Source organism: Aeromonas sp. 3P (genome assembly GCF_051919745.1).
GTDB classification, from domain to species: domain Bacteria; phylum Pseudomonadota; class Gammaproteobacteria; order Enterobacterales; family Aeromonadaceae; genus Aeromonas; species Aeromonas veronii.
In genome coordinates, this window is the sequence record NZ_JBQBED010000001.1 from 2,397,672 (window position 1) to 2,455,342 (window position 57,671).

51 protein-coding genes and 1 pseudogene (2 of these 52 cut by a window edge) are annotated in these 57,671 nt (G+C 59.7%); 8 read left to right on the forward strand and 44 right to left on the reverse strand.

Going from position 1 to position 57,671, the window contains the following annotated elements:
• Positions 1 to 411: the 5' portion of an acid phosphatase AphA gene (aphA, locus tag ACTG19_RS10955; protein ID WP_113740388.1), read on the reverse strand. Its footprint begins 309 nt before the window's first position; the window shows 411 of its 720 coding nt (coding positions 1-411); the start codon lies at positions 409 to 411; its stop codon lies beyond the left edge, outside the window.
• 106 nt (positions 412 to 517) lie between these two features.
• A complete protein-coding gene (locus tag ACTG19_RS10960; protein ID WP_113740387.1) occupies positions 518 to 1,192 on the reverse strand; it encodes an ATP-binding protein in 675 nt (224 codons plus the stop codon).
• 166 nt (positions 1,193 to 1,358) lie between these two features.
• Here ACTG19_RS10960 and ACTG19_RS10965 point away from each other — a divergent pair, with 166 nt between their 5' ends.
• The 3 genes from ACTG19_RS10965 (at position 1,359) to ACTG19_RS10975 (ending at position 3,902) form a co-directional block, all read left to right on the forward strand.
• The gene (locus ACTG19_RS10965) at positions 1,359 to 2,678 is read left to right on the forward strand and encodes an MFS transporter (protein WP_047434708.1); all 1,320 of its coding nucleotides are present in this window, start codon (positions 1,359 to 1,361) and stop codon (positions 2,676 to 2,678) included.
• A 138-nt stretch (positions 2,679 to 2,816) separates the two neighbouring features.
• A complete protein-coding gene (locus tag ACTG19_RS10970) occupies positions 2,817 to 3,539 on the forward strand; it encodes a MarC family NAAT transporter (RefSeq protein ID WP_005348656.1) in 723 nt (240 codons plus the stop codon).
• Between the two features lie 159 nt (positions 3,540 to 3,698).
• The gene (locus ACTG19_RS10975; protein WP_005340062.1) at positions 3,699 to 3,902 is read left to right on the forward strand and encodes a hypothetical protein; all 204 of its coding nucleotides are present in this window, start codon (positions 3,699 to 3,701) and stop codon (positions 3,900 to 3,902) included.
• A 131-nt stretch (positions 3,903 to 4,033) separates the two neighbouring features.
• Here the strand turns inward: ACTG19_RS10975 and tldD are convergent, their stop codons facing one another.
• The 26 genes from tldD to ACTG19_RS11105 all read right to left on the reverse strand — a co-directional run bounded on the left by tldD (position 4,034) and on the right by ACTG19_RS11105 (position 32,775).
• Entirely contained in the window at positions 4,034 to 5,482 is a 1,449-nt protein-coding gene (tldD, locus tag ACTG19_RS10980; RefSeq protein WP_026035085.1) for a metalloprotease TldD, read from the reverse strand.
• A 133-nt stretch (positions 5,483 to 5,615) separates the two neighbouring features.
• Positions 5,616 to 6,422, reverse strand: coding sequence for a carbon-nitrogen hydrolase family protein (locus ACTG19_RS10985; protein WP_113740386.1), 807 nt, complete (start codon positions 6,420 to 6,422; stop codon positions 5,616 to 5,618).
• A gap of 25 nt (positions 6,423 to 6,447) precedes the next feature.
• On the reverse strand, positions 6,448 to 6,768 hold the full coding sequence (locus tag ACTG19_RS10990; RefSeq protein WP_113740385.1) for a Dabb family protein: 321 nt from the start codon (positions 6,766 to 6,768) through the stop codon (positions 6,448 to 6,450).
• A 34-nt stretch (positions 6,769 to 6,802) separates the two neighbouring features.
• Positions 6,803 to 10,696, reverse strand: a complete 3,894-nt coding sequence (locus ACTG19_RS10995) for a YhdP family protein (protein WP_162628455.1) — start codon at positions 10,694 to 10,696, stop codon at positions 6,803 to 6,805.
• Entirely contained in the window at positions 10,697 to 12,166 is a 1,470-nt protein-coding gene (rng, locus tag ACTG19_RS11000; protein ID WP_005340056.1) for a ribonuclease G, read from the reverse strand.
• Positions 12,167 to 12,261: 95 nt separating this feature from the next.
• Complete coding sequence (locus ACTG19_RS11005) at positions 12,262 to 12,849, reverse strand: Maf family protein (RefSeq protein ID WP_323950371.1); 588 nt, start codon at positions 12,847 to 12,849, stop codon at positions 12,262 to 12,264.
• A gap of 2 nt (positions 12,850 to 12,851) precedes the next feature.
• Entirely contained in the window at positions 12,852 to 13,337 is a 486-nt protein-coding gene (gene mreD / locus ACTG19_RS11010) for a rod shape-determining protein MreD (RefSeq protein WP_005340054.1), read from the reverse strand.
• Entirely contained in the window at positions 13,337 to 14,227 is an 891-nt protein-coding gene (gene mreC / locus ACTG19_RS11015) for a rod shape-determining protein MreC (RefSeq protein WP_005340053.1), read from the reverse strand. The genes mreD and mreC overlap by 1 nt, the downstream gene beginning before the upstream one ends.
• A 42-nt stretch (positions 14,228 to 14,269) precedes the next feature.
• A complete protein-coding gene (locus ACTG19_RS11020) occupies positions 14,270 to 15,310 on the reverse strand; it encodes a rod shape-determining protein (protein WP_005340051.1) in 1,041 nt (346 codons plus the stop codon).
• Positions 15,311 to 15,514: 204 nt separating this feature from the next.
• Complete coding sequence (locus ACTG19_RS11025; RefSeq protein WP_439989077.1) at positions 15,515 to 19,315, reverse strand: DUF6701 domain-containing protein; 3,801 nt, start codon at positions 19,313 to 19,315, stop codon at positions 15,515 to 15,517.
• A complete protein-coding gene (locus tag ACTG19_RS11030) occupies positions 19,315 to 19,740 on the reverse strand; it encodes an MSHA biogenesis protein MshP (RefSeq protein WP_335849109.1) in 426 nt (141 codons plus the stop codon). The genes ACTG19_RS11025 and ACTG19_RS11030 overlap by 1 nt, the downstream gene beginning before the upstream one ends.
• Before the next feature lie 37 nt (positions 19,741 to 19,777).
• Positions 19,778 to 20,707 carry a PilW family protein gene (locus tag ACTG19_RS11035; RefSeq protein ID WP_335849110.1) on the reverse strand — a complete coding sequence of 310 codons (930 nt, stop codon included), beginning with the start codon at positions 20,705 to 20,707 and terminating at the stop codon, positions 19,778 to 19,780.
• Positions 20,707 to 21,267 (reverse strand): prepilin-type N-terminal cleavage/methylation domain-containing protein, encoded by a 561-nt coding sequence (locus tag ACTG19_RS11040; RefSeq protein WP_103251120.1) that lies wholly within the window; start codon positions 21,265 to 21,267, stop codon positions 20,707 to 20,709. The genes ACTG19_RS11035 and ACTG19_RS11040 overlap by 1 nt, the downstream gene beginning before the upstream one ends.
• Positions 21,254 to 21,754, reverse strand: a complete 501-nt coding sequence (locus ACTG19_RS11045) for a prepilin-type N-terminal cleavage/methylation domain-containing protein (protein WP_439989078.1) — start codon at positions 21,752 to 21,754, stop codon at positions 21,254 to 21,256. Before ACTG19_RS11045 ends, ACTG19_RS11040 begins: the two co-directional genes overlap by 14 nt.
• 47 nt (positions 21,755 to 21,801) lie before the next feature.
• Positions 21,802 to 22,242, reverse strand: coding sequence for a prepilin-type N-terminal cleavage/methylation domain-containing protein (locus ACTG19_RS11050; RefSeq protein ID WP_110304186.1), 441 nt, complete (start codon positions 22,240 to 22,242; stop codon positions 21,802 to 21,804).
• 14 nt (positions 22,243 to 22,256) lie between these two features.
• Positions 22,257 to 22,928 (reverse strand): prepilin-type N-terminal cleavage/methylation domain-containing protein, encoded by a 672-nt coding sequence (locus tag ACTG19_RS11055; protein WP_113740381.1) that lies wholly within the window; start codon positions 22,926 to 22,928, stop codon positions 22,257 to 22,259.
• Positions 22,929 to 23,005: 77 nt separating this feature from the next.
• Complete coding sequence (locus ACTG19_RS11060) at positions 23,006 to 23,467, reverse strand: hypothetical protein (protein ID WP_429022718.1); 462 nt, start codon at positions 23,465 to 23,467, stop codon at positions 23,006 to 23,008.
• A 77-nt stretch (positions 23,468 to 23,544) separates the two neighbouring features.
• Entirely contained in the window at positions 23,545 to 24,765 is a 1,221-nt protein-coding gene (locus tag ACTG19_RS11065; protein ID WP_069528448.1) for a type II secretion system F family protein, read from the reverse strand.
• 3 nt (positions 24,766 to 24,768) lie between these two features.
• Positions 24,769 to 26,478, reverse strand: coding sequence for an MSHA fimbrial ATPase MshE (mshE, locus tag ACTG19_RS11070; RefSeq protein ID WP_005348611.1), 1,710 nt, complete (start codon positions 26,476 to 26,478; stop codon positions 24,769 to 24,771).
• Positions 26,479 to 26,552: 74 nt separating this feature from the next.
• The gene (locus tag ACTG19_RS11075; protein WP_439989079.1) at positions 26,553 to 27,632 is read right to left on the reverse strand and encodes a tetratricopeptide repeat protein; all 1,080 of its coding nucleotides are present in this window, start codon (positions 27,630 to 27,632) and stop codon (positions 26,553 to 26,555) included.
• On the reverse strand, positions 27,629 to 28,519 hold the full coding sequence (gene mshM, locus ACTG19_RS11080) for an MSHA fimbrial biogenesis protein MshM (protein ID WP_193860616.1): 891 nt from the start codon (positions 28,517 to 28,519) through the stop codon (positions 27,629 to 27,631). Before mshM ends, ACTG19_RS11075 begins: the two co-directional genes overlap by 4 nt.
• A 92-nt stretch (positions 28,520 to 28,611) precedes the next feature.
• A complete protein-coding gene (gene mshL / locus ACTG19_RS11085; RefSeq protein WP_257687249.1) occupies positions 28,612 to 30,279 on the reverse strand; it encodes a pilus (MSHA type) biogenesis protein MshL in 1,668 nt (555 codons plus the stop codon).
• A gap of 70 nt (positions 30,280 to 30,349) precedes the next feature.
• Positions 30,350 to 30,679: a SctD/MshK family protein gene (locus ACTG19_RS11090; protein WP_236320268.1), complete on the reverse strand. Its 330-nt coding sequence runs from the start codon at positions 30,677 to 30,679 to the stop codon at positions 30,350 to 30,352.
• Complete coding sequence (locus tag ACTG19_RS11095; protein WP_204382501.1) at positions 30,672 to 31,319, reverse strand: MSHA biogenesis protein MshJ; 648 nt, start codon at positions 31,317 to 31,319, stop codon at positions 30,672 to 30,674. Before ACTG19_RS11095 ends, ACTG19_RS11090 begins: the two co-directional genes overlap by 8 nt.
• On the reverse strand, positions 31,319 to 31,912 hold the full coding sequence (locus tag ACTG19_RS11100; RefSeq protein ID WP_005348605.1) for a PilN domain-containing protein: 594 nt from the start codon (positions 31,910 to 31,912) through the stop codon (positions 31,319 to 31,321). The genes ACTG19_RS11095 and ACTG19_RS11100 overlap by 1 nt, the downstream gene beginning before the upstream one ends.
• Positions 31,912 to 32,775 (reverse strand): MSHA biogenesis protein MshI, encoded by an 864-nt coding sequence (locus ACTG19_RS11105; RefSeq protein WP_439989080.1) that lies wholly within the window; start codon positions 32,773 to 32,775, stop codon positions 31,912 to 31,914. Before ACTG19_RS11105 ends, ACTG19_RS11100 begins: the two co-directional genes overlap by 1 nt.
• Before the next feature lie 87 nt (positions 32,776 to 32,862).
• Between ACTG19_RS11105 and ACTG19_RS11110 the strand changes: the two genes are divergently transcribed.
• Positions 32,863 to 33,786, forward strand: coding sequence for a 1-aminocyclopropane-1-carboxylate deaminase/D-cysteine desulfhydrase (locus ACTG19_RS11110; protein WP_439989081.1), 924 nt, complete (start codon positions 32,863 to 32,865; stop codon positions 33,784 to 33,786).
• Between the two features lie 76 nt (positions 33,787 to 33,862).
• Here the strand turns inward: ACTG19_RS11110 and ACTG19_RS11115 are convergent, their stop codons facing one another.
• Entirely contained in the window at positions 33,863 to 35,791 is a 1,929-nt protein-coding gene (locus ACTG19_RS11115; RefSeq protein WP_162504463.1) for an EAL domain-containing protein, read from the reverse strand.
• Between the two features lie 504 nt (positions 35,792 to 36,295).
• Between ACTG19_RS11115 and ACTG19_RS11120 the strand changes: the two genes are divergently transcribed.
• Positions 36,296 to 37,822, forward strand: a complete 1,527-nt coding sequence (locus ACTG19_RS11120) for an EAL domain-containing protein (protein ID WP_439989082.1) — start codon at positions 36,296 to 36,298, stop codon at positions 37,820 to 37,822.
• 315 nt (positions 37,823 to 38,137) lie between these two features.
• Complete coding sequence (locus ACTG19_RS11125; RefSeq protein WP_005348596.1) at positions 38,138 to 39,235, forward strand: calcium:proton antiporter; 1,098 nt, start codon at positions 38,138 to 38,140, stop codon at positions 39,233 to 39,235.
• 145 nt (positions 39,236 to 39,380) lie between these two features.
• Here ACTG19_RS11125 and hutH read toward each other — a convergent pair whose 3' ends face one another.
• From hutH to ftsY, 10 genes are all read right to left on the reverse strand, one after another.
• Positions 39,381 to 40,913, reverse strand: coding sequence for a histidine ammonia-lyase (gene hutH / locus ACTG19_RS11130; protein ID WP_259584335.1), 1,533 nt, complete (start codon positions 40,911 to 40,913; stop codon positions 39,381 to 39,383).
• A 4-nt stretch (positions 40,914 to 40,917) separates the two neighbouring features.
• The gene (gene hutU / locus ACTG19_RS11135; RefSeq protein ID WP_439989083.1) at positions 40,918 to 42,627 is read right to left on the reverse strand and encodes a urocanate hydratase; all 1,710 of its coding nucleotides are present in this window, start codon (positions 42,625 to 42,627) and stop codon (positions 40,918 to 40,920) included.
• 53 nt (positions 42,628 to 42,680) lie between these two features.
• Positions 42,681 to 43,625: a formimidoylglutamase gene (gene hutG, locus ACTG19_RS11140; protein ID WP_439989084.1), complete on the reverse strand. Its 945-nt coding sequence runs from the start codon at positions 43,623 to 43,625 to the stop codon at positions 42,681 to 42,683.
• Positions 43,618 to 44,853: an imidazolonepropionase gene (gene hutI, locus ACTG19_RS11145; RefSeq protein WP_429150809.1), complete on the reverse strand. Its 1,236-nt coding sequence runs from the start codon at positions 44,851 to 44,853 to the stop codon at positions 43,618 to 43,620. Before hutI ends, hutG begins: the two co-directional genes overlap by 8 nt.
• Before the next feature lie 154 nt (positions 44,854 to 45,007).
• Complete coding sequence (gene hutC / locus ACTG19_RS11150) at positions 45,008 to 45,712, reverse strand: histidine utilization repressor (protein ID WP_026035093.1); 705 nt, start codon at positions 45,710 to 45,712, stop codon at positions 45,008 to 45,010.
• Between the two features lie 11 nt (positions 45,713 to 45,723).
• Positions 45,724 to 46,383, reverse strand: coding sequence for a carbonate dehydratase (gene can / locus ACTG19_RS11155; RefSeq protein ID WP_005339998.1), 660 nt, complete (start codon positions 46,381 to 46,383; stop codon positions 45,724 to 45,726).
• A gap of 125 nt (positions 46,384 to 46,508) precedes the next feature.
• The gene (gene rpoH / locus ACTG19_RS11160) at positions 46,509 to 47,363 is read right to left on the reverse strand and encodes an RNA polymerase sigma factor RpoH (RefSeq protein WP_005339997.1); all 855 of its coding nucleotides are present in this window, start codon (positions 47,361 to 47,363) and stop codon (positions 46,509 to 46,511) included.
• A gap of 451 nt (positions 47,364 to 47,814) precedes the next feature.
• The gene (gene ftsX / locus ACTG19_RS11165) at positions 47,815 to 48,768 is read right to left on the reverse strand and encodes a permease-like cell division protein FtsX (protein WP_005339996.1); all 954 of its coding nucleotides are present in this window, start codon (positions 48,766 to 48,768) and stop codon (positions 47,815 to 47,817) included.
• The gene (gene ftsE, locus ACTG19_RS11170) at positions 48,768 to 49,436 is read right to left on the reverse strand and encodes a cell division ATP-binding protein FtsE (RefSeq protein ID WP_005339995.1); all 669 of its coding nucleotides are present in this window, start codon (positions 49,434 to 49,436) and stop codon (positions 48,768 to 48,770) included. The genes ftsX and ftsE overlap by 1 nt, the downstream gene beginning before the upstream one ends.
• A gap of 89 nt (positions 49,437 to 49,525) precedes the next feature.
• The gene (gene ftsY / locus ACTG19_RS11175) at positions 49,526 to 51,439 is read right to left on the reverse strand and encodes a signal recognition particle-docking protein FtsY (RefSeq protein WP_439989085.1); all 1,914 of its coding nucleotides are present in this window, start codon (positions 51,437 to 51,439) and stop codon (positions 49,526 to 49,528) included.
• 110 nt (positions 51,440 to 51,549) lie between these two features.
• On the opposite strand from ftsY, the gene rsmD reads away from it, so the two are divergent.
• Positions 51,550 to 52,179 (forward strand): 16S rRNA (guanine(966)-N(2))-methyltransferase RsmD, encoded by a 630-nt coding sequence (gene rsmD / locus ACTG19_RS11180; protein WP_042081417.1) that lies wholly within the window; start codon positions 51,550 to 51,552, stop codon positions 52,177 to 52,179.
• A complete protein-coding gene (locus tag ACTG19_RS11185) occupies positions 52,163 to 52,474 on the forward strand; it encodes a DUF1145 domain-containing protein (RefSeq protein ID WP_005348564.1) in 312 nt (103 codons plus the stop codon). Before rsmD ends, ACTG19_RS11185 begins: the two co-directional genes overlap by 17 nt.
• A gap of 855 nt (positions 52,475 to 53,329) precedes the next feature.
• On the opposite strand, the gene ACTG19_RS11190 is transcribed toward ACTG19_RS11185, so the two are convergent.
• From ACTG19_RS11190 to ACTG19_RS11210, 5 genes and pseudogenes are all read right to left on the reverse strand, one after another.
• Positions 53,330 to 54,316: a helix-turn-helix transcriptional regulator gene (locus ACTG19_RS11190; RefSeq protein WP_005339987.1), complete on the reverse strand. Its 987-nt coding sequence runs from the start codon at positions 54,314 to 54,316 to the stop codon at positions 53,330 to 53,332.
• Between the two features lie 287 nt (positions 54,317 to 54,603).
• On the reverse strand, positions 54,604 to 54,990 hold the full coding sequence (locus ACTG19_RS11195) for a SirB2 family protein (RefSeq protein WP_113740365.1): 387 nt from the start codon (positions 54,988 to 54,990) through the stop codon (positions 54,604 to 54,606).
• Positions 54,987 to 56,843: a monovalent cation:proton antiporter-2 (CPA2) family protein gene (locus ACTG19_RS11200; protein ID WP_199428529.1), complete on the reverse strand. Its 1,857-nt coding sequence runs from the start codon at positions 56,841 to 56,843 to the stop codon at positions 54,987 to 54,989. The genes ACTG19_RS11195 and ACTG19_RS11200 overlap by 4 nt, the downstream gene beginning before the upstream one ends.
• Before the next feature lie 67 nt (positions 56,844 to 56,910).
• On the reverse strand, positions 56,911 to 57,507 hold the full coding sequence (gene kefF / locus ACTG19_RS11205) for a glutathione-regulated potassium-efflux system oxidoreductase KefF (protein WP_113740363.1): 597 nt from the start codon (positions 57,505 to 57,507) through the stop codon (positions 56,911 to 56,913).
• A gap of 101 nt (positions 57,508 to 57,608) precedes the next feature.
• A pseudogene (locus tag ACTG19_RS11210) lies at positions 57,609 to 57,671 on the reverse strand (LysR family transcriptional regulator); it runs 779 nt beyond the window's last position.

The following is a 57,671-nucleotide window of genomic DNA, read 5'->3' on the forward strand; positions in this document are numbered from 1 at the left end:
GAAATAGATGTGGTCTCCGCGTTTGAGGTGCATGGCGATGAGCGCCTTGCCCACCTCTTTCGGCATGCTGAACGCATCCCAGCCATTGTTCATCTTCTCCCAGAAGGCAGGGTTCTTCAGGTAGCTCTCGTCGTTGGGGGAGAACTCCTGCTTGCCGCGATAAAAACCCGGGCTGGAGAAGAGCAGGGTATCGTCGATATCAAACCCGACCGCCATCGGGGGCAGGCCATCCAGACTCTTGGCAATCTGCTCCACCGATACCCAGTGGATCGGCGCCTGCTGGGCCAGAGTGACGGTGGTGACACCGGCAGGGATCGGCTGAACGGTAGCAGCTTGACCCGCGACTGCAGGCAGAGAGAGGGCGGCAGCCAGCAAGGAGGCAAGCAGCGCCGGACGAGAGACGTGTTTCATAAGGCAGGTTGTCATCTTGAATCAAAAGAGGGGGCCAATAGTGCCCCCATCCTACCTCTCAAATCTGTGAATGCTCCTGCAAAAGGGAGCATTTGACGCCCGATAATTAATCCTTGATTGGCAGCAGATCGGTAAAGACAAAGCCGTCGCGCACCACTGTCTCGCCGACCCGAATGCCGAGCGGACGGGAGAACATGGGGCCATCATAGGCCAGGGTGTGAAACTCGCCGTTCTCGCCGCATGGGTCAACGCCCTCTGGCAGCGCCGCCAGCAGTGCCTCGTCAAAATTGTGCCCCCCCAGGCTGGCATCCAGCTTGTTCGGGTCGAGAGCACTGATCCGCGCCTTCAACCCAGCGGCCACCATCTGCGGTGCCAGTTCACGGGTATTGCTGCCCCACAGCGGGAACAGTGGTTCGATGCCGGTACCTGCCAGCTGCTTTTCACGGTAGGCGCGCACATCCTCAAGAAACAAGTCGCCAAAGGCCATATGGCGGATCCCCTGTGCCACCACATCGGCGATAAAGCCGGTCATGATGCGGGCGTAATCCTCGTTGCTGCAGGGCCAGGGCAGATCGATGGTGATGAGGGGCAGCCCGACGCAGGCGGCCTGCTCGGTCAACAGCTGCTTGCGCACCCCGTGCATCGCCACCCGCTCGAATGCCTGATTGAGGGTGGTAAACAGCCCCACCACCTCGATGGCGGGATCTTGCCGCAACTGATGCAGTGCCCATGCGCAATCCTTGCCGCTGCTCCAGGAGAGCAGTACCCGTTTCTTTTCCATCATTCCTCCGCCAGCGGGGCACTCGGATTGCCCCAAAAAGATGCAAGACAGTGTTGCGAATTGCGCGATTTACACACAAGAGGCAGGCAGCATACTCTCGATCACCTGTATATGCCCCTTGTCCGGGGTGACAATAACTAAAAAAACCGATGGGAAACATACGGATATGACCACAAGCACACAACAGCACGATCACGCCCGCCCCCTCAATCGACAGGATTACAAAACCCTGAGCCTGGCTGCCCTCGGCGGCGCGCTGGAGTTTTACGACTTCATCATCTTCGTCTTCTTCGCCGTGGTCATCGGCGAGCTGTTCTTCCCGGCAGATATTCCCGAGTGGCTGCGCCAGTTCCAGACCTTCGGCATCTTCGCAGCCGGTTATCTGGCCCGCCCGCTTGGCGGCATCATCATGGCACACTTTGGCGATCTCATCGGTCGCAAGCGGATGTTCACCCTCAGCATCATCATGATGGCGCTGCCGACCCTGTTGATCGGTCTGCTGCCCACCTATGCGGTGCTCGGTATCGGCGCCCCCATCGCCCTGCTGGGACTGCGGATCCTGCAAGGCGCCGCCATCGGCGGTGAAGTGCCGGGCGCCTGGGTGTTTGTCGCCGAGCACGTCCCTGCCCGTCGAGTCGGGGTCGCCTGCGGCACGCTCACGGCGGGATTGACGGCCGGCATCCTGCTTGGCTCCCTCATCGCCACTGCGGTCAACAAGAGCCTGACACCAGCCGAAGTGAGCGAGTGGGGCTGGCGAGTGCCCTTCCTGCTGGGCGGTATCTTCGGCATCGTCGCCATGTACCTGCGTCGCTGGTTGCACGAGACCCCGGTCTTCGCCGAGATGAAAGCCAACAAGACCCTGGCCGATGAGCTCCCCCTCAAGTCGGTACTGCGCAACCACAAGAGCAGCGTGGTGGTCTCCATGCTGCTCACCTGGCTGCTCTCCGCCGGTATCGTGGTGGTGATCCTGATGACCCCCACCTATCTGCAGAAGGTCTATGGCATCAGCCCGGCTGACGCCCTGACCGCCAACTCGCTGGCGATCGTTGCCCTGACCCTCGGCTGCATCGTCTATGGCCGACTGATCGACCTGCTGGGCAGCGGTCTCACCTTCATGTTCGGCTCCCTGCTGCTGGCGGGCTCCAGCTACGCCTTCTATCACGGTCTGGCGGCCGGTACGAGCCAGCTGGTGCCGCTCTATATGCTGGCAGGCTTTGCGGTCGGGATTGTCGGCGCCGTGCCTTACGTGATGGTCAACGCCTTCCCGCCGGTGGTGCGCTTCTCCGGTCTGTCGTTCTCCTACAACGTGGCCTACGCCATCTTCGGCGGCCTCACCCCGATGGCGGTGACCCTCTGGATGAAGAGCGACATGCTGGCCCCCTCCCACTATGTGGTGAGCCTGTCGGTGCTGGGTTTCGCCATCGGTCTCTGGCTCTGGTTCCAGCAACGGGCCATCCGGCAGCAGCAAGCGCCGCAAGCGGCCTGACCCGAACAACAAGCCCCGGTATCTGCCGGGGCTTTTTTGTACTGCTTATGTTCAGTTTCGCCAGCATAAGATAGCCTCCCTCTGGGGCCTGCCACCCGCATCGCCCCATGGCTCCCAACTCTTTATCCGAGGCTCAAGATGTTCTTTCAGGTCGTATTACTCACCTTGCTGGCGCTGCTGCCCATGGTCAACCCGCCCACCACGGCCACCCTGCTGCTGGGACTGAGCAAGGGGATGTCGCGCGAACACGTGCGCCGTCAGGTCAATCTGGCTGCCATCTATCTGTTCTGCACCCTCTGCATCACCTTCTTTATCGGATCCTCGATCCTGGATCTGTTCGGGATCTCCATTCCGGGCTTGCGCCTGGCCGGTGGCCTCATCATCGGCTTTATCGGCTTTCGCATGCTGTTCCCCGCCCCCAGCCAGCAGAGCGGGGTCGATATAAACCAGAGCATTGCCTTCGTACCGCTCACCATGCCCAGTATGTGCGGGCCGGGCACCATGGCGCTGGTAATAAGCGGAGCAGCCCAGATTGCCGAGCTGCCTGACGAGTACAACCGCCTCACCATCTACGCCGGTGTGGTAACGGCGTTTGCCCTGATGAGCCTGATCAGCTGGGGAGTATTGAAGCTGGCGGATCCGGTCTGCAAGATCCTGGGCGCCACCGGCATCGATGCCATGACCCGTATCATGGGCTTCCTGCTGGTCTGCATGGGTATGCAGTTTTGCATCAACGGCATCAAGGAAGTGGCACAGGATCCGGTATTCCACGGCGGCCAGACCGTGCAAACCGCACCGGCGCTCCCAAAGGCTTCCGGCACGTTTGATCAGTTGCCGCAAAAGCCCACCGGCTCTGATTGAAAACGGTATCAAAAAGTCCCTGACGATCTGCACTGATCTTGTTCCTGATCATGTTATTGACACACAAATGAGTTAGTTTGTTTTTCATACAGACTTTATTCAGATGGACGCTGATAGGTTTGTTGATGAATACCCACTCAACTTCAGGAGAGTATGCAGATGGACAAGATGCTGACCGAAATAGGGAGCCATAGCCTGTTTCACGAGTACCTGAACGTGGTTGGGATTGCGAGCCCATCCCTCGCCAAGATCGAGCAACGCTGGGAATATAAAGATCAAGAGCAGCTGGTAGCCAAAATCCAGATCGACAAACAGGGTAACGCTCGCTATTTCATCGACGCCCGCGCCATATCCGTCAACTGATACCGAATAACCCGCCAGCCCCGGTCCAACGACCGGGGCTTTTTGTTGCCTGTGGTTCCCTGAATAGCAAAACCCCGGCAAGAGCCGGGGTTTGAATGCGTCGGGTTACGCTGCTGCGCGGCTAACCCAACCTACGAAGTGCCACCTACGGTGAGCTGATCCAGTTTAAGGGTAGGTTGGCCGACACCGACCGGCACGCTCTGCCCCTCCTTGCCGCAGATGCCAACCCCGCGATCCAGCGCAAGATCGCTGCCCACCATGGAGACCTGGCTCATCGCCTCAGGGCCGTTGCCGATCAGGGTCGCGCCCTTGATGGGAGCGGTGATCTTGCCATCCTCGATGAGGTAAGCCTCGGAGGCAGAGAAGACAAACTTGCCGGAGGTGATGTCCACCTGACCGCCGCCGAAGTTGGGGGCATAGATCCCCTTCTTCACCGAGGCGATGATCTCGGCCGGATCATACTGACCCGCCAGCATATAGGTGTTGGTCATGCGTGGCATCGGCATGGCTGCGTAGGATTCGCGGCGCCCGTTGCCGGTGAGCGGTACCCCCATCAGACGGGCGTTCTGCTTGTCCTGCAGGTAACCCTTGAGAATGCCGTTCTCGATCAGCACGTTATAACCACCCGGTGTGCCCTCGTCATCGATGGAGACGGAGCCGCGCCGACCCGGCAGGGTGCCATCATCGACGATGGTACAGTGCTTGGAGGCCACCTGCTCGCCGATGCGGCCAGCAAATGCGGAAGATCCCTTGCGGTTGAAATCCCCCTCCAGACCGTGGCCCACCGCCTCGTGCAGCAGCACGCCGGGCCAGCCGGAGCCCAGCACCACCGGCATGGTGCCTGCTGGCGCGTCGATGGCTTCCAGATTGACCAGTGCCTGACGCACCGCTTCACGCACATAGCCAAAGGCGCGGCTCTCCAGCCCGTCCAGTTCGAGGAACCAGTCGTAACCAAAGCGGCCACCGCCACCGGCACTGCCACGCTCGCGGCGATCGCCCTTCTCGGCGATCACGGTCACAGACAGCCGCACCAGCGGACGCACATCCGCGGCCAGGGTGCCGTCGGTGGCGGCCACCAGCACCTCTTCGTAGACGCCGCTGATGGAGGCCATCACCTGATTGATTGCGGGATCCAGACTTCTGGCGAACTTGTCCATCTGCTCCAGCAGGGCGATCTTCTGATGCTTGTCGAGGGTCTGCAGCGGATCCATGGCCGGATAGAGCAGGTTCGCTTCGGTGCGCGCCCACGCCTTCACCTTGCCGTGAGCACCGGCTGCGGCGATGCCGCGAGCGGCAGTCACCGACTGTTGCAGCGCCAGCAGGCTCAGCTCGTCCGAGTAGGCGAAGCCAGTCTTCTCGCCGCTGACGGCGCGCACCCCGACCCCCTGATCGATGTTGTAGCTGCCATCCTTGACGATGCCATCTTCCAGCATCCAGGACTCGTGCCAGCTGCGCTGGAAATAGAGATCGCCGAACTCCACCTGATGGCTCATCAGGCTGCCGAGCAGCTGCTGCAGGCGCCCTTCGTCGAGGTCATTCGGGGCCAACAGGGAGGCACTAACCTGGCTCAATAGACTCAATCTTTTTCTCCACTCTCGTAACGAGCTGTTTTAAATCGTCTTGCCGACGGGTTGGCAACAAGCCGCACCATCACAACAAACGGGCATGCTCCAGCACGGGCAAACGGCTGCGTTTCAATTTTTCACCACACCATCAGAGCAAACGGGCGTGTTGCAGCACTGGCATGGTACATTTCAATTCATCGATAAGCCCGGGCTCCATCTGCGCCAGCACAGTGCCGCGCCCAGACTCTTTGCTCGCCAGCACCCGACCCCAGGGGTCGATCACCATGCTGTGGCCCCAGGTCTGGCGCCCTGTCTCATGAGTACCGCCCTGATTGGCAGCGACTACGTAGCACTGGTTTTCGATGGCGCGGGCCCGCAGCAGCGGCTCCCAGTGCGCCTCGCCGGTCACGGCGGTAAAGGCGGCAGGCACCAGCAGCACGCGGGCACCAGCACGGGCCAACTGGCGGTAGAGCTCGGGAAAGCGCAGATCATAACAGATCGAGAGGCCGAGGGGACCAAAGGGAGAGTCCACCAACACAGGCGCCTCCCCCGGGCTGAAGGTCTCCGACTCACGGTAGCGACCGTGATTGTCCGCCACATCCACGTCGAACAGGTGGATCTTGTGGTAGTGGCCCCTGAGCTCACCGCTTGGGTCAAACACCAGCGAGCTGGTATGGATATGGTCGGAACCTGCGATGGTGGTCGGCATAGCCCCGGCCACCAGCCAGATGCCATAATCGCGGGCCCATTCAGCCAGTTGCTGCTGGATCGGGCCCTCACCTATGGCCTCGGCCCCATCCAGATAACCCTGCCGTTCGCCAAACAGGGCGAAGTTCTCCGGCAGCAGCACCAGCAGCGGCCGCTCTTTGGGCAAGGCCGCCAGTTCGGCGGCGATCTGCTCCCGGTTATCCTGCCAGTGACGGCCAGATACCAGCTGTATTGCGGCTAACCACATGACGTTCTCCTTGTCGCTTGGGCCATCAGACAGTGACAGCATCCCCCGCCTGCAGGGTGTAATCCAGCACTATGATGCGCTCCAGCAACGGACGGAAGATGGCCTTGAGGGCATCGTGATCAGGATGGGGCAGATAGCGTTGGCGAGCCGCTTCGTCGGCGAAGGTCATCAGTACGCTGTGGGTAAAGCCACCATCCCTCCCCTCCGGGCTGTCATTCTCCCCCCACTCTACGGCGGTCACGCCGCTGACCTGATGGGGAATGGCGAGAAAAGCGTTACGCACCGCATCTATCTGGGCAGGCTGGGTGCCCGGCTTGAAGGCGATCAGCAGGATATGTCGGATCATGGCTCACTCCTTGTGATGGTGCCGGGCCGCTCGTTCAGCGCTGAGCGGGCCCTGCGTGTTTGGGGCTCAGCAGGAAAGGGGTCACTTCTTGGGTCGGCAGGCCGGGGGCAACGGCGTCAACCGCCTCTTTCTGCTGCTGGTTGAGCTTGATGCGCGCGCGATCGCGCCCCGCCTCGATCAGCTTGGGTGCGTCGAGCGGGCCCGAGATGCGAAAATCGATGCGGGTCACCACATCCACCACCGGCTCCAGCAGTTTGGAGAGGGCCAGCACATAGAGACCCGTGACCGGCGTGATGGAGAAGGCCGCCACCACCGGCAGGGTGCCCCCCAGATTGGGAGAGAAGCTCAGCTCGTAGTCGAGCCGCCAGCGCACCAGATCGGCGATCCCCTCGCCGCGCAGGTTGCCTGCCGCCCCCTTCATATAGAAATCATCGTTGCTGACCTGCCCCTGCTTGATGGTGGCAGAGGCGGACATGGATTCGAAGTAGAAGCCCTTGTCGAACACATCGCGAAAATCGAGCCGCAGCTTGCGCAGCAGGGAATCGAGGCTGAGCAGGGAGAGCAGTCGCGCCCCCTTATCGTTGACCTCCCGCAGGGTGCCGCCCTCCAGCTGATAGTTGGCACTTCCCCCCAGAGTCGGCAGGCTCGGGCGATAGGGCACATCCTGCCAGTTCAGATCAAAAGCGAGGGAGCCGGGGGCATCGCCGATGGGCGAGGTGTAGCCGAGCCGCTTGAGCAGCAGCTCGCTGTTGTTGCTGGTCAGCTTGCCACGGGCGCGGGTCTGCATCCGGTTGCCATCGGCCAGCCAGTCGACGCTGCCGGTGAGCTGACTCCCCGCCAGCCGCACATCCAGCCCCTTGAGGGTCACCTTGTTGGCGCCGGGCACCAGCTCCCCTTTCACTTCACCGAGCGGCAACGCGCCAAAGCGGCAATCGACACAGCTCACCTTCAACCAGGGGATGGATGCCATGATGGCGTTATCCTGCTTGGCATCGGGATCCGGGCTGAGATCCGAACTCTTGCCGGACCAGTAGATGCGGGCAAACTTGGCATCCACCGGGCGATTGGCCACTGCGGGCAGGCGGATCACCCCCATCACATCGGGGCTGTCGATCATCACTTCGGTCGCCTGATTGGTCGGCCCCACGGTGAAACGCGCCGCCTTGAGGGTGGCACTGCCGATATAGGCGCGAGCCAGCTGTCCATCCACCCACCACTCCTGCGGCAGGAAGGCGGGGCCAACCACCGCATTGCCAGTCTGGTTCTGCGCTGGCAGCCATTGCTTGAGTCGCGCCAGCCAGCCGCCCACATCGGCCTCCTGCTGGTTGATGGCGAGCAGCATGGGGGCATCGCGCATTACCCGGGCGCCCGGCTGACCCACATCGACCCGCACCCGACTGAGATAAGGCACCCCTTCGCCGTAGACCAGTCGGGTCTGCATATCCACATCAGCCCCCAGCACGGCGCGAATGTCGGCGCTGCCATCCCGGCCACGGGCGATCACCTTGAGCGGCAGCCGGCTGGCGCTGCTCTTGGCCAGCGGCAGCGGCAGATCCAGCCCCATCCCCTGCAGGTTGGAGTCGAGCGCCAGCTGGAAGCGCAGCGGCTTGCTCTCGGGCAGGGTCAACCCGAGCTTGCCGCCCCAGTTGCTGCGACCGTTGAGGATACCGTACGAAGAGATGGCAGTGGGCTGACGCCGGCTATCCCACTGCCCCTTGAAATCGAGGTCGACCTGATAGTGATCCGGATGCTGGCGCCCCTGATAGTCGAGGGTCAGCGGCTGGTTCCACAGGCTCGCCTTGAGGTTGCTGAAACGGGTCTGCTCGTTGTCATATTCGAGGCGCCCCTGCACCTTCTCCAGCGGCAGATCCAGACTGGCAACCCGCACCTTGTTGTTGCTGAAGGTGGCATCGCCGCTCGCCTTCACCTCGCTCTCGCCATCGAGAGGAATATCGAGCTTGACCGAACCGGCCATCGGGCCGCGGATCTCGATCTCCCGCAGCGCCTGACCTACCGAACTGCCCAGCGGGGAGTCCTGTAGGTAGTCGCTGATGGCCTTGCCTTCCCCCTGCACCTTGGCATCCACATAGAGATGGGCACCGGGGGAGAGATCCGGGATCCAGGCATGCACCGAGTCGGAGCTCGCCTTGCCGAGTTTGGTGGAACGGCTGCGCATATCGAGGCCAGCATTCTGGAACAAGAGATCGATCTGCAGGTCGGTAAGCGGTTGCCAACCGGGGAAGAACTCGTAGGTTGCCTGCTCCAGCGGCACCGCCACCTGGAAGATGCCCTTGCCGTTGTCGTAGGGAAAGTCCCTGAACTCGCCATACCAGAGCAGGTCGGCCCCCTTGGCCTTGCCCCCCTTGATGGCGCCGCTCAGGTAATCCACCAGCCCCTTGTCCATCGCCTGCAGCGGGAAGTAGCGATCCGCATGGCCCGCATTCTTCACATCGATGCGGCCGGTCAGGGCCAGGAAAGGGTGCTCGAACAGATCGAGGCGAAAACGGCTGGACAGGGTCAGATCCGGGTTATCCAGCGCGATATCCTGCCCGTAGAGCACCCAGCCCTGTTCCTCGCGCCACCAGTCGAGGCGGGCCGAGAAGTTGTCGACCGGGATCGGCATCTTGAAGTGACGGGCGGGATCCACCTTGTCGTTCGCCAGCGCCAATCTGGCACTACCGCCGGTCGGGGTAAGCCAGAACTCGCCGTTGAGATCCTGCATCCCGGGTATATCCTGCCACGCCTTGAGACGCACCTTGCTGAAGCGGCCACTGAGGGAGAGATCCTGCCAATCGGCATTGGCCAGCAGCGTCAGATCCTGCACCGAACCCTGCGGATTGGTCTGGCGCAGGGTCTCGCAGAGTGTGGGGTAGAGCGCCGAGACCAGCTGACTGATCTGGGTGATCTTGTCGAACTCTATGCTGGGCAGATAGCCCTGCACCCGATCCCCAATCCGCTCCAGCTGCAAGCGGCTCTGCAACCAGGGTTTGCCGTCCAGCTTGAAGTTGACGTTGTGGCTGGCCAGTTGCCAGTCGGTGCCCTCACGGCGCAGCTGGATCTTGCCACCATCGAGGCCGAAACGGTGCATATCCCCTTTCTTGGGATCCTTCCAGATCAGGTAATTGTTGCCAAACGCCAGCAGGGTATTGCCCAGCTTGCCGCTGTCAAACTCGCTCCAGAGCTGGAAGTCGAGCTGACCGGCAACCTTGGGTTCGCCCGCATGGATTTTGGCCAGGGTCGGGGTGATATCGAGCTGGCGGGCCCCCAGATAGAGTTGCCCCTTGAGGCGATCGAGCCGGGCAGTCGGGGCGTCCACATCCAGAATCAGATCGAGGGTGCTCTCGCCCACCCCGTTGATGAGGTAAGCCTTGCCGACCCCCTGATGGCGCTTGCCACGGTTCTGCCAGCGCAGTTGGGCGATGTCGAGGGCGCGCAGATCACCGAGGGAGGTGGTGACGCTGAGACGGGTGTTGTGCACATCGAAGGTAGAGAGCTGGGTCAGCAGAAAGCGCAGCAGGGCGCCCTGCTGAGGATCGCCGGAGGGGCTCTCGTCAGCCGGTTGGCGCAAGTCGATGGTGATATCGCCATCGCTCAGGATCAGCTCGCCAAACACCGGCTTGAGCTCGTTAATGGTGCGCCAGAAGTCGAGATGCACCCAGGCTTTGCCGAGCTGTACGGCAAAACGCCCCGAATCCGGGGCGATGGCGAGTTGCTGCAGTTCGAGGGCGGGCCCGGACTGTGTCCAGTCCAGCCCCACTTGCTCCACGCTGACCTTGAGTTGTGAATCGCCCAGCAGAGTGTGGATCAGACTCTCTCGGTATTGATTCAGCAAAGGGCCCCCGACCCGTACCAAGGTGACCAGCATGGCCATCAGTACGAACAGGACCCCCAGGGCCAACCAGCCCCGACTCAGCCAGCGATAGACCAATTACATCATCACCACGTCGAACTGCTCCTGACCACAGAGGGGTTCGCTCACTACCCGCACCTGCTTGCCGATGAACACTTCCAGCTCAGCCAGACTGTGGGACTCCTCGCCATGGAGGTAGTCGGCCACCGCAGGCGCGGCGTAGACGGTGAACTGATCCGCATCGTAGGCACGATTGACCCGGATGATCTCCCGCAGGATCTCGAAGCAGACCGACTCCACCGTCTTGACCCGGCCGCGCCCCTTGCACTCGGGGCACTCGGAGCAGAGCACATGCTCCAGACTCTCGCGGGTGCGTTTGCGGGTCATCTCCACCAGACCGAGCTGGGAGAAGCCGTTGACGTTGGTCTTGGCGCGATCCTTGGACAGCGCCTGCTCCAGGCTGTGCAGCACTCGGCGGCGGTGATCCTCGGACTGCATGTCGATGAAGTCGATGATGATAATGCCGCCGAGATTGCGCAGGCGCAGATGGCGGGCGATGGCCGCCGTCGCCTCGACGTTGGTGTTGAAGATGGTCTCTTCCAGATTGCGATGGCCGACAAAGGCGCCGGTGTTGATATCCACCGTGGTCATGGCTTCGGTCTGGTCGATGATGAGGTAGCCGCCGGATTTCAGCTCTACCTTGCGCTCCAGCGCCCGCTGGATCTCGTTCTCCACGTCGTAGAGATCGAAGATCGGCGACTCGCCTGGGTAGTACTCCAGCTTGCTGGCCAGCTCAGGCACGTACTCTTCGGTGAAGCGCTTGAGCTGATCGAAGCTCTGGCGGGAGTCAACGCGGATCTTGTCGAGCTCGGCACCGACGAAGTCGCGCACTACCCGGAATGCCAGACTGGGATCCTCGTAGAGGATCTTGCAGGGTGGATACTTCTGCTTGCGTTCGAGGATCTTGCGCCACAGCCGTTTCAGGAAGGCAGCATCCTGCTCCAGCTCCTGCTCCCCCACCCCTTCGGCAGCGGTGCGGATGATGTAGCCACCCAGCTCGTCCACATAGCCAGCTACGGTACGCTTGAGGCGCTCCCGCTCTGCTTCGGACTCGATACGTTGGGAGACACCGACGTGGGCACTGCCCGGCATAAAGACCAGATAGCGGGATGGCAAGGTGATATCGGTGGTGAGACGGGCACCCTTGGTACCCAGCGGATCTTTCACCACCTGCACCATGATGTCCTGCCCCTGACGCACCAGCTCGGCGATGTTGCCGACCTGAAACTGCTCCTTCTCCTTCACCGCCACACATTCGGTGTGCGGCACGATGTCGGAGGCATGGAGAAACGCCGCCTTGTCCATGCCGATATCGACGAATGCCGCCTGCATGCCGGGCAGCACCCGACTGATCTTGCCTTTGTAGATATTGCCCACGATGCCGCGTTTGGCCTGACGCTCTACATGCACTTCCTGCAGCAGACCGTTTTCGACCAGAGCGACCCGGGTTTCGGAGGGGGTAACGTTAACCAGCAGTTCTACCGACATAAGTAACCTTGCCTGTTCCAGTTTTGAATTCTATAGAGCCAATCCGGTACAACGCGCGCAAGGGAGAAACGCAGCAGAGCACAGCTGACGGGAAATTATTTGAGCTGTTCCAGATGATGCTTGATCAGCAGGTCTGTCTCCAGCAGGGGCAGGCCGACCACGGCGCTATAGCTCCCTTCGATGCGGCTGACAAACTTGCCCGCAATACCCTGAATGCCATAAGCCCCGGCCTTGTCACAGGGCTCACCGGTCTGCCAGTAGGCCTCGATCTCGGCCTCGTCCAGCTTGCGAAACGCCACGTTGGTGGTGACCAGACGCACGTCACAACGATCCTTGTTGGCCAGCGCCACCGCCGTCATCACCTGATGCACCTTGCCGGAGAGGGACTCCAGCATATCTTTGGCATCAAGCAGATCGGACGGTTTCTCCAGTACCCGGTCGCCCAGTACCACTATGGTGTCGGCACCCAGCACCGGCAACGCCGTCGGCGCACACGCCACGCCCGCCATCGCCTTGTCACGGGCGAGACGGCAGACGTAATCCTGCGCCTTTTCACCCTCTTCCCGCTGCTCGGGCACATCCAGTTTCAGCACCTCGAAGCGGTAGCCAATCTGGGTCAGCAGTTCACGGCGACGGGGAGAAGCCGAGGCGAGATAGAGTTGTGGTTCGTTGTTTTTGTTCATATTTACCTGATATTGAAGCGGCGCCGCACCTTGCGCAGCACCAGAAACACCCAGGGCCATATTAGCATCGTCGTCAACGTCGACCAAAAGTAGGAGAAGTTGAGACTGGCCTGGCTGAACAGATGCTCGGCCCAGAATACCGTCATTTTACCCACCAGCGAGAGGCCACCGATGATCAGTGCCTGCTGCCAGAGGGAGAAGTTGCGGATCTTCTGGAACTGGAAGGCCGCCAGATAGGTGGTAATGGCCATCGCCATCGCCCGCACGCCGAGGGTGCTGCCAAGCAGCACATCCAGCAGCAGGCCCGCCACCCAGGCGGTGCCAACGTTGGTCCGGTGCGGCAAGGCCAGCGCCCAGTAGATGAGCACCATGGCCAGCCAGTCCGGACGGAAGGGGTCAAATTCAAAAGGAAGCGGCAGGATCGACAGGCTCAAGGCCAGCAGGATCGAGATCCAGATCCAGATCCTGCCGCTGGCGGGTTCTAGCATCAGCGAGTGGCTCCTGCGGCGGACGCAGCGGGAGCCGCCCGTTCGCCATCCTCATCATGTACTTCAGGCTTCTTGTCGGTCCACAGCAGCAGCAGATAGCGCAGCCTGTCCAGCTCCACCAGCGGCTTGGCCTCGACCTGGGCGAAAGGCTTGCCTTCCACATACTCGGAGCGGGTCACTGTCGCCACCGGATAACCTTCCGGGAAGCGGCCACCCAGACCCGAGGTGACCAGCAGATCACCCACCTGAATATCGGTGTTGCGCGGCAGGTTGCGCAGCTCAAGCTTGTCGAGCTCGCCACTGCCGGAAGCGATGGCACGCAAATCGTTGCGCAGCACCCGCACCGGAATGCCGTGGCTGGAGTCGGTGATCAGCAGCACGCGACTGGTGGTGGAGCCCACATGGAGCACCTGACCAATCACCCCCTGATCGTTGATCACCGCCTGACCGTTGTAGACGCCATCCAGCGCCCCCTTGTTGATCAGCACCTGATGGCTGAAGGGGTCGGAATCTACCGACAGCAGCTCGGCCACCATCTTGCGGGACTCCTTGTGCACCGGCGAACCGAGCAGCTCACGCAGCCGCTGATTCTCGTGCTCCAGCTGATCCATTTTGAGCAGACGGGCCCGCAGGGTGAACAGCTGCTGTTCCTGCTGTTTGGTCTGCTCGATGAGATCGGCGCGGGTCTGCACCTGGGTCGACATGGTGTCGAGCAGGGTACCCGGCGCATTGGCCATGTATTGCAGGGGACTGACTAACGAACTGAGGTAGACGCGGACATGGGTAAACACACCGAAGCGGGAATCCGCGACGATGGCAGCGATGGAGATGATGACGGCGAGAAACAACCGTAACTGAAGCGAAGGGCCTCTACCAAAAATGGGTTTCATGGGTCGTCAAAAAAGAGCCGGCACGCTGGCCGGCTTTGGGTCTTATTCGTAGTGGAACAGATCGCCACCGTGCATATCGATCAACTCCAGCGCCTTGCCGCCACCACGGGCCACACAGGTGAGGGGATCTTCGGCCACGACGACAGGAATGCCAGTCTCTTCCATCAGCAGACGGTCGATATCTTTCAGCAACGCACCACCACCGGTCAGCACCATGCCGCGCTCGGAAATGTCGGAAGCCAGTTCCGGCGGAGACTGCTCCAGCGCCACCATGACGGCAGCCACGATACCGGACAGCGGCTCTTGCAGCGCTTCCAGAATTTCGTTGGAGTTGAGAGTGAAGCTGCGCGGCACACCTTCAGCCAGGTTGCGACCACGGACTTCAATCTCGCGCACCTCTTCGCCCGGATAGGCGGAGCCGATCTCGTGCTTGATGCGCTCGGCAGTCGCTTCACCGATCAGGCTGCCGTAGTTGCGACGGACGTAGCTGATGATGGCTTCGTCAAACTTGTCGCCACCGATACGGACGGACTGGGAGTAGACCACACCGTTCAGAGAGATGATGGCCACTTCAGTGGTACCACCACCGATATCAACCACCATGGAACCGGTCGCTTCGGATACCGGCAGGCCGGCACCGATGGCAGCAGCCATAGGCTCGTCGATCAGGTAGACCTCGCGGGCACCGGCGCCCAGTGCGGACTCCTTGATGGCGCGACGCTCAACCTGGGTTGAACCGCACGGTACACACACCAGCACACGCGGGCTGGGGCGGAAATAGTTGTTGTCGTGAACCTGTTTGATGAAGTGCTGCAGCATCTTCTCGGTCACGTAGAAATCGGCGATCACGCCATCTTTCATCGGGCGGATTGCGGAAATGTTGCCCGGGGTACGGCCCAGCATCTGCTTGGCGGCATGACCGACAGCAGCGACCGATTTGGCGTTCCCGCGCTCTTGGCGAATGGCGACAACTGAGGGTTCGTTAAGGACGATCCCTTGATCTTTTACATAGATCAGGGTGTTGGCAGTTCCCAAATCGATCGACAGATCGTTGGAAAAGACGCCTCTGAGCTTTTTGAACATGGCTACGGGAAATCCTAAGAATTTGGAGGTGCAGAAAACCGGCTAACTTTACCAATGCCCACCCCAATGGGCAAGCGCTCAAACTGTCGCCAATCAATCAGGCGCGACAAAAATGCGAGTCATCACTCACTCGCACACGCTTGCAAACACTAATAAACAAGGATTTAGGGGGATGCTGTTGAGCCATCCCCCCTTTCACATCATTTACTGCAATACTTCGCGCCGATAAATAATTCTGTCATTACCCCGGCTGGAGCCGAAAATGGCCTCACCTTGCAGGTTGCCGTCATTGGCACTCGTTGGGTCAGACAACCAGAGGGGCTGCGACGGCTGTTTTGCCAATTCGACCTTGTAGGGGATGCGCACCGAGATGTCCGGCTTGGCAAAGTGGAACAAGATCTCCCCATCTTTCGCCAGTGCAGCATCCCCACCCGGTGCCGAACTGCCCAACCCCAGCTTGATCTTGCGACCCGCCCCCAAATTCAGCTCGCGAGTCGCCGCATCAAAGGTGTGACTCGGATTGAGGAAAGTGAACCCCTGATTGGCCAAAGAGAGCTGGGTACATTGATCTTCCTTGTTTTGCAGCCAGTTGCCTCCTTCGTAATATTGCATCTGCAGTGGAATGGCCAGCGGCGCCGAGGCCAGACCGGCCGCCGTACCAGCCTGCAGGCGGCCATAATAAGCCGTCATGGTGTTATTCACCCGCGTAGGAATCGTCAACTGCTTGGCATTGCAGTTAACCCCTTTGGTACAACCATTCTTGATGCCAGGATTCAGGTCAGCATCAGCCATGAAAGTGACTGAGGGTGACTCCTCATCAAGCACTTGCAGGCCAAAACGCAGTAACTTAAAGGGCTCTTCGGGAGTAGTCAGGCCGGGATCGCGCTCAGAAAGCCGGGCAAAGCGGCTCTGGCTGTCAATATTGGCTTCGCCTGATGCCCAGCTGGCCATCATGCTCCCCACTCGATCCGTGCGATCAATCCCATCATGATTATTGCCTGCCACCAGATAGAGCCGCCCCTTCGCGAACTCGCCACCATAGTTTTTGGTCACCCCGGCACTCTTGTTACGAGCCTGTACCGTCATCTTGACCCCGAATGGCTGACTCATATAGCTGAACTGCCCGCAAGCAGGAGTAAGCACCCCGCTCAGCAAATTGAAATCCCAAGGGACAAAACGTCCCACCGGCACGCTGCTGGCGGGAGGGATGGTATAGCCGAAATAGCCCGTAGATACAGTGCTTCCTTCTGGCGGCTTTGCCGCCGGTGGCGTCGCCGTCATCCGGAACACTCCCACCTCGCTCACGGTCTGGCTAACGCTATTGGCACTGTTGGCCGCAGCCACATGGCTATAGGTGGTAGTACCCAGCGTTGCATTGGTGCCCGGATTGGGTGCCACCAGCGTACTGCCCAGAGCAATATTGGGCAGGGCAAAGTTGGGCGTAGTCTGATTCCCTACGCAGATATCCCCATCATTGGCCGACTCCCAGGCCATCGCCTTGATATCTACCAGGAACGTTTCCCCTGCTTTTTTGAATACCGGACAACTGCTGTCACCCACCGCGCAGACCCCTTGCGGAGGGGTTATACACAAGCCGACAGGACGTGCCACAAACGTGTCGGCCCCCGTCATCACCAGACCCTCCGTCTCACCACTGCCATTATGACTGGCTGAAAGCTGCATCTGACCCGCATCCGGGTAGGTCACTTTTTTCAAGGTCGCTTTACCCTGATTATCAAAAGTCAGGTTGAGGGTGGTTGGTGTTGGTGAAGAAACACTGCCGGCATAAGTTGCAATAGCGTTGCCATCGATGGAGATCTTGCTACCAAAGCTATTGGTATTTGGATTGTTGTACGTTCCCCAAAAGCCGACAGACCTCACGCCGGTAAATCCAGGCACACATTGCTTGGTAATGTCGTCTTTTTTGACCGCACTGATAGTCACATCCTGAGGCTGGTTGGAATAGGTATCCAGCACATCAAAGATAAAACCACTGTCAGCGAAGTCGATTGTGCAAGCACCGATCGAATAGGCACCACTGCCCATCCTGCACAAAGTCGAGCTTAAAGGTCTGGTCGCGGGCGTGGATCCTTCTACTCCCAGTGTTATCTTGCCTTTAATCGGGCTGCGTAAGCGCAGATCCACTTTCCCGCCGCTGAACGTCACTTGATCATTGGCTAACACGTTGCCCTGACTGTCGCGCCACTCTCCTTGCGCAAGTTTTTTAGGTAACAGATAAGCAGTCACAGGACCTTTATATTGAACCGAACAGTCACTATTAGCACAGGCCGTTAGCGTGACATCTTGTGGATTACAGGTCAGCGGCACACGACTGTAGTCAAAACGAAAGTGATCGATCTGCACATTCAATGGCCGACTTTTTAGCGCACATACCTGAAAATTATCGAGCTCATGGAAATTGGTTAAACCGCCAGTCGAGCCCGTCAGAGAGAGCTGAAAATCATTGGGCGTCGTTACCTGACCTTTTAGCTCAAAGCGAGGAATGAGGATGGTGAATTGATTTCCGCTGGTACGGCGACTGACTTCTACAAAGGTTTTATTACTCTGGCGCGAGTCAACTTCAATCCGGTAACGATGCACTGGGTTAGCACTACCGTTCCCATCGACTCTTGGCGAGAGGCAAGAACCGGTATTCTGGGTTCCATTTATACAAGCACCTGCAAGATAACTATAACCCGAGGTACCACTACCCGAACCTCGGATCACCACAGACTGGGGGCGTCGAGCCCCAGGTCCAGCCCCCCTTGGCCCACCTTCAGTAGAAAAGTTCCCATACTCATCAAGACCGATACCTAACCAACCACCGGCAAAACCGTTGACATTGCTGCGCGCGCCATAACCGAGAGGCCCGCCAGCCGCACCTGGTTGCGCTGTCACTAAACCATCTGACAAAACAACGGCCATTCCATCAGCCCCTGATCCACCGTATGCAAAGTGATCAAACTCCAGAACAACCTGATTGTCAGCGCCAGGGAACAGCATCTTGTAAGTCGCAGCCGTAGATTGGCTGTTGTCATTAGTGGTTAATTGCAGTCGCCCATTTTTGACTGAAGGCAGTGTACTTTGGGCTGCCGCAGATAATGCCCACATAGCCAGCGAATTTGCTGAATCAAAGGTTTCTGAACTCTCACATTTAAATGGAGGCACACCACCATCGTATATAACCTTACTATTGCCCTTCAAGTTGACATTCTTCGCACTCACTCGACCAAAAAGAGTCACATCATTCTCAAAAGTAGCATTACCCTCAACATAGTAAGAGCCAGCTAAGACATTATTACCTGTGAGTGTCACTGCTCCGGATATGTAAACCTCCATATCTGAATTAGCTGACAGCTGAGTATCACTATAAGCATCAAAGTCGCCTTTAACGAAAAGGCGTGTTGGAGCACTACCTATCAGTTTGATCTCACCGGAACTCAATTTTAGGTTGCCGTCAATGACATATGTCTTACCTGAAATTAAGGTTACAACTCCCTTATTCTGTATTGTTAATCCTTTAATGACATATGTATCGTAAAAATCAGAAAAACCCAAAGATCCTGGGCGACCATCATACCCACCTATGTTTCCAGATACAGTAATCTGACCTGCATCCCAACGCGAACCAACGGCCTTACCATAGTTAGACGTTTGCCCTAGTACAACTTGGGAAGGGTTTCCCCAACTTGGTATTGAATAGGTTTTGTTATCTGTCCCACCAGGCATTATCAGACTAACCTGTTTTTTACTCGAAATACCGGTTATCTCACACTTACCTGTGCCACAAGCTAACGAATTCATCTCTTCGTTATAGGCCCTAACTTTCTTAAAACATACTTCAAGTCCATTGTAGTTATCTACACGAGCACCACCTTGCATATAAAGAGTTCCGTCTGCATCATGGCTCTGAATCGGTCCAGGGAAAATACTATTACAATCAATTGCCGCCCAAACTGGTGAGACCATGATGTATAAGCAAATGAGCAGAAATAAATTGCGCATCAGGGAGTTCCTCCATCATAAGCTTCGACCATCAGGGTTCGGCTCACGGCAAAATCAGGGTTGGCACTGTTAAGGTCAGAGCTGGCACAGGTTCCGACACTCTCGAGACGATAGCCATTGGTCACAGATCCGTTATAGGTCACCGGCACCGTGGCGCAACGAACCACAGCCTGACAGTTGGTCAGTCCGGGCGTGCTGGCAAAGCTCAGTGGGCTGCTTGCCAGGCAGACCGCTGGGGGGGTCGGTTGGGCAAGCGTGCGCTTGGGGAACAACCGATAGAGCGCTACTTCCAGCCCGCTCTGGGCGGCCAGCAGGGCACGCACGCTGCGCACCTCCACGGTATTTTTCTCGCCGCTATCGACCAGAAAACGGCCCATGGCAGCCGCCAGCAGTGCCATCACCACAATCACAAACAGGGCGATCATCAAGGCGCTGCCTCGCATCCGTCCGAAAGCCTGTGGATCAGGGCACATTGAACACCTCTATCTTGTGGTTGAAGGTGACCGACTCCCCCTTGCGCTCGAAGACAAAGCGCATGCCAAACTCCCCTTCGGCGTTAAACGCCGAGGTTTCCCGATAGAAGGTGCCAATACGAAGGGAATCCGCCATCAACACGCCCTGTGCAGGTAAGGATGCTCCAATGGGGGCTGTGGCACGGGTCAGCGTGTTTCCTTCCACACAGTAACGTACCTGCTGGTTGGCAAAGTAGACCCGGCTGCCGGGAGAGAGGCCAGTCAGACTCTCGGCACTGGTATAGCGGATAGTTTGCGCTCCGGATACGGGCGTCAGCACATCGGTAACCCTGGCTACGCAGCGGCCATAATCACAGCCTGCAGTAAGCGAACCGACATTTTTGTCCGGCACGGGGAATACAATCAGCTGATCGTCTTTTTTAACGGCGGTGGCATCCACATCCAGCGGATTGGCAGCAGAAGCCGGGGTCGCCATCACCAGCTCAAGGGTAGCCGTGCTCCCCGACATGGCGCGGTTAAGTGCCAGATAGCGGCTCGAGGTGCTGATGGGCCAGAACCGCAAACAGGCACCGGTGTCGTCCCATGTCCCGCCAGTCGTCTCGATCCGCTCCGAGCCCGGCACCGCATCACGCAGTTCGCGGTTAAGCCGCTCCATGGCGAAGCGGGCATCGCTCATCAGCTGCTCACGGCTGCTGGCATCACCATAAATCTGGGTACCGATACCGATAAACTGGCTGGTAAAGGTCGCCATTATCCCGAGCAGCAGGATGACCATCACCAGCTCGACCAAGGTAAAGCCACGGTTACCCCGAGGTTTGCGGTAGGTTCGATTAGCCGCTAGGCGTAATCTGGCGCCGGAGTTGGCTAGGGGCGCTGAAATTCTGGTAGACAGGCAACACCTGATAGCGGAGCGATCCATCAGTAATTCCCCCGATAGAAGGAGAAGTCGAGCACGCTCTGATCCGGTAGCTTGATCTGCAGATCAATGCGCTTGCCCACAGAGCAGGGGGCGACACAACTCTTGAAGGTGCCATCGCTGAAATCGGCTCCACTCACCGCAATTTTCACCTGATAGTTGCGATACTCCTCGCTGCTGACTCCCACCTCAGTTTGGGTCAGCGTGTTGGCATCCACCCAGTTACCTGCGGTATCGAAATCATCCACATCGTTATAGGCATAGGATGCGGGCTCGCCATCCGGACCATAACTGGTGGAGCAGGAAGAGATGGTCACCCCTGCCACCTGCTCGCCACAACGATAACGACCACCGTTATGATCCGAATGTTCATCAAACGACTTTTGCAAGATCTCGCCGGAGAGGCGCTGGGCCAGCTGGGCGGCGCGTACCTGCTGCACCGGGTCTACCGCCTGCGGCGCCTGATTGATAAGCAACCCCAAAATGCCGGTCAAAGCCACCGCCAGCAGCACTATGCCAACGATCAGCTCAATCAGGGTGAAACCGCGTTTAAGGGATCTCATGGATAAACCCCTCAGACTCAATCTGGATACGGCTGGTTTCGCGACCATCACTCACCAGCAAGGTACAACCGTTGGCACAGTTGCCTAGCGGTCTGCCCATCTGATCGAAGCGCAGCACGAAGCGGTTGTTGTTATCTAGGGAGATGGAGATACCGGCAGAGGGCGTAACCAGTCGACCACGGGTCTCCAACTGGGGAGTCCAGCCACTATTGGTATCCAGATCATCGCTGGCGGGACACGCAGCATAAGTTCGGTGGGCAAAACGGGGAGAGGCAACCACCAGCTGGGTACAGCGGTTGGTGGGCTCATGCATATTGACGGTCTGTACCAGCCGCAGCCGGGTCAGCAGCTCGTCGCGCACGGTTTGAGTTTCAAAGCCGCCTTTGCCCAGCCATTTCGGCACGGCAAAGGCGGCCAGAATCCCGAGTAACAGGATCACCAGTACCAGTTCAATCAGGGTAAAGCCCTTATGAGTTGAATCGAACATATAAACAGAAAGGGCAGGAATTGACTCCCACCCTTCCCATCGTCCAATTACTTACAGCCAACCAAGCTGATAGTCGGCGTACCGCTAGAAACTGTCACTTGTTTATAAGTCACAGAACAGCTATCACCTTTACCATTCGGTACAAAAGTGATCGTGTTATTAGAAACAGCGCCGGACACTTGCCAGCCATCCAGGGACACCGCTTCACTGATTGTCGCAGCAGTCGGATACCCATATGCTACAGCAACTTTTTCGATTGGGGCTGCCATAGAGATCGGTCCAGCATTGGTCTCATATCCACTTAGTACCGCTTTGCTGTAAACCAAACCTGAAGCACTTTGCAATGCAGCTTGCACCCCCTGTGCAGCAGACTTACGAGCATCATCCTGCAGATTCAGGAACTTGGGTGCAGCGGTGACCGCCAGAATACCCAGAATGATGATCACGATAACCAGTTCGATCAGGGTAAAACCCGCCTGTTTTTTCATTTCACTTTCCTCTGTCAGTTAATATTGGTGGTCACCTGACCGGACGCCGGACGGTAACTGAAACTCATAAATGCATCAGTCTTGCCTTGCGGATCCTGATACTTGCCATCACTGCCCTTACTCAAACTATTGACCAAATAGTAACGGCAGACCGAATCCAGTCCATTACTGCTTACTGTGGCATAGTATTTCAGGTCATTGCCGCTACCGCGCACTTCATTGAAGCTGGCCGTAGCCTTGGGCGGGTTTTGCAGTAACCCCTCCCAAATATTGAGACAACGTTCGGCGGTCAGATTGGCCGGATCCACATCGGGATTACCGCTTGCAATGGTATCCATCGGATAGCCGGGCGACAGCTCGCCGTTGCTGACCTGGGTCTCGGTCGGTGTGGTCAGATAGAAGCGACTACCGTCATAGAACACGGTATTGAGACTGTCCTGTTTGGCGCGACCTTCCGCCTCCCATTGCGCCCGCACCAGCGAAACGCCGGTAGCAAAACCGCCAGAGACCCCTTCCACGCTGGCCTTTTTCGCTTCGTCAGTCACATCGAGAAAGCGCGGCAGTGCAGTCACCGCCAGGATCCCCAGGATCACGATAACGATCACCAGCTCAATGAGGGAAAAGCCGGCAGACTGTCTCCTCATCCCGTTTTCCGGCATTGTTGGTGCCATTGGTTTCATTGTCATGCTCCCTCCGTAATGCCCCACATTATTTCATGCAGGCCCAAAAAAATCATGTAGTTGGGTCATATGATTAGTTTCATTCAAGGCTTTTTCATCACCCGCCCGTCAGAAAACTGATAAACCAGCCAATAACCATCCCACCCCATCTCGCAGCCATTGCCATCGGGGCGGGCCAGAACCTGCAGGGGAGGCATGCCCCCCTTCGTCTCACCCATCAGAGCCAGCCACAACTGACGGCAATTTTCCGAAGGGGATTGCAGCGGCACCAGCCCCAGGGGCCACCCTCGGGCATCAAACTGCCACCCCTTGCCGGCGACATGCAGTGTCTGCGGACGCCGTTCATCGAGCCAAATGCCGTGCAAACGCTGTGCCCGCTCGGCAAATTGCTCCCCCAGTAAAGTGAGGGTGAGCTGCTGCGCCTCTTCCCGGTGGCCCTGATAGCTACGCACCAACGTAGCAACAATCATCATCAGCAGAATGATCACGGCGATCCGCCGATATCCGGTCAGCCAGCGATCATCTTGCTGCGTCTGTCTGCTCATCCAGCCCTCGACTCCACCGATCACTTGCCTCTTACAGCTCCCATCATGTCCCACCACTCAGGCGTGAAGATGCCGAGTTACTTGCCGCGAACTGCGCGCATCATGTCCCACATGGGGGTGAAGATACCCAGTGCCAGGATCAGTACCATCACCGCCACGATCCCGATCAGGATCGGCTCGATGCGGGCGGTGAGACTCTTGAGGTCATAATCCACCTCCCGCTCGTAATACTCGGCCGCTTCGTGCAGCAGGTCATCGACCTGACCGGTCTCCTCCCCCACGGCGATCATCTGCATCACCAGCGGAGTGAACAGGCCGCTGCTGCTGGCGGTGCGAAGCAGGCTCTCGCCCCGCTCGATACCGGCGCGCATATCCCGTACCCGCCCCGCCATATAAGCGTTATCTACTGCATCGGCCACCAGGGTCAGCGCCGTGTTCAGCGGCACCCCTGCCTTGAGCATCATGGAAAAACTGCGGGCAAAACGGGCCAGCAGGGAGCGCTCTATGATGGTGCCGACGATCGGCAACTTGAGCTGCCAGCGGTGCCAGGTCAGCTTGCCCTTGGTGGTGGCGACCCAGCGGCGCCAACCGAACACCATCCCAGCCAGAATGGCTAGCAGCAGCCACCAGTAGTTGACAAAAAAGTGCGAGGTGGCAAGCAGAATGCGGGTCGCCAGCGGCAACTCCACCCCGAATTTGGCGAACATGCCGGCAAACACCGGGATCACCATGATATTGAGGATCACCATGGCGATACCAATGGCGATCATCACGAAGCTGGGGTAGCGCATGGCGGTCTTGATCCGCTTGCGAGTCTCCAGCTCCAGCTCGAAATAGTTGGCGAGCTGCAAGAAGGCCTCTTCCAGCTGACCAGTGTTCTCACCCACATGGATGATGGCGACAAACAGGCTGCTGAATACCTTGGGGTGCGCCTGCATCGAGCTCGAAAGCGGGCGACCGTTGCCGAGATCTTCCCCCAGCGAATGAAGCGCCCGCTTGAGCGGCTTGCTGTGAGTGCTCTCCTCCAGCCCGGCAATGGCACGCAGGATCGGGATCCCGGCCCGGGTCAGGGCATACATCTGGCGGCTGAAGATCACCAGCTCATCCAGCTTGACGCCCCCTTCCAGCAACAGTGACCAGTCGATGGCAGCGGATTTGGCCTTGCCCGGTTTGAGCTCGGTAGGCATCACGCCACGGCGCATCAGCTGTTCGGCGGCCGCCATCTCGTTGGCCGCTTCGACCACGCCACTGGTCGCGTTGCCCTGGCTGTCACGCCCCTTGTAGGCAAAGTTAGCCATCGCTTACCCCAAATCCTCGGCCAGTCGCAGCACCTCATCCACCGAGGTGATCCCCTGACGGGCATAATCGAGGGCTGTGAGGGCAAGCGGCCGGTAGTGTTCGTGTTGACGGGCCGCCTTGGCGAACCCTTCCGCATCGTTGCGGCGCAGGGCATCCATCATCGGCTGATCCAGCTCCAGCAGCTCGTAGACCCCGATCCGGCCGGAATAACCGGTAAAGTTGCAGCTCTGGCAACCCCGGCCCTTGTGATAGGTGTGTTGGCCGGGCGCCTCGCCGGAGAGTACGGTGAGCCAGGTGGCCTGCCCTTCGTCGGGCGCCTTCTCCTCAACGCAGTGCTCACATACCCGCCGCACCAACCGCTGGGCGACCACCGCCCGCAGGGCGCTCGCCACCAGATAGCCAGGCGCCCCCATGTCGATAAGGCGCAAGGCACTGGTCACCGCATCGTTGGTGTGCAGGGTGGTCAGCACCAGGTGACCTGTGATGGCGCCACGCAGACCGATCTCTACCGTCTCGTTGTCCCGCATCTCCCCCACCAGCAGGATGTCCGGATCCTGACGCAGGGTGGAGCGCAGCACGTTGGAGAAGGTGAGGCCGATCTTGGGGTTGACCTGCACCTGATTGACGCGGGAAAGACGATACTCCACCGGGTCTTCTACCGTGATGATCTTGTTGCTGGACTGGTTGAGCTCGGAGAGGGCGCCATAGAGGGTGGTGGTCTTGCCGCTACCGGTCGGGCCGGTCACCAGGATCATCCCGTGCGGGCGTTTGAGCTGGCGACGGAAACGGGTCAGGATCTCCGGCGGCATGCCGGTCTCGGTCAGCGACAAGATGCCAGAGGATTGATCGAGCAGACGCATCACCACAGATTCGCCATACTGCACCGGCATGGTGGACATCCGCACGTCCACATCGCGACCGCGCACCTTCATGTTGAAACGGCCATCCTGCGGCAAGCGCTTCTCGGAGATATCGAGCCCCGCCACCAGCTTGAGGCGCAGCACCAACGCCTGGGCGATCCGCACCTCGTTGAGGATATTCTCGTGGAGGATACCGTCGATCCGCTGGCGAATACGCAGCACCTTCTCGTCCGGTTCGATGTGGATATCCGACGCCCCCACCTGAACCGCATCCTCGAACAGGGAGCGCAGCAGCTTAGCCACCGTTGCCTCCCCCTCGTCGTTGGCCCCTAGGTTACTGGAGCCCAGCTCAAAGCCGGAGTCCTGATACTCCTCCTGCAACTGTTCGGCGAAACTCTCAATCTCGCGGGTACGGCGATAGAGGCGGTCGAAATACTCCAGCAGCTGCCCTTCCCGCGCCACCGCCAGCACCATGATGCGCGGGCTGAGCAGGGCGGCGACGGCATCCAGTGCGCTCAGATCGGCCGGATCAGACATGGCCACCGTCACCTTGTCGTCGGTAAGGTTGACCGCCAGCGCCCGATAACGGCGCGCCTGCACTTCGGGCAGCAGCGGCACCGCGGCGGCGTCGATGGTGAGGTTGTTGAGATCGAAGAAGGGCACATCCAGCTGGCGGGCGAGGAACTGCAACAGCTGCACCTCGCTGATAAAGCCGAGGTCGATGAGGGTGGTGCCCAGCTTGCGGCCGGTCTGACGCTGCTGCTGCAGGGCAAGCTGCAGCTGATCATCAGAGATGATCTGCTCTTGTACCAGCAGGTCGCCGAGGCGCATTTTCAGTCTGGGTTGTGCCATGTTTGCTCCGATCTCTGTTACTTCACACCCGTTGCCGCATCCGATTAGGCTTAGCTAATCGAACCTGCTGTTTATCAAGGGGTTAGTTGACCAATTCGTTGTTCCAGCCAGTTGGTCGACGCCTCGCCGAGGTTGCCGTGCAGCAAGGCGTTGCGATAGGCATCGAGCGCCCGCTGGCTGTGGCCCTGACCATCCTCGGCCACGCCGAGGCCAAGCCACCAGCGGCCCTGATCCGGCTGCTGACGCAGCAGCTTCACATAGAGCGCCGCCGCATCGGCATTCTGGCCCAGCTCCTGAGTCAGCCCGGCCCAGGTCGCGTAATAGTCCATGTTGCTGGCGAGATCCGGCTGATAACCGGACAACCAGCCAAGCGCCTGCTGCTGTTGCCCCTCGCTGATGGCAAGGCGGGCCAGCAGCAGACGAAAATCGGCCTGTTGGGGATCGAGCCGGATCCCCTCCTCCAGCAGCTGACGCGCCTCGGTCAGGCGGCCCTCGCCGTAGAGCAGCCCCGCCAGCTGCTCGCGCGCTCCCTGATTGTAGGGATCGTGGGCCAGCACCTGATAGTAGTTGTCCTGCGCATCCCGCAGGCTTCCCTTGGCCATGGCGGTAGTCGCCTTGCGCTCCGCCAGTGCCGCCAGCTCCTTGGCCGACAGCACCACCGTCTCGATCTTCAATACGCTCGGTTTGCGCGGCGCGCTGGCAACTGCCTGCTGCTCTGCCGCCAGTTCGGCGTAAAGCTCGGGCTGCAGCTCTTCATCGGTCGGCCCGGACTCGTCAACATCGCTGGAGGCATCAAAGGGCGCACCGTCGGCCATGCTATCCGAGTCACTCTCGCCTGCCTCATCATTCACCTCGTCCTGACTTGGCAACGGCAGCGCGGCCGCCACCTCGACCGGCTCGGGCTGGCTGACGGGCGCGGCGGCCCTTGCCACCACATCGGGGGCGATCACTTCACTGGCAGCCGTCACGATATGGGTCTGCTGCCAGTAGATCCAGGTTCGCCAACCAAAGATCCCCAGTGCCAGACCGCAGATCAGGGTCAGCAGCAACATCCACCATCCCTGCTGGCGCGCAGGGGCAATATAGACGGCAGCACCTTCGGATCCTTGCTGGCGCCGATCCAGATCTTTCAGCATCTGGTTGATGACACTCATGGCCAGACTCCATAAGCCAGGGCGCACCCCAGCAACAGTAACAGGGGCCACCAGCGCCGTGGCGCAAAGCGGCTGGCATCGTCGGTATCGCGAATGGCGAGCCGTACCAGATGGCTATCGATCTGACGCACACCCTGACCATAGGCCAGCATCAGGCACTTCTGCGCCAGGATATTGATAAGTCTCGGGATCCCTCGCGATGCGCGCCACAACAGACGCATGGCTCGACCTGCAAACAGCGGTGCCCCGCGGTAACCGGAGACCTGCAATCTGTGCTCCAGATAGGCGCGAGTCTCGTCAAAACGCAGCGGCCGCAGGCAGTAGGAGAAGCCAATCCGCTGGCGCAGTTGGCGCAGATGAGGCTTGGCCAGTCTGGCATCCAGCTCCGGCTGGCCGAACAGCACGATCTGCAGCAGCTTGCTCGATTCGGTCTCGAGATTGCCGAACAGGCGGATCGCCTCCAGGGTCTCGTCCGGCAGCGCTTGCGCCTCGTCGATCAGCACCACCACCCGACTGCCCTGCTGGTGCAGGCTGATCAGGTGACGATGGATACGATCGGTCAGATCCAGCTCGCTCTGATCCCGTACCGCCAACCCCAGCTCCAGCGCCAGCGCGATGCGCAGTTCGGCCGGAGTGAGGTGGGGATTGGGCAACCAGGCAAGCCGCACCGGACGCGCTTCCGAACCCAGCTCACTGAGCAACTTGCGGCAGAGCAGGGTCTTGCCGGTACCCACCTCGCCGGTCACCTTGATAAAGCCCTCCCCCTGCGCCAGCGCCCAGTTGAGCACCTGCAGCGCTTCTTCGTGAGGCGGCAGGCCGTAGTAGAAGCCGGTATTGGGAGTGAGGCTGAACGGTGCCTCCTGCAGGCCGAAGTGGGTCAGGTACATGAGACCTCACCTGCCACGGCAAGCAAGCAGCCTGTGCTGGCAAGGCAGCACAGGCCGTTCGGGATAAGGGTGACCGCATCTGGTGTCATGGGTCAGCCCTTGGCCGGATACCACTTGTCGAGCAGCTCGGAAGAGCGTTGCAGCTCGTTTTGCCAGGTATCTTTCTCCACCACGGTCGGTTTGAGCATGATCACCAGCTCCACCTTCTTGGTGCTCTCGCGGCGGTTGGTAAAGGCTTCACCCACCCAGGGAATATCCCCCAGCAGCGGCACCTTGCTGACGATCTCCTGCTTGTCGGTCTTCATCAGGCCGCCGATAACGATAATGTCACCGTTATTGGCCTGCACCACGGTATCGGACTCTCGAATGGAGCTTTTCGCCAACGGCAACACCAGCGTATCGCTGTCTGTCACCTTTATGGTCTTGGTTTGCTCTTCAGTATCGATAACGGAGGGATGGATATGCAGCAGCACCTTCCCCTCTTCATCGATCTGTGGTGTTACATCCAAAGAAATACCTGAGAAGAAAGGGGTCAACTCTACATTGGGAGTTGTTCGATCACCGCTCGTCGTGCTCACGGTTGTTGTCGATGCATTGGTGACGAAATATTCGTCCGTCCCCACCTTGATCACCGCCTTCTGGTTGTTGGTCGCGGTGACACGGGGGCTGGAGAGGGTATTCACATCGCCCTGAGTCTTGAGCAGGTTGACCGCTACATTGAAGTTGCCGTCAGAGACCTTGAAACCGGCGCCGCCACCCAGTGCAGTGAAGATCTGATTAGGGGTGGTGGGTAACTGGGTATTGGCCAGTGAACCGCCACCGGTAATCCCCTTGTTGCCATCCCAGCTGGCGGAGAGACCGCTCCAGTCCACTCCTTGCTCATACCCTTCGTTGAGGGCAACTTCAATGATCCGCGCCTCCAGCACCACCTGCCGCTTGAGGTGACTATCGGATTGATTCAGGAATTCACGCACAGCCTTGAGCTCTTTCGGGTAGGCGCGAATGGTGACCAGACCCGCCTGCGGGCTGGTGATCACCGCACGACCATCACCCGTGCCAATCAGGGTCTGCAGGGAGTCGCGCAGATCGGTCCAGTAGTCGCTGTTGGTATCGGTCTCGATACGGGTGCCATTGCTGCTGTCGCCGTTCGAGTTGTTGCCGGAGGAGTTATTGGTGCTGTTGTTGTTCGATGCACTGTCAAAACTGCTGTCGCTGCTGTTATTGCTGTCATTGGCCGTCACCCCGCCGGTGCTGACCGAGGTGCGGGAGAGGCCACGACGGGACATCATCAGGTAGTTGACCGGGATGGTTTCGGTACGCAGACCCGCCGGATAGATATGGAAGACATTGCCCTTGCGCTGCACGTCGAAGCCGTACATGTCGCCCACCACCGCCAGCACCTCTGGCAGAGTCACATCCTTGAGCTCGACGGAGACCAGCCCGGCCACCCCGGGGTGAACCGCCACGCTGTAGCGGGAGCCCTTGAACAGGGAACCGAAAAACTCCACCGCCTCCACATCGTGAGCCGCGATACGCAGCCGCTTCTCCGGCATGCCGACCGGCATCTGCGGCCGGTTCAGCTGCAGCAATTCACTTTGCACCGATTTGGGCAACGCGGTCAGAGGGGCAGCCTGTTTCTGCTGTTCGTTCATGGCCTGTTTGAGAGCATCCTTCGCCTGGGTCGGCTCGGGGTGCTGATACGTGGTACAGCCTGCAGCCATCATGGCCACGGTGATCAGACAGAGACGGTGTTTTTTCATGTAATTAGGGCACCCTGACTTGCAATTAAACTCGATAAAGCCGATTCACCTCTCGAGAGGCAAGCACGACTCAAACCCGGATCTTGCTGGCAAACAGTGTTACCGCATGGCGTTTTCCCGCCTTTTCCAGCACCACGGCATCGGCATTGATGGCCACCAGCGTATAGCCGTCCACCTGTTGTCCGACCCGATAACTCTTGCCATTGAGTACCGCCAGTGCCGGGCCATTGCCCAGCACCACACTCTGCAGCTTCGGCAAACCGGCGCTGCTCTCGCCGGTCGCACGGGCGCCAACCGCCACATCCACCAGCGGCGCGGTGGGATCCTGCAATACTTCGACCTGCTCCGCCTGTACCAGCAAGCTGAACAGGCAACAGCACAACGCAAACACTCTAGCCACGGATAAACTCCTTGCTGGTACTCAGGGTGTAGATCTCCATCTCCACCACCGCGCCGGGATAGGCTTTGACCTGATAGTCGAACTGCTTCCAGTAGAAGTGACGCGGCAAGGCTTCCAGCGCTTTAAGATATTGATACACATCGAAATAGCCGCCTTCAAGCTGAAGCCGGATACCATGCTTGTAGAGATTGACCTTCTGCTCCCCCGCCATCAGCGGGGTCGGCTCCAGCGAACTGAGGGCCAGCATGTGAAGGTTGGCGGAGCGGGAGAGCAGCGCCTCCAGCACCAGCGGCATCTCGTGCGCCGGGATCAGATCGACGGTCTGGGCCTTGAGCTCATCGTCGATCCGGGCCAGATCCGCCTCGACCTGCACCAGCTGGTCGCGAACTCCCTGATTGGGATCCCGCTTGAGCCGGGCCTGTTTGCCGAGGTTTTCCAGCTCCATGATCTCGAGGTCGCGCTCGGCGGCGCTCAGGGCCATGCGATCCTGCTGCAGGCGAGTATCGGCGCCATCGAGCCAGCCGTAGAGTCCGGCCGCGCCCAGCAGCACCAGACCAGTCAGCAGGATCAACACCCGCTCTCGCTGGCTCAACACGGCGATACGCTGGCCCCATGCCTGCCATTGTGTTTTCAGGTTCATCAGGGTTTCTCCCGCGCAATGCCGCTCAACTGGAAGGTCAGGCGACCCTCCTTGTCACGGCCGAGGGTCAGTTCACCAAACTCCTTGCCTACCAGACTCGGGGTCTGCTTGAAGCGGTTGACCCAAGCCGGCACATCCTGACTGCGTCCGGCAAAGCCGGAGAGGTTGATCCGCCCTTCGTTGATCTCGATGCGCTGCAACGAGAGGTTGCTGTTGCGAATGCGGGAGAGATCCGCCATCACGCTGGCGTAGCCCTGGGATTTTTGCAGGGTCAGGCTGCCCAATTGGCGCATCAGCCCCTGCTTGGCCGTCAGCTCATCCTGCTTGTTGACCAGTTGCTGTTGCAACCGGGGATCAGCCTGATGGCGCGCCAGCTCGGCATCGAGCCGCTGCGCCTCACTGCGTTTGAGTTCCAGCTCGGCAGAGCGCTGCGCCAGCGCCCGGCTGACCTGCTGCTGCTGCCAGCTGTAACCGACCCCCGTCAACAGGATCAGCAGCAGCGCAAAGCCCCATACCAGCGCCATCTGATTGAGGCTGGCCCACTGCCGTTTGGGACGAAACTCGGCGCCATAGAGGTTTATCTGACGTTTCATCACGCATCCTCCCCGATGGCGGCGGCATAGGCCGAGAGGTATTCGACGCCAGCCAGCACCCCCTTGTTGGCCATGGCCGAGACGGCAAAGCCGAAGGTCTGCTCCATGTGGCGCACCAGGGTACCGATAAAGGGCGAGGCGACGGCAAACTGCATCTGCCCCAGCTCGGGCAACTTCAGCTGGCCCGCCAGATAGTCGAGGGAGCGCTGGATCTCCAGCGCCAGCGAATCGAGCAACATACTGTCCGGTTCATGTTCGCCAGTCAGGCTGGTAAAACCGCGCAGCTGGCGAGAAAAGCAGAGCCCGCCCTGATGGAAGACCAGCAGTTGCAGATCCTGCCCCTTGGGCTGCCACAGCAGCATGCGCACCGTGTCATCCGCGTCATAGAGAGAGGTGAGCGCCAATTCGTCGCTGATGATGGATTGCAGGGTAGCGATGCCATTGATGGCATCGGCCAGCTGTTGAACCCGGCTCTTGGGCAAGCAAATCACATTGATGCGAGGGCGACCGGCAGGCGGGGTGGGCAAGTCCACATAATCCATCGCCAGTTGCAGCACGGGTTCGCTGACATAATCCTTGATGGCCCAGGGGAGCGCCCCCGCCATCTCGGCGTCAGGCACGGCAGGCTTGTCGATCTGGATCTGTTGATAAAGGCTGGCGGCGAGGGCCACCCGCACTTTAGACTTGGCCAGCCCATGACGGCTGAACAGCTCGTTCATGGCCACTGCCCACTCCTGTGGGCCGTTGATGGTGCGCGTCGCGAAGACGGGGGGATTCCCCACCGCAGCCAGCATGATCCTGTCATTGGCCAGCAAGAGCCCGACCTGGCGGCTTGGCGTCGACCGTCTGAACAGTTGTTTCATGTAAGCCCGCCCATCAATAGTGATTAAATGTATGAAATATTAACATAAACAGCAGATTAGCCTCCAGATTAAAAGACGGACTCACCATTGCAAGCCAACCTTTCCGCCGAGTCAGAGGGTCAAGCCATCCTCCCTTCCCCCCTGCAACGCCTCCACCATCCGTTGCTGACCCGCTATGGCGTCGAGCTGTGGTGCAAGCGGGATGACCTGATCCATCCGGCCATCTCCGGCAACAAGTGGCGCAAGCTCAAGTACCACCTGCTGCATGCCAAAGAGCACGGCAAACGGCATCTGCTCTCGTTTGGCGGCGCCTACTCCAATCATATCCACGCGCTGGCGGCAGCGGGGTGCCAATCTGGTCTTCGTACTACCGGTATCATACGGGGCGAATATGACGCAGTCAGTAACTCTACCCTGCGGGATGCCCGGCACTGGGGCATGGATCTCGTTTTTGTCGACCGCCAGAGTTACCGGCGACGGCAGGATCCCGGCTGGCTGGCCCAATTCGATGCCCCCGATACCCTGATCGTGCCGGAAGGGGGTAGCAGCCCGCTGGCCATCCCCGGGGTGGCGGAACTGGTCGGCGAAGTGCTCTTCTCGCCGGATCTCTGGGTACTGCCCTGCGCCAGCGGCGGCACTCTGGCGGGCCTGATCGCCGGCAAACGGGATCGGGAGCAGATCCTCGCCATTGCGGTACTGAAAGGTGGCGGCTTTATCGCTGACGAGGTGTGTCGCCTCCATCCTGCGGCTGCCAATATCCCCGGCTGGCGCATCGCGCTCGATCACCACGATGGTGGCTATGCCAAGTTCAGCCCGGACCTCTGGCAGTGGGTGCAGAATTTCAGCGCCACGACCGATCTGCCCCTTGAGCCTATCTACAGCGGCAAGGCGATGTGGGGTCTGTTTCGCGAACTGGCGGCGGGCCGTATCGCCCCCGGCAGCAGAATCATCTTTATCCACACTGGCGGCATGCAAGGGCTCGCCGGGCTGCGGGAGCAGGGCCGACTGTAATCCCTGCCTGACGGCAACCGCAAACAGCACCGCAAACAACAGAGGGTCGCCCCAAGGCGACCCTCTGTTGTTTATCTCAATCACCAGCCGGTTCCAGCACCAGCCGCTGGGGCTCGGCAAACCAGGGGCCCTGCCCGGCATGCACCCCGAGGTGGCGCAGCATCTTCCACTCGTCGCCACTCTCCACCCCCACTGCCAGCACCCGGGTGCGGGTATTGGCGCAGCCGCCGACCAGACTGCGTACCGCCATCTGGTTGACCTGACGGGCATGGATCTCCCGCACCAGGCTGGGGTGCAGCTTGAGGAAGTTGATCTCGAACTCCTTGATGTACTGGGTGCTCACCACATCCTGACCGGCATGATCGATGGCCAGCTGGCAGCCCAGCATCCGCAGGGAGCGCAGCGGCCGCTTGAGCGCCTCGAAGTGGCGGGTCACCTGGGATTCGGAGAGTTGCAGGATCAACCGCTCGTTGGTGCTGCGCGGCAGCTGGAACAGGGCGAAGAAAAGCCAGCGCTGGAACTCGCGGTTGAGCAGGCTCTGGGCACTGAGGGTCAGGCTGATGGGGCAGCTCTGCTCGGAGCGCTGGCGCAGCAGGGCGAGGGTCTGCTCCGCCACCAGCCGATCCAGTTGCAGCAACAAGCCCACCTTCTCCGCCATCGGCATGAAAATACCCGCCTGCAGGGCACGCCCCTGCTCGTCGTGCAGATAGGTGAGTAACTCCTGCTGCAGCACCACCTGCCCCCGATCCTGCTGGATCGGCTGGGTGTAAAATTCGATGCCGTGCTCTTCGAGACGACGGCTGATCAGGGTGCGCCAGCGTACCGTGCCCTTGCTGCTCTGCTCCTCATCCAGCTGCTTCTCGTAGAGGAACCAGCCGTTGTGCCCTTGCAGACGGGCGCTCTTGAGGGCCAGCTCCGCCTCCTCCTGCACCTTGAGCAGGCTGTCTTCTGCCTGATAACAGACGGCGCCGAGATAGACCGCAGTCTCCGGGTTGACCTCCTGCGGCCAATGCAGCCGTTGCAGGCTCTTGAGCAGCTGGCTGGCGCTATCCACCATCTCGCTCTCGGACATATTGGGCAGCAACACCGCAAAAACCTGACCGGCGTAGCGGGCCTGCAGGGCGCCGTTATGCTTGCGCACGAAGGCACCTATGGTGGCGCTCGCCTCCATCATCAAATCGTGCCCCAGCAGCTCGAACTGATCGGCCTCCAGCTCCTCCAGACAGGCGAGATCGATCAGCAGCACGCCGCCGCTCATCACGCTCGCCTCCATGATGGCGCTCTCCAGCCGGTTGTCGAAAAACAGCCGGTTGCCGATGCCGGTCATCTTGTCGACGAAGGCGTTGCTGCGAATGAAGTTGTCGAAGCGGCTGCGCTCCTTGCGGGCATCCGCCAGCTCGGCGAGCAGATGATCGAGGGCCTGACTGGCGGCCACCGGCCACTCTTCGGCGGGGTCATGACTCAGTTTGGAGAGCTTGTCATCGAGGATCAGCTGGGCGCGAATGCCCAGCAGCTCGGCCCCGCGCAACTGCTGGCGCAGCCAGCGGATGGAGTACCAGAGACCGAACACCACGATAAAGATCCCCAGCGAGATGCCGGACATCGCCTTGATGGAGTACTCCGCCTCCTTGAAAGGGCGCTCCAGTTTGAAGTTGGCCTGCATGCCGGCCTGATGGGGCAGCGGGTGGCTGTATGGCACCAGCAGCTGTTCGTCGACCGGATTGCGCACATCGCGGAACCAGTAGACTCGCTGGTTATTCTGGCGCACCTCCAGCTCTACCACATGGGCAGCCCGCAGCAGGGTAGGCAACCAGTGGCTCATATCCTCCATGTCGTGAGCAACATCAAGCTGCTTGTCGATCACTTCGACCAGCGCATCGACCTTCTTTTGCTGCAACTCCATGCCCAGCTCGCGAAAGCTGAACACCCCGCCAATCAGCACGGTCGCCATGGCTGCGATCACGCAAAGGGTGATAAATGAGACAAGCTGTGTAGTGAGTTTCATGCGCCTTTCCGTATGCCCAGCATCATCCATGTCGCCTCATGGTAGCAGCGGCGATCGGGCCACAGCTATGGATGAAGATCCCGCTTCTGCAATTTAAGCGGGCAAGCATAACCCAAAGCAGAGGGAGAATACCAAGGATGACGGGCTACAGACGCGGGAAAGGGCGGGATGACAGACAGAAAAATGGTCCCTCAAAGGGGACCAAAAGGAACACTCATATCAAAACTAACACTCTGTGCTACTGACAAAAAACAGATACAGGAGTATTGAACACACGGTGAGTCAAACCGCAGGGCTACTCTAATGCAGTTCGGATAAGCTGAGCAATTGTCATTTATGACAGGTCAGCGATTGAATCTAGCCAAAGTTAATAATAAACACATTTAAAATCATGTAGTTAAAAAATAAATCAACAAGTGTGACAACTCGGACTCAAATTGATTGCACTAATGCTCTATGATGGCTAAGTCCATTTGTGTCTCATGAAACTGGCAGGTACTTCCTTTGCGTAAATCACCCGTCTGGATCGCTCTGTTGCTGTTCGTCCTGCCTGTCGTGGGCAGCCAGTTTCTCGGCCTGTGGTTTGCCAAGCCGATGGCCTTTCATCTGCTGGAAGAGAAGGTTGTCGAGCTCAAGGGAGCCATGGCCGTACGCCACCGGGAGCTGGATGCCGCCATCAACAAACAACTGGCACAATTTGAGTTCAACTGCGGCGCCAAAGACATGGAGCTGCTGCGCGATCCGCGCTTCTACAGCGCTCATATCCGCCTGCAAGGGCTGGAGCTCGCCTCCGGCAACAGCTGCTCCAGCCTGGGGGTGGAGATCCCGCTGATCAAAGAGCTCCAGAACAGCGGGCAGAAGTTTGGCAAGCTGGGGATCACCGCCACCGTGGCCAAATATAATACCGAGCAGGAGCTGGTGGCCTTTTACCGATCCGGCGGCAACCTCGCCTACTGGGTGCTGGATAACAGCTGGAGCCACGACCTGCTGCAACACCCCTGCAGCCACTGCTTCTATCTGGAGTTCAGCCGACAGGATAACGATGCAAGCACAGTCCACTTTCCCCGTGGCGACAAGGAGATCAAACAGGAAGAGAGCAATATCAGCCTCAGTTTCTTCGATCCCAATGAACTCACCAAACAGACGGTCTGGGCGGGAAAAGCGCTGGAGCAATATGCCCATGACCAACTCAATCACTACGGTCTCTGGTTCGGTATCGCGCTCGGCGCCCTGTTAAGCGTCACATACTGGCTGCTGCGCAGCTATCGGCGCTCCCTCAAGGGACTGCTGCAAACAGGATTGATACGCAGGGAATTTATTCCCCTGTACCAGCCGATAGTGGATGCCCGTACCCACCAAGTGGTGGGATTCGAGGCGCTGCTGCGCTGGCAGCGGGGAAACGAGCTGATCCCCCCGGGCACCTTTATCGAATATGCAGAGGAGCAGGGACTGATCCTGCCGATGACCGAACAGTTGCTGGAGCAGGTGATCACTGACCTGCCGCAGCTGGCACCGGAGCAGTGGGTCAGCGTCAATCTGGTGGCGGCCCATATCGAGCAGCCCCTGCTGCGCACCTTGCTCGCTCACAGCCAAAACCCCTCACCCACCCGGCTCACCTTCGAGCTGACGGAGCGCAAGCCGATCCTCGACATCAAGGCGGCCACCGAGGAGATCACCCTGCTGCAACAGATGGGGTATCACTTCAAGCTGGATGATTTTGGTACCGGCTACGGCGGCTTTGCCTACCTGCAGAGCCTAGGGATCCGCCAGATCAAGATCGACAAGATGTTCGTCGATACCATAGGCACCAACGACCTCAAGCGCAGCGTACTGGATGCCATCATCGTCTTCGGTCGGGAATCGGGCATGGAGATGATCGCCGAAGGGGTCGAGAGCCAGCTGCAGGTCGACTATCTGAGCCAGCACGGCGTCTATCTGATCCAGGGCTACTTCTTCGGCAAACCCATGCCGCTGAAGACACTGACCCACTGGCAACGGGAGTGGCAGTCGCAACACCAGAAGGCCAGCTAACACAGAGATGGCAGGATCTGGCCGCGAAACAGTTTGGCCTGCGGCTCGACATCATCAGGTTGATGCTGGCGGTAGCGCCGTAACCCAGCCCAGCCCAGCCATCAGGCGGGTAAATCCCCCTGCAGACCCAGGTCCGGCTCCATGGTGAAATCGAAGCGGCTCCTGCCACCCCTTATTTACATTCAGCAACAAAATGATCTGCCCTGACGGGGATAACAACCTTTATCATAAGGAGCCGGTTATTGCGCAACCGATAACCGAGCAACCTGTTTATGTCATCCGGTCGTCAAGACCCCCAATAGAGAACCATTGCCTATGAAGACAGTTATCCGGCAAGAGATTGCCCTGCCCGTTGGCCTGCTGACCCTGCTCTTTTTCAAGACCCTGGGCAGTGACCTGCTGACAGAGACAACTCCGCTCGGGATCTATCTTCCTGTTTCGGCGGCACTACTGGCCATCGTCACCTGGGCCATCTTCTCGGTGGTGCGCCACTCCGATGCCCTCGCCATCAAGCTGGGCGAGCCCTTCGGCACCCTGATCCTCACCCTCTCGGTCATCTCGCTGGAGGTGGTGATGATCTCCTCGGTGATGCTGACCGGCGAGCCCAACCCCACCATGGCCCGCGATACCATGTTTGCGGTAGTGATGCTGGTGAGTACCGGTCTGGTGGGCTTCACCCTGCTGTTTGGCGGCTGGCGCTACCACACCCAGAGCTTCAATCTGGACGGGGTCAAATCCTATCTGGTGGCCATCATCCCGCTGGCCCTGCTCTGTCTGGTGCTGCCCAACTTCACCGAGGGCGGTGCAATCGGCAGTATGTCGCGCGCCATGTCGTGGATGCTGATCATCATCTCGATCCTGCTCTACGGGGTCTTTCTGCTGATCCAGACCCGCAGCCACAGCCACTTCTTCGTCGACAGCGATCACGAGGATTACGAGGAGCACCACGGCCCGCTGCAGAGCAACGTCTATCACACCATCCTGCTGCTCGCCTACCTGCTGGTGGTAATCCTGCTGGCCAAGACCCTGGCCATCCCCATCAACTACGGGGTGCATGTGATGGAAGCACCCGCCGCACTGGGCGGCTTTATCGTGGCCTGCATCGTGCTGGCCCCCGAAGCAGTCGGCGCCATCAAAGCCGCCTTCAACAACCAGTTGCAGCGGGCAATGAACCTCTACTTCGGCTCTGTGCTGGCCACCATCGCCCTCACCGTGCCTGCCGTGCTCTTTATCGGCTCCATGCTGGATCAGGAGGTACGCCTCGGCCTCTCCCCCGCCGATATGGTGCTGCTGGTCACGACCCTGATGGTCTGTAAAGTGACCTTCAGCAGCGGCCGCACCAATGTGCTCCATGGAGCGACCCATCTGGTGTTGTTCGTGGTTTATCTGTTCCTGATGTTCGAACACGAATAACCGCGTTCAACCAACGTCAGACACGCAAAGACCGCCCGATTGGGCGGTCTTTTGTCATCTGCTCCCGGCTCTCACCGGCGCCTGTGAAGCGGCTTCCCCCTCATCCCCCACCCTTCTCCCGCCAGGGGAGAAGGGTGATCAAGGCTTACAGGCTGGGCAGCACCCCGGCCGGGATCAGGTCGTTGTAGCTGGCACGGCCCAGCAGGGCGGCGGCCGCTTCGATATCCGGCGCGAAGTACCTGTCCTTGTCGTAGAAGCTCACCTCTGCCCGCAGTCGTCCCTTGGCCAGCTCGATCAGCTCGGTACTGCGCAGCGGCGCGCGGAAATCGAGCCCCTGTGCCGCCGCCAGCAGTTCGACTGCCAGAATGCCGCGGGTATTCTCCGCCATGTCAGCCAATCGACGACCGGCGAAGGTCGCCATGGAGACGTGATCCTCCTGATTGGCGGAAGTGGGCAAACTATCCACCGAGGCGGGATGGGCCAGGGTCTTGTTCTCAGAGGCTAGCGCCGCCGAGGTGACCTGAGCGATCATAAAGCCCGAATTCACCCCGCCGTTGTTGACCAGAAACGCCGGCAAACCGGACATCCGCGAGTCGATCAACAGCGCCATGCGCCGCTCGGACAGCGACCCAATCTCGGCGATGGCCAGCGCCAGGTTGTCGGCGGCGAAGGCCACGGGTTCTGCGTGGAAGTTGCCGCCGGAGAGGATCTCCTCGTCATCGGCAAACACCAGCGGGTTGTCGGAGACCGCGTTGGCCTCACACACCAGCACCTCGGCAGCGTGGCGGATCTGGGTCAGGCAAGCCCCCATCACTTGCGGCTGGCAGCGCAATGAGTAGGGATCCTGCACCTTCTCGCAGTTGTGATGGGACATACCGATCTCGCTGCCATCCACCAGCAGGTGGCGATAGCAGGCGGCCGCGTCGATCTGGCCGCGCTGACCTCGCACTTCGTGGATGCGGGCATCAAACGGCCGGCGGCTGCCAAGGGCGGCCTCCACACTCATGGCGCCTATGGTGATGGCACCGGCGTAGAGATCCTCGGCATGGAACAGCCCTTCCAGCGCAAAGGCGGTGCTCGCCTGAGTGCCGTTGAGCAGCGCCAGCCCCTCTTTCGGCGCCAGCGCGATGGGCTCCAGCCCGGCAATTTTCAGCGCCGTGGCGGCGTCGATCAGCTCGCCCTTGTGACGGGCCTTGCCTTCACCGATCAGCAGGCAGCTCATATGAGCCAGCGGCGCCAGATCACCGGAGGCACCGACGGATCCCTTCTTCGGCACAACCGGATAGACTTCAGCGTTGATGAGGGTCATCAAGGCCTCAAGCACCGTCAGCCGGATGCCGGAGAAGCCGCGCGCCAGCGAGTTGAGCTTGAGCACCATCATCAGCCGCACGGTAGCGTCATCCATGTACTCGCCAATCCCTGCCGCGTGGGAAAGCACGATGGAGCGCTGAAGCTCGTCCAGCTGCTCCACCGGAATGCGGGTGTTGGCCAACAGGCCAAAGCCGGTGTTGATGCCATACACCACCCGGTTCTGCTCGATCACCTTGGTAACCACAGCAGCTGAGGCGTGGATCCCCGGCAGCGCGGCCGGATCCAGTGAAACATGTACCGGCTCGCGGCTGACGCGGCGCAGGGTAGCAAGATCCAGCTCACCCGGAGTAATAGTCAATTCAAACATGGTGTTACACCTTTCCTTTGACACCGTTGGCGCCGTCAATCATCGGCAGATCCAGTTTCGCCTCATGAGCACAGTTGATGGCAATCTCGTAGCCGGCATCGGCATGGCGCATCACACCGGTGGCCGGGTCGTTGCGCAGCACCCGACCGACCCGCTTGGCAGCGTCATCGGAGCCGTCGCAGACGATCACCACGCCGGAGTGCTGGGAGAAGCCCATGCCGACCCCGCCGCCGTGGTGCAGCGACACCCAGGTCGCGCCACCGGCGGTGTTGAGCAGGGCGTTGAGCAGCGGCCAGTCGGAGACGGCATCGGAGCCATCCATCATCGACTCGGTCTCGCGGTTCGGGCTCGCCACCGAGCCGGAATCCAGATGGTCGCGACCGATGACGATGGGGGCTTTCAGCTCGCCGTTTTTCACCATCTCGTTGAAGGCCAGACCGAGCCGTACCCGATCCTTGACCCCGACCCAGCAGATCCGCGCCGGCAGTCCCTGAAACGCGATGCGCTCGCGGGCCATGTCGAGCCAGTTGTGCAGGTGAGGATCATCGGGGATCAGCTCTTTCACCTTCTGATCTGTCTTGTAGATATCTTCCGGATCGCCAGAGAGGGCCACCCAGCGGAACGGGCCAATCCCCTCGCAGAACAGCGGGCGGATATAGGCGGGGACGAAGCCGGGGAAGTCGAAGGCGTTCGCAACCCCCTCCTCAAGCGCCATCTGACGGATGTTGTTGCCGTAATCCAGAGTCGCCGCGCCGCGCTCTTGCAGGGTCAACATCGCCTCCACCTGACGGGCCATGGAGCGGCGGGCGGCGACGTTCACCTCCTGGGGCGCGCTCTGCTGCAGCTCGCGCCACTTGGCCACGCTCCAGCCCTGCGGCAGGTAGCCGTGCACCGGGTCGTGGGCGGAGGTCTGGTCGGTCACCACATCCGGTGTGATACCTCGGGCCACCAGCTCGGCGAAGACGTCGGCGGCGTTGCCGAGCAGGCCGACGGAGACGGCGATGCCGCTCTGCTTGGCCTCTTCGACCATGGCCAGCGCTTCATCCAGGCTGTGGGCCTTCTTGTCCACATAACGGGTGCGCAGACGAAAATCGATGCGGGTCTCGTCGCACTCCACGGCGATCATCGAGAAGCCTGCCATGGTGGCGGCCAGCGGCTGGGCGCCACCCATGCCGCCGAGACCACCGGTGAGGATCCAGCGGCCCGCAGGCGAGCCGTTGAAGTGCTGGTTGGCCACCGCGAAGAAGGTCTCGTAAGTGCCCTGCACTATCCCCTGAGTACCTATGTAGATCCAGGAGCCCGCGGTCATCTGGCCGTACATCATCAAACCCTTCTTATCGAGCTCGTTGAAGTGCTCCCAATTGGCCCAGTGCGGCACCAGATTGGAGTTGGCGATCAGCACCCGCGGCGCGTCCTTGTGGGTCTGGAACACCCCGACCGGCTTGCCGGATTGCACCAGCAGGGTCTGATCCTCCTCGAGCCGGGTCAGCACCTCGACGATCTTGTCGAAGCAGGTCCAGTTGCGGGCGGCGCGGCCAATCCCGCCATAGACCACCAGCGACTGGGGATGCTCGGCCACCTCGGGATCCAGATTGTTCATCAGCATCCGCAGCGGCGCCTCGGTGAGCCAGCTCTTGGCGGTCAGCTCGGTACCGCGCGGGGCACGGATCACGCGGTTAGGATCATGACGGGGATCCTGCTGTTGCACAGACATACACACTCCTTGTTGTATCAATAGGGTGCCTTTGGCGACGGGCGGCCAAAGGGTTAACGGGTCAACAGATGAACCAGTCGCGCGGCCACACGGGCACTGCGGTTATCCTGATCCAGCGTCGGGTTGTACTCGGCCAGATCGGCAAGCCTGAGCTTGCCGCTGGCCCGGATATGGGCGATCAGCGGTTCGATCACCGCCAGCTCCACGCCACGGGCGGCGGGGGCACTCACTCCCGGCATAACGGCGCCGGGCAGCACATCAAGGTCGATGGTCAGATAGAGGTGATCACAATCGGCGATAAAGGCGTCCAGCCCGCTTAGCAAGGCTGGCAGCCCGGTCTGGGTCATCGCCTCGTCCAGCACATGCCACACACCCAGCGCCTTGGCACGGGCAAACAGGGCTTGGGTATTGGCGGTCTCGGCCACCCCGAGGCAGGCGTAGTGAAACGGCGTGCCCTGAGCGGCACACTGCTCGGCGATCTGGAAGAAGGGGGTGCCGGAGCTTGCCAATTCCTGCTTCATGCGCAGGTCGAAGTGGGCGTCAAAATTGATAATGCCGACTCGCCCCTGACCCGCCAGATGCAGGTTGAGGCCGCTCCAGCTGCCGAAAGCCACCTCGTGACCGCCCCCCAGCACCAGCGGGAAGTGGCCCAGATCAAGCGCGGCGGCGACCCGCTCGGCCAGATAGCCGTGGGCGGCGTCGAGATTGCCATCGGTACAACTCACATCCCCGCCATCGTAGACGGGGCGATTCAGGTGCCAGGCAATGTTGGCCAGCAGCTTGCGCACCGCTTGCGGCGCACCGGCGGCGCCGACACGCCCCTTATTGCGGCGCACCCCTTCATCGCAGGCAAAACCGAACAGCACTACACCTGCTGCCTCTTGTGCCCCGGCGGCCCAGGGCTGCACCTTGTCGTGCCAACGCAGGGCCAGTTCGCCATCTTCCGGATCCTGCCGCCCCTGCCAGAGCGACATGTCGATCGGGTTGAACTTATCCATGGAGAGTCTCCTCGCCTTTGAAGATGCGGCCTGCCAGCTGATCGACGCCGACCATGTAGCTCAGCTCGGCCGGATGGGCGCAGTGCCAGATCAGAAAATCGGCCGTCATGCCAGCCTTGAGCTGGCCAAGGCGATCCTGCTCGCCGAGCGCTTTGGCGGCGTGACGGGTCACCCCGAGCATGGCCTCCACCGGGGTCAGGCCGAACAGAGTGCAGGCCATGTTCATCGCCATCCGCAGCGAGACGATGGGCGCGGTACCCGGGTTGATGTCGGAGGAGACCGCCATCGCCACCCCCGCCTTGCGCAGGGCGGCAACCGGCGGCAGCTTGGTCTCCTTGAGGAAGTAGAAGGCGGTGGGCAGCAGGGTGGCGACCACGCCACGGTGGGCCAGCGCCAGGATCCCTTCCGGATCCAGATACTCCAGATGATCCACCGAGAGGGCGCCAAAGTGGGCAGCGAGGGTGCTGCCACCGAGATTGGAGAGCTGATCCATATGCCCCTTCACCGGCAGGCCGTACTGATCCGCCGCCAGATAGACCTGCTCGGTCTGGGCCAGCGAGAAACCGATATGCTCGCAGAAGACATCCACCGCATCGGCCAGGCCCGCTTTGGCGGCGGCCGGGATAATCTCCTGACAGATGGTCTCGACCCAGCTGTCGGGATCGTCGCGATACTCCGGCGGCACCGCATGGGCCGCCAGCAGAGTGGTCTTGACCCGGATCGGCAACGCCTCTCCCAGTCGACGGGCCACCCGCAGCATCTTGAGTTCATCATCCAGCGTCAGGCCATAGCCGGACTTGATCTCCACCGTGGTGACCCCTTCGCGGATCAGGGATTTCACCCTCGGCAACGCCAGCTCGAACAGCAGCTCTTCGCTGGCGGCACGGGTCGCACGCACCGTGCTGATGATGCCACCGCCCCGACGGGCGATCTCCGCATAGGGCACCCCCTGCTGGCGCAGCTCGAACTCCTCGGCACGGCTGCCGGCGAAGACCAGATGGGTGTGACAATCGATAAGGCCGGGGGTGACCAGCTTGCCCTGCATATCCTGCCAGTGAGCGGGATACGACCCCTTCAGTTCGGCCATCGGCACCAGCGCGTGGATCTTGCCATCCTTCACGCCGATGGCGTGGAGCGGCAGCAGGCCGTAGTCGGCCAGCTCATCATTCAGGGTAGCGGGCGTCACGTTGAGCCAGACCCGCTCGCAGTTCAACAGTTCCTTGTTCATAGTGACCTCAAATGTATATACATATTCTTATAGTCGATCTCTATGACGAAAGGAAGAGCGAAATTCACATCCTGATAACAGCATCAAACTTAGAGTTTAAGCACAAAAAAGCCCACCAGGAGGCGGGCTTTGCAAAATCGAGTTGTATATACATTCACTCCAACTGAGTCTTGGAGCTTAGCTTGTAGCGGGAACCGGGGGAGAGCAAACGGGCATAGGAGACCAGATGCCCCTCCGACCAGGTACGCCGGTGCAACAACAGGCAGGGGGAATCTACGCGGATCTGCAACAATCCCGCCTCACCGGCGCTCGGCAGCACGGCTTCCACCACGTGCTCCATCTCCGAGAGGGGGCAGACATCCATCAGATAACGGTTGGGAGTCTGTTGGGTAAAATCCTGCTCGCCATAGCCCGGCAGGCGCCCGGCATCGACAAAGCGCTCCTCCAGCTGCAACGGCTCGCCATCGGCCTGATGGACGATCAGGCTGTGAAAGATGGGGGCGCCAACCCGTAGCCCCAGTTGTACCGCCACCTTCTCGTCGGCAGCCAGTCGCTGCAGCCGGATCACCCGGGCGCTGTACTCGCTGCCACGCTCGGCGATCTCGTCGGCAATATTGCGAATAGCCAGCAGCGGCGACTCGGTGCGCCTGTCCGCCACGAAGCTACCGGAACCGGCGGTACGCACCAGCCACCCTTCCGCCACCAGCTCCCGCAGCGCCCGGTTGACCGTCATCCGGCTCACGGTGAACTGCTCGCACAGGGCCGCTTCGGTCGGGATCCTGTCCCCCGCCTGATAGTGGCGTTCGCGGATCCCGTCCAGAATGTGCTGCTTGATCTGCAGATAGAGGGCTGGCGCCACGGTGAAGCTCCCTAGCGCCGACGGTGGGGCGGACGCATGTCCGGCCAGGCGCGATAGACATCGGGGATCTGATCCGGGCCGCTGATGCAGAGATCGAGATCGTGCAGCAAGCCATCCTTGATCCCGTAGATCCAGCCATGCACCGCCAGCTCCTGCCCCTTGCGCCAGGCGTTCTGGATGATGGTGGTGTGGCAGACGTTGGCGACCTGCTCGGCCACATTCAGCTCGCACAGGTAGTCGAAGCGCTCATGCTCATCCTCGATGGCCTCGAGCTCTTCACCATATTTGAAGTAGACATCCTTGATGTTGCGCAGCCAGTTGTCGATGAGACCCAGCTCCTGATTCTGCATCGCGGCCTTGACGCCGCCGCAGCCATAGTGACCGCAGACGATGATGTGCTTCACCTTGAGCACTTCTACCGCGTATTGCAGCACGGAGAGGCAGTTGAAATCGGTATGTACCACCAGATTGGCGACGTTGCGGTGGACGAAGACGTCCCCGGGCAGCAAGCCCATCAGCTGGTTGGCGGGGACCCGGCTGTCGGAACAACCAATCCAGAGGTATTCGGGGGCCTGCTGGGCAGAAAGAGTGGCAAAGAAAGCGGGATCTTCGGCTTTGATCCGTTCGGCCCACTCACGGTTGTTGGTAAACAGGTCGTTCAACAGTTTCACTTCTGCTCTCCCTAATGTGGCAGTGGCGGCAACATAACACACTCAAGGGTAACCAAAGCAAGGCCGACCAGATCCTTGCGAAACAAAAACAGGGCCATCAGGCCCTGTTTTTATGAGAGGAAGCATCAGGCTTCCATGGCATCTTTCAGCTTCTTGAGTGCGTTTTTCTCAAGCTGACGCACACGCTCGGCAGAGACGCCGTAGGTATCGGCCAGCTCCTGCAGAGTGGTCTTGCTGTCATCATCGAGCCAGCGGGCGCGGATGATGTGCTGGCTGCGCTCATCCAGAGTGGCGAGGGCCGAGCTCAGACGACGGGTCGCGTGATCGTCCCAGTTGTCATTCTCGATGGTCGCTGCCAGATCGGAGGATTTGTCCTCCAGATAGTGAACCGGAGCGAAACCGCCCTCTTCCTCATCGTCACCCACCAGATCGAACGCCTGATCGTAGTTGGCCATCCGCGCTTCCATTTCGGTCACATCAGCGGCAGAAACGCCGAGATCGGCCGCCACGGCCTGAACCTCTTCGTGGTTCAGCCATCCCAGACGCTTTTTGGATTTGCGCAGGTTGAAGAAGAGCTTGCGCTGGGCCTTGGTGGTCGCCACCTTGACCATGCGCCAGTTGCGCAGGACATATTCGTGGATTTCGGCCTTGATCCAGTGCACGGCAAAGGAGACCAGACGCACGCCGACCGTCGGGTCGAAGCGCTTGACCGCCTTCATCAGGCCGATGTTGCCTTCCTGAACCAGATCGGCCTGAGGCAGACCGTAACCGGCATAACTCTTGGCGACATGAACGACAAAGCGCAGATGCGACATAACCAGCTGACGAGCAGCCTCGAGATCGCCATCCTGCTGCAAACGCTCAGCCAGTTCACGCTCTTCCTCTGCGCTCAGCACAGGAATCGAGTTTACTGCCTGGATATAGCCTTCCAGACTACCTTGCGGAATCAGAGCCATAGTGCGCTGCAATGAAGTTCCCATCTGTTACCTCTTACTTTTCAATCGAATCAGTCTAACACCCTGAGAGGGTCTGTCTACTGACCGGATGCCATTCTGCGGCGTGTATCAAAGAACATGCCCAGTTTTAGACCGGCTTATCTTAAGCCTGCAGGATGAATCATGAATGAACAGTCAAAAAAAGGGGGTCACAATGAAGGACCCCCGAAAAGTAGCATGCTAAGTCCATTGTTGCGGAGCTCGCAACCTTCACATGCTTGCCAAGTCTGACGAGCAAGGCAGAGGGGCCACACCCGTATAAATGCTTCAGCTTTAATAGACTGTTTATAAATCAGAAGGTTCACTGGATCTAGCGAAGATCCGGAAGATCATTGTTATTCAGAATACTCTGACTATGGGGGCCAAGCCAGAAACGGCCCCTCTTTTACTTGATCCGCCTCTCAAAATCCAGCGATTTACTTTGATGACAAAGTAATCAGGATGGTTCGATGTCGCGAATGTGGCGATGGACCGAGAACCAGGAGGCAATCAGCCCCAGCAGGGCGCCCAGCAAGATCAGATTGATCCCGTCTACCGCCCCCATACCAACCAGCCGGAAGTTACTGTTATACAAGCCCGCCAGCTCCTTCACCACCCCTTCGCTCCAGATCACCATCACTTCAGTCAGCCACCAGGCCAGCATGCCGCCGATCACCCCGAACCAGATGCCGGTATAGAGGAAGGGACGATGAATAAAGGAATCGGTCGCCCCCACCAGCTTGAGCACTTCAATCTCGGAACGCTGGTTGAGGATGTTGAGACGCAGGGTATTGCCGACGATCAGCAACACGGCGGAAAGCAGCAGCACCGCGATACCGGTAATGGTGTGGCGCAGCAGGTTCATGATCCCCTGCAACCGGGTCAACCACTGCAGATCCAGCTTGCCCTGTTCGACCCCCACCTCGTTATTGAGCTTGCTGAGCAGCTCGGCGGCCCCTTCCGGGTTCTGCCAGCGCGGATCCGGGATCACGCTCAGCACAGGCGGTAACGGGTTGCTGTCCAGATAATCGAGGGCATCGCCGAAGCCGGAGATCTCGCGAAACTCCCGCAACGCATCGTCACGGCTCAGGTAGGTGACCGAATCCACCTCGGGATAGAGCAGGATCCTGTGCTGCAGATCGAGAATGCTCTGCTCCGGCAGATCCTTGCGCAGGTAAAGGGAGATCTGGGAACTGCTCTGCCAGCTCCCCTCCACCACCTCGGCGTTTTTCAGCAGCACATGGAAACAGGAAGGCAGTGCCAAGCTGACGCCGAGCACCGCCAGCGTCATCAGGGAGGCGAGCGGATTGCGCCACAGCTCCCCGAGACTGGCAAACGCCTGCCGCACATGATCAACCCCGTACATCATCAGACGGCGCAGCGGCGGTTGTTTATGACGAACGATAGCCATCAGAGCTCCTCCCCGGCCGAATACATGCGACCCGCCTTGAGGGTCAGGGTGCGATAGCGCATGCGAGCGATCAGCCCCAGATCGTGGGTGGCAATCAGTACCGAGACCCCAAAATTGTTGAACTCCTGAAATAACCGCATGATGTCCATGGAGAGCTGGGGGTCCAGGTTGCCGGTCGGTTCATCCGCCAGCAGCAACGGCGGCTTGTTGACGATGGCGCGGGCGATACCGACCCGCTGCTGTTCACCACCGGAGAGCATGCGCGGCTGGTAACGCTCCTTGCCAAGCAGCCCCACCTTGTCCAGCGCCGCCGCCACCCGCTTGTTGATGTCCGCATGGCTATAACCATCGATCACCAGCGGCAGCGCCACGTTGTCGAACACGGTTCTGTCCATCAGCAGGCGGTGATCCTGAAAGATCATCCCGATCTGGCGGCGAACATAGGGGATCTGGCTGCGCTGGATATGGCTGACATCATCACCATGAAAGAAGACGCGACCATCGGTCGGACGCTCCATCACGCTGATCAGTTTGAGGAGGGTACTCTTGCCCGCCCCCGAGTGCCCGGTCAGAAAGGCCATCTCTCCCTTGCGCAGGTGAAAGCTGACCTTTTGCAGCGCCTGATGGCCGCCGCTGTATACCTTGCTGACCTTGTCAAAACGAATCATAACGGTTCCCTGAAATTGACAAACCCCGACCGGAGTCGGGGCATGGAACACTTACTCATCACGGCTGAGCTGACTCATCACGGCCGGACTTATTCATCGCGGCTGAAGAGCGCCTCGATGAAGTCGTTGGCAACGAAGGGACGCAGATCGTCGATCCCCTCGCCCACCCCGATATAGCGGATCGGGATCTGGAACTTGTCGGCCACCGCGAAGATGACGCCGCCCTTGGCCGTGCCATCCAGCTTGGTGAGGGTGATGCCGGTCAGGCCAACCGCCTCGCTGAACAGCTTGGCCTGGCTCAGGGCGTTCTGGCCGGTGCCGGCATCCAGCGTCAGCATGATCTCGTGGGGGGCCTCTTCATCCAGCTTCTTCATCACCCGCACCACCTTCTTGAGCTCTTCCATCAGGTTGCTCTTGTTCTGCAGGCGACCGGCGGTGTCGGCGATCAGCACGTCAGCCCCGCGGGAGCGGGCGGCCTCGATGGCGTCATAAATGACAGAAGCGGAATCGGCGCCGGTGTGCTGGGCAATCACCGGAATATTGTTGCGCTGACCCCAAACCTGCAGCTGTTCGACCGCTGCAGCACGGAAGGTGTCACCCGCCGCCAGCATCACGCTCTTGCCCTCGGCCTGGAACTGCTTGGCCAGCTTGCCGATGGTGGTGGTTTTGCCGACGCCGTTTACGCCGACCATCAGGATCACATAAGGCTTCTTGCTGGTGTCGATCACCAGCGGCTGTTCGACCTTGGCCAGCATCTCGCCCATGTCCTGCTTGAGCAGGCCGTAGAGCGCCTCGGCATCCTTGAGCTGCTTGCGATCCGCGTGCTGCACCAGCCCTTCGATGATACGAGTAGTGGTATCCACACCGAGATCGGCGGTCAGCAGCTGGGTTTCCAGCTCTTCAAACAGCTCATCGTCGATCTTCTTGCCACGAAACAGGCCGAAGAAACCGGAACCGATATTCTCCTTGGTGCGCACCAGACTGCGCTTGAGGCGAGCAAAGAAGCCCTCCCGCTGCGGTTTGTCCTGGGTGTCGTCGTCCACCTTGGCGGCCAACGGCAGAGCAGCCAGTGCAGCGGCCTCAGCCTCCATCGCGGCGACCAGGCGCATATCTTCCGCTCGCTGGGCCTCTTTGGCGATACGGGCTTCTTCCGCAGCCTGAGCTTCGGCGGCAATGCGAGCCTCTTCCGCGGCGCGAGCCTCGGCAGCAATACGAGCTTCTTCCGCAGCACGGGCTTCGGCAGCAATACGGGCCTCTTCCGCGGCGCGGACTTCGGCAGCAATACGAGCCTCTTCCGCGGCGCGAGCCTCGGCAGCAATGCGAGCCTCTTCCGCAGCACGGGCTTCGGCGGCGATGCGGGCCTCTTCCGCGGCGCGAGCTTCAGCGGCAATGCGAGCCTCTTCCGCAGCGCGAGCTTCAGCGGCGATGCGAGCTTCTTCCGCGGCGCGAGCTTCGGCGGCGATGCGGGCCTCTTCTGCAGCGCGAGCCTCGGCGGCGATACGAGCATCTTCTGCAGCGCGAGCCTCGGCAGCAATGCGAGCCTCTTCCGCAGCGCGAGCCTCGGCGGTGATACGAGCCTCTTCCGCAGCAAAAGCTTCGGCAGCAATACGAGCCTCTTCGGCTGCCTTGACCTCAGCAGCTTGCGCCTCTGCGGCAGTGCGAGCGGCGTCAGCGGCACGCTCCTCTTCGGCGATCAGCGCTTCGTTGACGATCACCGGCTCCAGATCGGAGGCGCACTCCTCCACCACCAGCGGGCCGTGGTCGTCCAGCTCGGTCGGCAGGCAGCAATCATCTTGCAAAACGGGATTCTGTGCGCTGGCAGGCACTTCGGGGGCAACAGCCTGCGTACTATCGGAAACAGTTATATCGGAAACGGGAGCGGGGGTAGCAGTGACCTCGGGCTCAACGGTAACGGGGGTGGCTTGGGGTGTCTGTGGTTGGACAGCCTCAGCCTCTTCTTTCTTGCGGCCGAAACCCAGCCAGGAAAACAAACCTTTTGCCATCTAAAAATACTCACATCAAAGGCTGACTGCTAAGATAGCCGTCCCTTGGCGGGTCGGCATAAAAATGAACCGCCTTATACTACCACTTTATTTTCTGACGATGAAACGCGATGCCCAGAGTGAAATCCAGCCGTAGCAACCCGAGCAAGAGTCCCGCCCCGCAAGGAAAATCGGGCTTTGTAAGAATCATCAGCGGCCAGTGGCGAGGCCGCAAATTGCCGGTCAAGGATGTGGAGGGGCTCAGACCCACCACGGATCGCGTCAAGGAGACCATCTTCAACTGGCTGGCCCCCCACATTCGTGGCACCCGCTGCCTGGATCTGTTTGCCGGTAGCGGCGGACTCGGGCTGGAGGCGCTGTCGCGCTATGCCGAGCAGGTGACCCTGATCGAGATGGACAAAGGGGCCGCTGACCAGATCAAGAAGAACCTGACCGCCCTCGGCAGCAGTCAGGGTCAGGTGATCCAGTCAGATGCAGTGAGCTGGCTGCAAGGCCCGGCCACGCCGTTTGATCTGGTGTTCCTCGATCCGCCGTTTCGCCGCGAGCTGCTGCCGCAAGTGTGCGAGCTGCTGGAGCAGCGCGGCTGGCTGGCACCGGACGCCCTCATCTATCTGGAGCGGGAAAAAGAGATGGCCGATCTGGCGCTGCCTGCCAGCTGGCAACTACTCAAGGACAAACAGGCAGGTCAGGTCTGTTATCAACTCTATCTACGGGAGGTAAACAATGAAGCGGGTCTTTAATCTGTTGGCGATGGGGCTGATATTGTTCTTCTGGTTTGGCGTACTGGTGAGCCTGATTGCCCCGCTACCCGGCAAACTCAACGGCTTTCTGCCGGTCTGTGGCGTGATCGTCGCCCTGCTGCACTGGCTGCAGGCCAGCATGATCAAGGCAGCTTGCAAACGCTACTTCGCGGTCACCAAAGCCGAATTTGTCACTGTGCTGATCTTTGGTGTGTTTGGCATGGTCGACATTCGTCAGCGCCTGCAAGAGATCGTCAACGCCGCCCAGCGCGGCAATCTCTCGGGCAAACCATAAAAGAAAAGGGGACGGCGGTAGCCGTCCCCTAGAGTCGTGTCGTCCTGTCCGTAGAACTGCAATGCTCCCTGCAATCCCTGACGTTATCCTAATCCTTTGGAATATCCCCTTTCCAATCCGTTGGCGCGTCCTGCGGCGTTCCTGGCCTGGCAATTCATCCTGAACTGCTTCTCTGTCTCCATCCTGGAGGTGTCCATTACCACGTCCTGTGGGGTTCCTTGCGTCTTCCTGACAGATAACCATCCGGGTTATCTCACTTCATCCTGAAGTATTCCTCTCGCATCCGGCGAGGTCCTGTTCATCCTGAAGAACGAGGTTCCGTTCGTTCTGCTCCCATCCCGAGAGTGTCCTGCCGCATCCCGCGGTGTTCCTTTATTCATCCGTGACGATAATCATCCTGATTATCGAGCTCATCCTGAGGTGTCCCTTGTCCACATCCTGCGGACTATTCCATCTTTATGCGCTGTCCTGCATCCTGCCGGACCAGCTCCGTCCTTGTGAGACCCATACTAAGGAAATGCGCACCCCGAACAAGGGCCATCCAATGATAAAGATCCGATGCAGCACCCATCCAAAAATACGAACTTAAAAACTAATCCTTTAATATCAGTTGTTTATTTAGTTTCACGGGAAAGCTCGATCATTCTGGCATGGCTTCGCGTACGGCTCAAAGCGCCAGCCTCTTACAGTCGCTATGGCAGATCTCTTACACGGGTTTCGCCACCGAAAACGGGGCAGGAAAACGGTTCAATCCTGACGTTAAGACTTAAAAATTAGTTGAATAAATATGCTTAAAAAAACCGCAAAAAAAAGAGCCGAGGCCAGGCTCGACTCTTGAACATTCCAACTTTTTAATCAGCTCAAGCGGTTGGCCGGATTGAGATAGGCCTTGCGCAGCGATTCAGGTGCCAGCACCTCGAGTTCACCGCCGATGTTGTTCAACCAGCTGCGAAACTCCGGGGTGTCCTGCACTTCGGTCTCCACCACCACGCTGCGCTTGTCATAGCGGGTCATGCGCGGATTGTTGCCGGGGATCTGGTTATCCACCAGCGACTGGCTGTTGGCATCGATCCGGCCGACGAAGCGGATCGGGCCGCTCACATCCTGATAGCCCTGATCGCGGATCAGCTTCTGGATATTGAAATCCTTCGGCTGGGTGGCGCTGAAGTTGGTCAGCTCAACGTTCTTGATATGGTCGAACGGAATGCCGTAAACCTTGGGATCCAGCTCGGACAGAGTGCAGAGCAGGATCGGACCGTCCGGCTGATTGAGAATGCCGAGCGGGTTGATACGGTCGTAGCAGAGCCACACGGTGCGCTCTTTGATCACGCGCTGGATCTCGGCACTAAACTTGCGACCACGCCAGAGCGCATCGCGGATCAGGGTGCTGCGGCGGATCTCCGGGTTACCGGCAAACGGACGCGGTGACTGGTGGACACTCTCCAGCCAGCGTTCGGCCAGTTCGCTCTGGCTGTCGCGGATCACCTGGCTCGCCTTGTCGACCAGCGGGTTCAATTCGGTCAGTACACTCGCCGGCAACAGTTGGCTCGCCTGATCACTCCAGGTTTTCAGGGCCACCGCCAGCGAGAGCGGCATGATATTGGCAAAGTCGTTGAGGCCGTGGCGCTCGAAGCACCAGCCATGGGGTTTGCTGCGCTCGTCCGAGGTGAGGTCGAACAGTCCCATGCCGGACATCTCCTCCAGGTCCCGTTGCACGGTACGCAGACTGACGTGGATACCTTCCTCTTCCAGTTTTACCTGGAGTTGGCTGGCGGTCAGCTTGTAAGGGCGGTGCGGGATGCAACGCGCCAAGGTCAGTTGTCGTAACAGCTTCTTGCTCATGGTGCTTGCCTTCACTGGTTTAGCGTTGACTGTATGCTAGTCGTGACTTGCGACAGTCTATGTCGCAAGTTTTGCTGCGACAACTGTCGCCATTTTCATACAAAACAAGCTAAACAGTTGATTTATAAAGACAATACACTAAAAAAAGGAGCCGCTAGAGGCTAAAATTAGCCAAAAATCCCTCAAATGAAAGTTCTATCTTGCGATTTATTGTTAGCATAAAACTCCGATTAATTAATTCATCACAGAATATGATTTCAGGGGAGAGCATGACTCTCCCCTTTTGCTCACATCAGCCACGACCAGGCTGACTTGGTGATGGCCGCACCGACCATGTAGCCAAACACCGCAAGCGCTGCCACACCGGCCACCAGCTTCTGACCGCGGGCCGGGCGCTTGAGTGCCATCACACCCAGACCGATATAGAGCACCAGTGCAATCAGCTTGGCCATCAGCCAGGGTTGTTGGCCGGGGCTCAACTGCAAGGCCACCGCCAGCAACACACCAAACAGCAGCAGGAAGGTGTCGTTGATATGCGGCAGGATCTTCAGCCACCTCTGCTGCAACCGATCGCTGCTGGCCAGCGCCAGACTCCAGCGATAGATAAAGAGCAGCAGACTGACCAGCGCCAGTGTCATATGCAGGTGTTTGAACATGGGGTAATAGGCAATCATTTTGCTTCCTTGTCGTCGTCGGGTAGCCCGCTATTCCAGTTGTGGGCATGGATACGCTCCTGCCCCTCCTCGTCGTCTTGCAACAGATCGGAGAGGATCTCCCGGTATTGCAGGCTCTTGTTGATATAAGTGTGTTCGTCGTCCAGATAGTTGACCTGCTCGCGCAACAGCCAGTTATCGTGCTGCTTGAAGGTCTGCCCCGCCCGCCAGGCCTGGTTGGCCCGAAAACCGAGCTGGGTGAGGGCTTCCACCCCCAGATCGACCGCAGAGCCCAGGGTTTCCCGGTGAACGCTCTCGACCCCGTGGCGCAGGATCTCATGGGCGTGGGGCCGATCTAGCGCTCGCGCCAGGATCTTCAGGTGCGGGAAGTGCTTCTGCACCATCTCGATCACCGCCAGCGAGGTAGCCGGATCGTTGATGGAGAGCACCAGCAGCTTCGCCTTGTGCGCCCCTGCGGCATGGAGCAGATCGATCCGGCTGGCATCGCCATAGAAGACCTGATAGCCATACTTGCGCAGGGTCTCTATCTGGCTGGCATCCTGCTCGAGGATGGTGGTACCGATGCCGTGACCGTGCAGCAGACGCCCCACGATCTGACCGAAGCGGCCGAAGCCCGCGATGATCACCGGATGCTCCACCAGCTCAGGTTGCTCATGCTGCGGTGCGTCGCTCTGGTTACGGTAATCGAACCAGGGCTGGATCACCCGATCGTTGAGGATCAGCAGCAGTGGGGTGAGCGCCATCGAGAGTGCCACCACCAGCGTCAGCAGGGAGATGGTCTCACCAGGCAGCACCCGGTTCTGGGCGGCAAACGAGAAGAGCACGAAGGCAAACTCACCACCCTGTGCGAGCGCCAGCGCGAAGGTCCAGCGTTGACTCGGCGAGATGCGGATAATGAAGCCGAGCGCCATCAACACCAGCCATTTGAGCACCATCAGGCCAACCACCAGAGTGGGTATCAGGAAGGGGTGTTCGGCAAACAGCCCGAAGTCGATCCCCGCCCCCACCGACATAAAGAACAGGCCGAGCAGCAAGCCCTTGAACGGCTCTATGTCTGCCTCCAGCTCATGGCGATATTCGCTGTCGGCCAGCACCACACCGGCGAGGAAAGAGCCGAGAGCGGGCGAGAGCCCCACCGACTCCATCAACACGGCGATAGCGATCACCAGCAGCAGGGCGGCGGCGACGAAGATCTCCCGCATGTGGGACTGGGCGATGGCACGAAACACCGGCCGCATCAGGTAGTGACCACCCAGCACGATGCCGGAGATGGCCGCGACCACCAGCAGACCATGTTGCCACCCCGCCAGCTCGGAGCCACCACTGCTGGCGACCGGAGCCATTGCCAGCAGCGGCAGGATCGCCAGGATCGGAATGACCGCAATATCCTGAAACAGCAGCACCGCAAAGGCGGAGCGACCGCTCTCGCTCTGCATCAGCTTGCGCTCCTGCAAGCTCTGCAGAACGATGGCGGTGGAGGAGAGCGCCAAAATGAGGCCGATGGCCAACCCCTGTTGCAGCGGCAGGCCGATCAGGTGCGCCACGCCGGTCAGCGCAGCCGTGGTGAGCAGCACCTGCAGGCCGCCGGTGCCGAGGATCGGCCCCTTCAACTGCCACAAGAGGGCTGGACGCAATTCAAGACCGACCAGAAACAGCATCAGCACCACGCCAAACTCGGCGAAGTGCATCACATCCTTCTGCTCCCCCACCAGCCCCAGCAGAAAGGGGCCTATGATGATCCCCGCCAGCAGGTAGCCGAGCACCGAGCCCAGCCCCCAGCGCTTGGCCAGCGGCACCGCGATAACGGCGGCGGAGAGGTAGATAAAGGCATCAAACAGGATCCCGTGGCCCATCAGTCAGCCCTCCGTGTGAACATCAGATCCGGCTCATAAGCACGGCCAACAAGCTGCCCATGTGTCATCAGAGCACCTCCAGCAAGTCGCGCAGATAAGGACGCCCGGCCAGTTGCTCCGGCGTGAGTTGCTCGTCACGCAACGCCGTCAGCAGCTGGCGATAATCCTGACCGCAGCGACGCAGGGCGGCGGGATCCTTGATCTTGTGGAACGAGTGGAGCACAAAGGGCGGTAACCAGTTCATGCCGCACAATCTGGCCGCCTGTTGAAAGGGCAGCAGAAAATCGAGCAGCGGCCGGCTGTTGTACCCCTCGCTGCAGTAGGACTCCGGCGCACCACCGGTGGTAATGGCACTCAGCCACTGCTTGCCCTTGAGGGCATGAGCCTCGGGGCCGTAGGCGTAGCCATACTCCAGCACCAGATCCATCCACTCCTTCATGATGGCCGGGCAGGAGTACCAGTAAAACGGGTGCTGGAAGACAATAATGTCGTGCTCACAGAGCAGCGCCTGCTCCCGCTTCACATCGATAAACATGTCGGGATAGTGCTGGTAGAGGTCGTGAACCGTGACCCCCTCCAGCCCCTCAATCGCCTGCAACAGCTGCTTGTTGGCCCGCGAGCTCTGCAGCGCGGGATGGGAAAAAATAACCAGAATGCGTTTCATGACCACATCACCCGAACAAAGCCTTGCGGTGCAAGGCGAGGTAAACAGAAAAGGGGAGTCTGGGGAGCTGCATCGTAAAGGTGCACAGGAGAGCGACCTTATCAGGAAGCGCCATAGCCTGCCAACTCGGGGATCAGCTCCCGCAGTGCCGGATTGAGGGTCTG

Excerpts from the sequence above, each read along its gene's own strand:
- ACTG19_RS11030 (WP_335849109.1), bottom strand. The coding sequence starts at position 19,740 with ATGATCGCCCTGTTTGTGATTGTGGTGATGGCACTGCTGGCGGCTGCC.
- mreD (WP_005340054.1), bottom strand. The coding sequence starts at position 13,337 with ATGCTAGAACCCGCCAGCGGCAGGATCTGGATCTGGATCTCGATCCTG.
- ACTG19_RS11035 (WP_335849110.1), bottom strand. The coding sequence starts at position 20,707 with ATGGATCGCTCCGCTATCAGGTGTTGCCTGTCTACCAGAATTTCAGCG.
- ACTG19_RS11005 (WP_323950371.1), bottom strand. The coding sequence starts at position 12,849 with ATGAACAAAAACAACGAACCACAACTCTATCTCGCCTCGGCTTCTCCC.
- ACTG19_RS11200 (WP_199428529.1), bottom strand. The coding sequence starts at position 56,843 with ATGGGCCACGGGATCCTGTTTGATGCCTTTATCTACCTCTCCGCCGCC.
- ACTG19_RS11095 (WP_204382501.1), bottom strand. The coding sequence starts at position 31,319 with ATGAACCTGAAAACACAATGGCAGGCATGGGGCCAGCGTATCGCCGTG.
- ACTG19_RS11025 (WP_439989077.1), bottom strand. The coding sequence starts at position 19,315 with ATGCGCAATTTATTTCTGCTCATTTGCTTATACATCATGGTCTCACCA.
- ACTG19_RS11195 (WP_113740365.1), bottom strand. The coding sequence starts at position 54,990 with ATGATTGCCTATTACCCCATGTTCAAACACCTGCATATGACACTGGCG.
- ACTG19_RS11060 (WP_429022718.1), bottom strand. The coding sequence starts at position 23,467 with ATGAGCAGACAGACGCAGCAAGATGATCGCTGGCTGACCGGATATCGG.
- ACTG19_RS11045 (WP_439989078.1), bottom strand. The coding sequence starts at position 21,754 with ATGTTCGATTCAACTCATAAGGGCTTTACCCTGATTGAACTGGTACTG.
- ACTG19_RS10990 (WP_113740385.1), bottom strand. The coding sequence starts at position 6,768 with ATGATCCGACATATCCTGCTGATCGCCTTCAAGCCGGGCACCCAGCCT.
- hutI (WP_429150809.1), bottom strand. The coding sequence starts at position 44,853 with ATGAACAAGGAACTGTTGAACTGCGAGCGGGTCTGGCTCAACGTGACG.
- ACTG19_RS11065 (WP_069528448.1), bottom strand. The coding sequence starts at position 24,765 with ATGGCTAACTTTGCCTACAAGGGGCGTGACAGCCAGGGCAACGCGACC.
- ACTG19_RS11190 (WP_005339987.1), bottom strand. The coding sequence starts at position 54,316 with ATGAGCAAGAAGCTGTTACGACAACTGACCTTGGCGCGTTGCATCCCG.
- ACTG19_RS11185 (WP_005348564.1), top strand. The coding sequence starts at position 52,163 with ATGAAGCGGGTCTTTAATCTGTTGGCGATGGGGCTGATATTGTTCTTC.
- ACTG19_RS10975 (WP_005340062.1), top strand. The coding sequence starts at position 3,699 with ATGGACAAGATGCTGACCGAAATAGGGAGCCATAGCCTGTTTCACGAG.
- ACTG19_RS10960 (WP_113740387.1), bottom strand. The coding sequence starts at position 1,192 with ATGGAAAAGAAACGGGTACTGCTCTCCTGGAGCAGCGGCAAGGATTGC.
- mshL (WP_257687249.1), bottom strand. The coding sequence starts at position 30,279 with ATGAAAAAACACCGTCTCTGTCTGATCACCGTGGCCATGATGGCTGCA.
- hutH (WP_259584335.1), bottom strand. The coding sequence starts at position 40,913 with ATGTTTGAATTGACTATTACTCCGGGTGAGCTGGATCTTGCTACCCTG.
- ftsE (WP_005339995.1), bottom strand. The coding sequence starts at position 49,436 with ATGATTCGTTTTGACAAGGTCAGCAAGGTATACAGCGGCGGCCATCAG.
- ACTG19_RS11115 (WP_162504463.1), bottom strand. The coding sequence starts at position 35,791 with ATGAAACTCACTACACAGCTTGTCTCATTTATCACCCTTTGCGTGATC.
- ftsY (WP_439989085.1), bottom strand. The coding sequence starts at position 51,439 with ATGGCAAAAGGTTTGTTTTCCTGGCTGGGTTTCGGCCGCAAGAAAGAA.
- kefF (WP_113740363.1), bottom strand. The coding sequence starts at position 57,507 with ATGAAACGCATTCTGGTTATTTTTTCCCATCCCGCGCTGCAGAGCTCG.
- ACTG19_RS10985 (WP_113740386.1), bottom strand. The coding sequence starts at position 6,422 with ATGTGGTTAGCCGCAATACAGCTGGTATCTGGCCGTCACTGGCAGGAT.
- rpoH (WP_005339997.1), bottom strand. The coding sequence starts at position 47,363 with ATGGGAACTTCATTGCAGCGCACTATGGCTCTGATTCCGCAAGGTAGT.
- mshE (WP_005348611.1), bottom strand. The coding sequence starts at position 26,478 with ATGGCACAACCCAGACTGAAAATGCGCCTCGGCGACCTGCTGGTACAA.
- hutG (WP_439989084.1), bottom strand. The coding sequence starts at position 43,625 with ATGGATAAGTTCAACCCGATCGACATGTCGCTCTGGCAGGGGCGGCAG.
- ACTG19_RS11050 (WP_110304186.1), bottom strand. The coding sequence starts at position 22,242 with ATGAAAAAACAGGCGGGTTTTACCCTGATCGAACTGGTTATCGTGATC.
- hutU (WP_439989083.1), bottom strand. The coding sequence starts at position 42,627 with ATGTCTGTGCAACAGCAGGATCCCCGTCATGATCCTAACCGCGTGATC.
- ACTG19_RS11125 (WP_005348596.1), top strand. The coding sequence starts at position 38,138 with ATGAAGACAGTTATCCGGCAAGAGATTGCCCTGCCCGTTGGCCTGCTG.
- ACTG19_RS11020 (WP_005340051.1), bottom strand. The coding sequence starts at position 15,310 with ATGTTCAAAAAGCTCAGAGGCGTCTTTTCCAACGATCTGTCGATCGAT.
- ACTG19_RS10970 (WP_005348656.1), top strand. The coding sequence starts at position 2,817 with ATGTTCTTTCAGGTCGTATTACTCACCTTGCTGGCGCTGCTGCCCATG.
- ACTG19_RS11055 (WP_113740381.1), bottom strand. The coding sequence starts at position 22,928 with ATGACAATGAAACCAATGGCACCAACAATGCCGGAAAACGGGATGAGG.
- ACTG19_RS11105 (WP_439989080.1), bottom strand. The coding sequence starts at position 32,775 with ATGAAACAACTGTTCAGACGGTCGACGCCAAGCCGCCAGGTCGGGCTC.
- ACTG19_RS10965 (WP_047434708.1), top strand. The coding sequence starts at position 1,359 with ATGACCACAAGCACACAACAGCACGATCACGCCCGCCCCCTCAATCGA.
- mshM (WP_193860616.1), bottom strand. The coding sequence starts at position 28,519 with ATGTACCTGACCCACTTCGGCCTGCAGGAGGCACCGTTCAGCCTCACT.
- ACTG19_RS11040 (WP_103251120.1), bottom strand. The coding sequence starts at position 21,267 with ATGAGATCCCTTAAACGCGGTTTCACCCTGATTGAGCTGATCGTTGGC.
- mreC (WP_005340053.1), bottom strand. The coding sequence starts at position 14,227 with ATGAAACCCATTTTTGGTAGAGGCCCTTCGCTTCAGTTACGGTTGTTT.
- ACTG19_RS11075 (WP_439989079.1), bottom strand. The coding sequence starts at position 27,632 with ATGAGTGTCATCAACCAGATGCTGAAAGATCTGGATCGGCGCCAGCAA.
- ftsX (WP_005339996.1), bottom strand. The coding sequence starts at position 48,768 with ATGGCTATCGTTCGTCATAAACAACCGCCGCTGCGCCGTCTGATGATG.
- ACTG19_RS11100 (WP_005348605.1), bottom strand. The coding sequence starts at position 31,912 with ATGAAACGTCAGATAAACCTCTATGGCGCCGAGTTTCGTCCCAAACGG.
- rsmD (WP_042081417.1), top strand. The coding sequence starts at position 51,550 with ATGCCCAGAGTGAAATCCAGCCGTAGCAACCCGAGCAAGAGTCCCGCC.
- rng (WP_005340056.1), bottom strand. The coding sequence starts at position 12,166 with ATGTCGGTAGAACTGCTGGTTAACGTTACCCCCTCCGAAACCCGGGTC.